This window comes from Desulfurella sp. (assembly GCF_049977265.1).
In the GTDB taxonomy this organism is placed as follows: domain Bacteria; phylum Campylobacterota_A; class Desulfurellia; order Desulfurellales; family Desulfurellaceae; genus Desulfurella.
This window is the reverse complement of record NZ_JBMFGQ010000004.1, coordinates 1-47,458: the sequence shown is the minus strand read 5'-3', so window position 1 is coordinate 47,458 and position 47,458 is coordinate 1. Positions and strand designations below refer to the sequence as shown.

The following is a 47,458-nucleotide window of genomic DNA, read 5'->3' as shown; positions in this document are numbered from 1 at the left end:
AAGAACAAAATACACAAGAAAAACAGCCTCATATAGTAGCTTCAAATATTAACAGAAAAGCCAGCTCAAAAATATACTCAAAAACAGAAAAAATACCTTTAAAAAGCCTGCCTCAAACTAAAATGCAAGGCGCACCTCAAAAAAAGCAAACACAAGAACAAAAAGTTCCTAAAACAACCGAAATTCAACATAAAAAAATTGTTGAAAATAACTTAGTCAATAATAAATTAAAATCCACAAACATTGAAAAATCAAAAGCTACAAGTAATATGCAAAACAAGCAAAATATACACCCTGCTGCTCCATATCAAATTTCTGGGAATTTATTTTCACAATCAAATAAAAACACACCAAACATTAACCCAACACAAAATTATCAAGGCACAAACAATGTAAAAGAATACAAAAGTCCAAACACTAACAAACAAACAACTGTTGAAATTGGAACAGAATCAATAAAGTATGTTTCTTATATGAAATTACTTAAAGACAAAATTCAAAATGTATGGGTCTACCCAGAGCAAGCTCGTCTAAAAAATCAACAAGGCACATTGCTTGTAAAATTTGGGATTAACAAAAACGGTTCTCTCGCATACGCCGATGTTATTCGCTCAAGCGGCTACCCAGCCTTAGATGAAGCAGCTATAAAAGCTATAAAAGAGGCTTCTCCCTTTAACCCACTACCAGAGAGGTTTGGTGTTGATAGGTTAAATATTTATGCTACGTTTTCTTATGAGCTTGTTTATCATTACGTACAATAGCAGACTTTGCTAATTTATCTGCTTGAGAATTTAAATTTCTTGTTATATGATTAATTTCAAAATATTCGAATTCTTTAATCAAAGATAAAGCTTCATTGTTAAGTTTTTTAAGGTGCTCTTGTTTAATATTATAAAGACCTTTTATTTGTTTAACCACAAGTTCAGAGTCTGAAAAAATTTTGATAGATCTTATATTGTAATCCAAACCAACATGTAAAGCTTTAATAAGAGCAATGTACTCTGCTTCATTGTTCGTTTTTTCACCAATGTATTCTGATACAGTGTCAATAATTTGATTATCTAACATAAATACTGCACCAATTCCAGCAGGCCCAGGATTATTACTAGAAGCACCATCAATAAATACAACAAGAGTTTTTTTTGACTCTATTAATTGATTTTTTTTGGTAAATTTATTACTCAATTCGATACTATCACAAATTTGCTTTATTTCAGCAAAAAACTCATCAATTGAAATGTCAAAATGTCTAGCGGTTTCTTCTGCAGATTTATATTCGCAGAATTTTCTCAGTAATTCTAATTTCATTCTTTTTTATACAATATTCTACCACAGTTTGGACAATAAATAATTTCTTCTGTTTCTTCAACCAATACGGATACTTGTGGTGGCAATTTTATAAAACATCCATAACAAGTCTCGTTTTCAACTTTTACAACGGCACTACCTTTTGCCCAAAGCGATATCTTGTTGTATTTAACTAAAAGATTTGGGTTTATATCGTTTAGCATGGTTTCTTTTTCTTTGTTAATTTGGTCAATTTGCTTATCTATATCATTTTTTAAGACAGTAATTTGAGCGTCAAAAGCCTCTAATTTTTGTTTTGTTTCGTCTATTTGTTGCTGGATTTCATTATTTTTTTTTGTTTTTTCATCCACAACCACTTGAATTTCTAAAATTTTGTCCTCAAGAATACTCTTGTTGGTTTTTGCTATTGTAATTTCACTATTTAGAGCTTCTGATTGTTTTTGGTTTTGAACAGCATTGCTTTTTTCATCAAGCTTATCTAATAAAACCTCCTTTTCCTCCAAAAGATTTTTTTTGAAGTTTAAATCTTCAAGAATTTCGTTAAATTCTTCTTGCGCTTGCTCCATATTCAGTGTGTGAGCGGTTAATAGTTCTTCTAGGTTTTCTCTCTCTTGGAGCTTTTTTGCAAATTCAGATTCAAGTTGATAGATTTGTTTATCGAATTCTTGAATTTTTAAAAGCAACTCTATATCAGTATTCACTAACACCTCCTATATATATAACCATGGTATATAATCATTATTGCTTTTTATCAATTTAACACCTAACTTCCATAAATGCTCAAATAAAATATCCCTTGAATCAATTTCTGTATAAAAATGTGTAGCATCAATTACATTTATGCTATTTTCCTGAGCAAAAATTGCACTATGATGTTTAAGATCACCAGTAATAAAAACATCAATATCAAAATTTTTTAGCTTATAAATATAATCTGCGCAACTGCCAGAACAAATAGCTACTTTTTTAATTTGCCTATTATGAGCTAAGACATATTTTAATATTGGTATATTAAATGTTTTTTTAACATACAAAATAAAATCATTAAAACTTTGTTCTGTCTCAATCTCGCCAATAAAAACTGGCTTTAATTGATCAACCATATGAAAATTTTTTAAAGACAACTTTTGGCAAAGGTAATAATTTAACCCAGATGGTGCTACGTCTAAGCTTGTATGGGCAGCATAAATACTAATTTCATTTTTTGTAGCCATATAAAGTACATTTTCAGGGTAAAATTTATAATCAAAGTTTTTTAGCGCTTGCAAAAAAAGAGGATGATGCGATATAATCAAATTACAATCATTTTCTATTGCTTCTATAACTGTTTCAAACCTTATATCCAAAGCAAGTAAAATTCCTTTCAGTGGATGTTCATTAAATAGAATTTGAAAACCTGAATTGTCCCAACTTTCTTGGAGAGATAGAGGAAAATAACTTTCTAACGCTTCAACCGCTTCAAAAATAAACATCAATAATTTTTGGTGGGCCCACTAGGACTCGAACCTAGGACCAACCGGTTATGAGCCGGTGGCTCTACCAACTGAGCTATGGGCCCTCAAACTTAAGTTATTATATTTAGTAATCATTTTTTGTCAAGAAGTTTTATGCTCTCAGAATTAACAAGAATCACAGGATTAAATCACTAGACAATTAAACAAAACTTTCTTTACGTAAATGTTATACTAAATTTGACAAAATTAATCATTTATTGTAATAATAAATATGGAGGTAAATATGAATTTTAACTTTTTTGAAGTACAACGTTTAGGTGATATTGAGCTTATTTCGTTTCTTAATGAAAAACACGCAAGTGCTCAAACATGGGAGTTTTTTACTGAACTTGTTGATTTGGTAAATGAAATAGAAAATGATGACAATATATTGGTAGCAATATTCACAGGCAAAGGCAATCATTTTAGTGCTGGTTTGGATTTTAATGATTTTTTGAATCGTTTCGGAAACTTAATTGGTAATAATAGCGAAAATTTATATGAAATAATAAAAATGATGCAAAAAGGCATGAATTTAATGTTTGATGGCAATAAAATTTATATAGCTGCAATTAATGGCTATTGCATAGGTGGAGGACTTGACTTCATAAGTGCTTGCGATTTTCGGTTTTGTTCCAGTGACGCAGTTTTTTGTTTGAAAGAAACGCAACTAGGCATAATAGCAGACCTTGGATCATTGCAAAGACTACCTTACATAATAGGATTTAGCAATACAAAACAACTTGCATTTACAAGCGACAATTTTGATTCTAAGATGGCTTTAAAAATAGGGCTTGTGAGTGAGGTATTTGAAAATAAAGAAAAAATGATTAGTGAAGTAATAAAATTTTCACAAAATATAGCAAAAAATCCAAAAAATGCTATTTTTGGTTCAAAAAAGTATATTAACAATCTCTTAAAAAGCACAATTTTTACCCAATTGGATGACATTGCTAGATTTAACGCAAATAATTTAAACCTTAAAAAAATAAAAAATAATTTACCTAATATATTTAAAAAGGAGAGTTAAAATGGAAAGATTTTTAATAAAACAAAAAGAAAAAATAGCCTATATAATTATGAATAATAAAGAAAATAAACATGATATTGTATTTGCGAATGAATTTTTAGAAGCACTAAATTATTGTATATCTGATAAAACAATAAATTCAATAATTATAACTTCAAGTGATGAGAAAAACTTTTCTCAAGGAATAGATGTTGACTGGGTACATAAAAATTTGAAAGAAAAAAACTATGACATAGTAAAAAAATTTTTATACAAAATTAATGAAATGTTTGAAAAAATAATATTTTCTTGCGTACCAATTATCGCTCAAATTAATGGTCACGCCTTTGGCAATGGCGCATTGCTTGCATGCTCTTGTGATTTTAGATTTTCAAGAAAAGATAAAGGATTTTTTTGTTTTCCAGAAGTTGATATTGGCATACCCTTTTTGCCTTCAATGATAGAATATTCCAAAAAAGCAATAAATTATCAATTCTACCAGCAAATCGTATTTACAGGTAAACGCTGCATTGCCGATGAACTTGAAAAGGAAGGTGTAATATTAAAAGCAGCAGCAAATCTTGAAGAGTTAGAACTCACAACATTTGAGTTTGCTAAAACACTAAACAAAAACAGATCAATTTACCAAAAACTTAAAAACAGAATTTTTGCAAACATAAAAGAAGCCTTTGAAAAAGACAAACAATACATTGAAAACTTGGATATATTTGTTTAAATGGAGCGGATGACGGGACTCGAACCCGCGACTTCAAGCTTGGGAAGCTTGCGCTCTACCAACTGAGTTACATCCGCACTCCACATATTTAATGGTATATAAATTAAAAGCTATTTGTCAAGTGGTTTGATTTTAATGTATGAGTATTGTATAATTATTTGCCATGGATAAAAAGAAAATTGCTACTTTTTTTCTTTTAAGTTCAATTTTTATATTCATATTATCTCATTTTTTAAATAACCAATATATATTGGTTTATATAATACAAAAAGTTTCAGAAGCTGCCGTTGTCGGAGGTTTTGCTGATTGGTTTGCTGTAACAGCACTTTTTAAGCATCCTCTTGGTTTAAAGATCCCGCATACAAATATTCTAGAAAATAACCGCCAAAAATTAATAGATTCTATATCAAAAACTGTTAGCGACGATTGGTTATCAAAAAAACATCTCAGTTCTCAGATAAATATTATAGATGCAGTCTCTATTATTATTAATATTTCAAAAAAACCTCGCTATATTCAATCTTTAAAAAAGACTACAAAAAGTTATATTCGAAAATTTTTTGCTTATACTAAAACACAAAATTTCTTAATTATGCTTCAAAAATATATAGACAATTTCGTTTTTAAATTAAATCTATACGAAATACTAAAAAACTCCACTAAAAATTTTTTGGACAGTAATTTTTTTGAAAATTTATATAAAGCTTTATCAATCGAAATAAAATCCTTTTTATCCAATTTAAATCCAGAAAAAACATCACAATTTATTATTTATCACATCGAGGCAGACATAAAAAAAAGTCTTACGGCCTCTTTAAAAAATGCTTTAGATAACAATTTTGATCAAATAATAGATAACACGTTTGTATATTTAATTTGGCTGATAGATAGTAATGAAAATTTAATTTCTAAACATATTGAAGATTTTATTGAAAATTACAAAAATAAAACGCTTTCAAAAGACATAGTCATTACTTTACTTGAAGGTTTTAATATTATAGATAAGCAAGCGCTCTCGCAAGAGGTTATAAAGGAATTAAAAAAGACACTATTTGAAATAAAAGAAGATAAAACTCATAAAGTGCGTCTTAATATAAAAAATTTTATAATTTCCCAGATTGACCTCTATGATAATAAAATAAAAGACTTTGTTTTAGACACTATAGAAAAAATTGTGTACGAAAATACTGTAAAGTTAAAATATTATTTTATTGAACAATTAGACAAACCAGATACTTTAGAGTTTTTTAAGAATTGGCTAGAAAAAGAACTAAATAGCAAGGTAATGCTTGAATTTTATAATAAATATGAATTTGAAATAAAAATGTACTTATCGAACACTATACAAAACACTATAAAGAAGCTTATATTGGAAGGAAAAAATTATTCTTTTAATAAATATACGTTTGAAAAAATTTTTGATAGCATAATACATAATTACTTGATTAACCAACTAATACTACACAAATCCAGTTTTAACGATTTTCTAAAGCAAAAACTAAATTACATAATGCGCCAAAATCATCATTTAATTGGAGAAACTGTTAAAAAATATTTAAGTAACTTAAAACAAGAACAATTGATATCTCAAATAGAATCTAAAGTGGGTAATGATTTACAGTACATTAGAATAAATGGGTCAATTGTTGGTTCTATTGTTGGATTTATTATAGCAATAGCAGATTTACTTTTAAAAAAGATTTAGGAGTGATAGATGGCTTTAGAATGCGGTATTGTTGGACTGCCAAATGTTGGAAAATCAACTACATTTAATGCACTTTCAAAGGCAAATGCCAAAAGCTCTAATTTCCCATTTTGCACCATAGAACCAAATGTTGGCATAGCTATAGTTAAAGATAAACGTATTGAAATATTGGCAAATTTGGTTAAACCTGCAAATATTGTTTATCCTACAGTTAAATTTGTGGATATTGCTGGGCTTGTTAAAGGAGCAAGCAAAGGCGAAGGTCTTGGTAATCAGTTTTTATCTCACATAAGAGATGTAAATATAATAGTACACTTAGTAAGATGTTTTGAAAACGAAGATATAATACATGTAGAGGGTTCTATTGATCCAAAAAGAGATATTGAAATAATAAACACAGAACTTATTTTATCAGATTTGCAAATTATAGAAAACAGGCTATCAAAAGCAAAAAAAGCAAACAAACAAGAAGCTTTTATTTTGGAAGAAATAAAAACTAAATTGGAAAAGGGTGAAAAATTGATTAATTTAAAAACAGAAGAAGAAGATATTGCCAAAGAATTAAAGCTTATTAGCGCTAAAAAAGTTATTTATGTGGCAAATGTTGATGAAAAAAGCATAAATGGCAATAAATATACAGAAATTGTTGAAAAAATAGCAAGCCAAGAAAAAGCACCATTTATGATTATCTCAAGCAAAATAGAAGAAGATCTAGCACAAATGGAAGATGAGGAAAAAAAAGAATACCTAGAAATGCTGGGATTAAAAGAATCAGGTCTTGAAAAATTATCAAAGCTTAGCTATACATTACTTGATTTGATAACTTTTTTTACTGCCGGGCCAAAAGAAGTTAGAGGCTGGCCAATAAAAAAAGGCACGACAGCAAAAAAAGCTGCAGGAGAAATTCATTCTGATATTGAGCGTGGCTTTATCAGAGCAGAAGTTACAAGTTTTGACGATTATATAAAAAGTGGCGGTGAAAAACAGGCTAAAGAAATGGGACTTGTAAGGCTTGAAGGCAAAGATTATATAATCCAAGATGGTGATATAGTTTACTTCAGGTTTAATGTATGAAGCCAGTTGTAATTAGAAACCTAAATGACTTTCCAAAGCTGAGCTATACAATAGTAGCGCTTGGTAATTTTGATGGTATACATTTAGGTCACCAACAACTTTTAAAAAAAATTGAAGAAATAAAGCAAAAAACAAATGGAAAAACCGTTGTATTTACATTTTATCCACACCCACTAAAGATTATAAAACAGTATAATAATGCTTTCATTATGCAATCTTTTAGAGAAAAATACGAAATCCTGTGTAAATTTGATGTCGATTATATTTTTTGTGCACGTTTTACAAAAGAATTTGCCATGCTTCATCCACAAGCTTTTGTTAAGAAATACCTTTGTGATGGTTTGAAAGCTAAAGAAGTATGCGTAGGCTACAACTATACATTTGGAAAACTTGCTTTGGGAAACACACTTTCTTTAAAGGAATATTCTCAAGAATATGGTTTTAAACTGCATATAATTCCTGCTTATAAAATTGACAATATTACTGTAAGTAGTTCAAAAATCCGAAAATTTCTCCAAAATGGCCAAATCGAACTTGCAAACCAATTTTTAGGCAGACTATACAGCATAAATGGAATTGTCAAGAAAGGTAAACAAAGGGGGAAATCGCTTGGATTTCCAACTGCAAATATCTATTTTAATCGTCCACTTTTATTAAAAGAAGGTGTTTACGCAGGTTTTGCTAAAATAGATGATGCTTATTATAAAGCAGCCATAAATATAGGCTCAAATCCAACATTTTCTGATGAAATCGTTCATCTTGAAGCCTATTTAATTGATTTTGATGGTGATTTATACAATAAACGAATCAATATATACTTTGTAAAATATATAAGACAGGAAATAAAGTTTGATTCAAAAGAAAAACTTTTAGAACAAATAAAAAGCGATGTAGAAATTATAAATTCAAGTTGCAATAAAGACACGCTTGCTTGTGTTTTTTAGGAGGTTAAAATGATTTTTAAAGACTTACAAGACTATATAAATGCTCTTGAGAAAAAAAAAGAGCTATTGAGAGTTAAAATAGAAACAGACCCAATATACGAGATGGCTGAAATCGCAGATAGGCTTGTTAAACAAAATGGCAAAGCAGTTTTATTTGAAAAACCAAAAGGTTCAAAAATACCTGTTGCAATGAATCTTTTTGGAACAATAGATAGAACACAATTTGCTTTAGGTGTTGAAAGCTTGGATGAATTGTCTCTAAGAGTAAAAGAACTTATAAATATAGAAATTCCAACAAATTTTTGGGATAAATTAAGAAATGTAATGAAATTCAAAGAACTTTCACATTATCTGCCAAAAATTGTTAAAAATGCACCTTGCCAGCAAGTTATTGAGGATGATGTAGATTTATTTAAATATCCGATCCTCAAAACATGGCCTCAAGATGGGGGAAGGTTTATTACACTTCCACTTGTTTTTACCAAAAACCCCATTACAAAAAAACAAAATTGTGGCATGTATAGAATGCAAGTATTTGACAAAAATACGACAGGTATGCACTGGCATATACACAAAGATGGTGCTTACCATTTCAGCTACTACAAAAAAAATAAAATAAAAATGCCAGTTTGTGTATGCATAGGTGCAGATCCTATAACAATATATTCTGCTACTGCGCCTCTTCCAGAAGATATAGATGAAATGCTTTTTGCATCTTTTTTAAGAAAAGAAGGTATTGAGCTTGTAAAATCTTCACTTTGGGATGATATTTATGTACCTGCAAATGCAGAAATTGTTTTAGAAGGCTATGTTGACCCAGATGAGTTAATGCTTGAAGGTCCTTTTGGAGACCATACTGGATATTATTCTTTGGCTGATTACTATCCGGTTTTTCACATACAACGTATAACAAGAAAAAAAAATCCTATTTATCCTGCAACAATTGTAGGAAAACCACCCATGGAAGATGCATACCTAGGAAAGGCCACTGAACGCTTATTTCTACCAATCATACAAAAAATCTTGCCAGAAATTGTTGATATTAATTTACCAATTGAAGGAATATTTCATAATTTTGCCTTTGTTTCAATAAAAAAACAATTCCCAGCCCATGCTTTCAAGGTTATAAATGCACTTTGGGGTTTGGGTATGATGAGTTTAACTAAAATTATTGTTGTATTTGATGAAAATGTAGATGTGCAAAATATATCAGAGGTTATATGGAGGCTTGGTAACAACATTGATCCACAAAGGGACATAATTTTCACAAAAGGACCTATTGATGTACTTGATCATGCATCAAATATAGCTCAAATGGGATCTAAAATGGGAATAGATGCAACAAAAAAATTAAAATCAGAAGGTTTTCTAAGAGATTGGCCAGACGATATAGAAATGCCAAAAGAAATAAAAGATCTCGTTGATAAAAAGTGGAGCAAATATTTTAAATAAAAGAGGTATCTATGAGACCTGACATGATAAAAAATGCACACGATTTAATAGCTGATATGGAAAAAAATTTTAAAGAAATCGACTTTCAATCAAAAGATACAGGCGAATCATTTAAAAACTTTTTAGATAAAGTATTTAAAGACAACCACCTTGACACAAAAACAAAGGCTTTAATAGCCATAGCGCTATCTGTCCTAAAGCAGTGCAAATGGTGTATAACATACAGTGTTAATTTAGCTTTAGAAAATGGCGCAACAAAAGAACAGATACATGAAGCTGGGTGGGTTGCGGTTTCCTTTGGCGGATTCAGTGCTTATACCTATATGCAAATATTAGCTAAAAGTCTCAATGACCTTGCAAAATAGCTTTTAAAAGCGACTCAACATTTGGTGTATTTTCGTGTAAAAATAACTTTATATTTGAGCTGTTGAGTTTTTTGTGCAATACATCCGGCAATTTGATTTTTCTAATATTTCCCAAAAGATCAATTTCACCCAAAAATACATAGTTTTTTTGTATGATTATCTTTTTTAAAGATGATATAATACTTGCAGCTACAGCCATATCTACAAGTGTATTATTAATTTTAAAACCACCTATAACATTTAAATAAACATCATATTCTAAACTGGAAATCCCAAGGCGCTTTTCTATTACCGCCAAAAGCATATTTAAACGGTTTAAATCAAAACCCACGCTTGTCCTTCTTGGCATACCAAAAGGACTTCTTACACAAAGAGCTTGAATTTCAACAAACATTAAGTAAGAACCTTCTAAAATTGCACCAATTGCTTTGCCTTCAGATTCTGTTGCATCTTCTATGTATGTTAAAAATTCATCTTCAATTATTTTTAAACCGTTTTGAGTCATTTGAAAAATAACAACATGCTCTGTGCTTGCAAAACGATTTTTTGTAGCTCTAAGCAACCTGTGATTAAACTTTTCATCACTTTCCAAATAAAATACAGCGTCAACTAAATGTTCAAGTGCCTTTGGACCGGCAATTATACCTTCTTTTGTTATATGACTTACTATAATTAGTGTTTTATTGTATTCTTTAGCTGTTTCAATAAGCTTTTGTGCACACAATCTAACCTGATTTATGCTGCCTACATATGAATCAACATCATTTGAGTAAATCGTATGAATGGAATCAATTATAAATATATCAAAATCCTGATTTAAAGCAAAAACAATTTCGTCCAAATCGTTTGATTCTAAAACCTGTATCTTACTATTTAATCTATTTGCTTTCAAACTTAACTGATTTGCTGATTCTTCTGCACTAATATACAATACTTTGTGATTATTTTCTAATAGATATTTGGATAATTGTAGCAATAGCGTAGATTTTCCAATTCCAGGAGAACCTGCCACCAAATAAACACCGCCAGATACAAAACCACCACCTAAAAAATCATCTATCTGCTTATAATTGGTTTTGTAAGTAATAGTTTCCTGTAAATTTATCTCGTCTAACCTGACAATATTTAAACTAGGATTTTTATGCTTATTTTGTATTTCTTGTTTTAGCGTGTTCCATTCGCCACAATTTGGGCATTTACCTGCCCATTTGGTAGTTTTAAATCCACAATTTGAACATACATAGTAATTTTTTTCTTTCATCTACCGATACTAAAACAAATTTTTGTGTATTTTTTTAGGATATTTTTTTCCCAGATGTTTCTTCCGTCAATAACGATTTTATCTCTAAAACGTTTAAACTCAATGTTTTTAAACTCATCCCATTCAGTTACAAGAATTAATATGTCACTTTTATCCAATGCCTCATATTTATCTTTTGTAATAATTAAATTTTTATTGGCAATAGGCAAACTCTTTACTATTGGATCATATGCAAACACAATTGAATTATTTTTTAACAACTCATTTATAATAGTAAGTGAGGCAGCTTCTCTAATATCATCTGTATCAGGCTTAAATGCAAGTCCCCATAAAGCAACTTTGGCACCATTTAAATCAATATTTAGTTGTTTTAATATTTCAATAGGTTTGTTTTTTTGATTTTCGTTTACTTTTATCACAGCATCTAAGATAGATGAGTCAACATTGTATTTTCTAGATGTATGTATTAAAGCTTTTACATCTTTTGGAAAACAGGAACCACCAAAACCTAAACCTGCTTTCAAAAAATATGGACCTATGCGTTTATCTAAACCCATACCTTTTGAAACTATTTCTATATCTGCGCCAATTTTTTCACTTAGGTTCGCCATTTCATTTATAAATGAAATTTTTGTAGCCAAAAATGCATTAGATGCATACTTTATCATTTCAGCTGTTGGAAGATTTGTTATTATCATTGGAGGATTTAGTGTTGAATACAAAGAAGCAGTTTTAAGGGCTATATCCTTATTATCTGAGCCTATTACTATCCTATCGGGATTCATAAAATCTTCTACCGCTTTGCCTTCCCTTAAAAATTCAGGGTTAGAAACTACGCAAAAATGTTTATCTGGCTCTTTTATTCCTTTTTTTAGTAATTCACTTTCTAGTAATTTTGTGGCCCACCTACCTGTGCCAACTGGTACTGTAGATTTATTTACAATTATCTTAAAATCGTTTTCGTTTATATAAGATGCTATGGTTTTTAGTGCATCTTCAATAAAACTTAAGTCTGCAGAGCCGTCTGGTAAAGAAGGCGTTCCCACTGCAATGAAAATAAAATCAGAATTTTTAATGGCATAATCATAGTTTGTTGTAAACTCTATGTTATCCGATTCTTGAGCTAATGTAACAATTTTATCAAGCTGAGGTTCATAAATTGGTATCTCGCCTTTTTTTAATTTTTCAATTTTTTCTTTATTTATATCAAGACAAATAACTTTATGACCAAGATAAGCAAAACAACTGCCTGTAACTAAACCCACATATCCCGTACCCAAAATAGATATTTTTTCCATAAAAATCACCTTCTATATATAAAAAATTTATTTTATTAATTTTAAAACAAACTGCGGCAGAGCAAAACAAGCTTTATGAATTTGATTATTGTAGTATTTATATGAATTTGCATTTTTTTCATACAATTCTTCATTAAAATAATCGTGTAGATTAATGTTTTTGTAACCTATAGAAAATAACCACATACCAGAAGGATATGTTGGAATAAATGCACAATAATTTAATGTGTCTACGCCAAAAGCCTTTTGCATGTTTTTTCTAGATTTCAAAAACCAATCAGGATTATAATATGGGTTTTCTGCTTGAGCCACTACAATACCATCTTCGTGAAGTATATTATACACATTACTATAAAACTCACCACTAAAAAGGCCTTCTGCTGCTCCAAATGGATCTGTAGAATCAATAATTACTAAATCAAATTTTTCCTTTGTATTTTTTACAAATTCTATACCATCGCCAAGAATTACTTCAACACGTTTGTCATTATATCCACAAGCAGTAAAATCTAAAAATTTCTTTGAATTCTCAACAACAACTTCATCTATTTCAACTTCAGTTATTTTTTCAAAATTATATTTTGTTAACTCTCTAGCAGTTCCACCATCACCACCACCTATAATCAATGCTTTTCTTGTATTTTTTAATGACATGATAGCAGGCGCTGTAATCATTTCATGATAAACAAATTCGTCTTTTTGCGTTAGCATAACAAGTCCATCAAGTAACATTACTTTACCGTAACTATAAGTATCAATAATATCAAGTCTTTGATAGGAACTTTCTTTTGTAACCAAAATTTCTTTTATCTTAAAAGTTAAACCTGCATTGTCTTTATACTTTTCTGTAAACCACATTTCTGGATCCATGCCACCTCCATTATTAAAATAAAAGAAGAAGAGTTAGACCCTTCTTCTTTTATTAAATTAGTGTAAACTTTTACTTTCCTTTTTCTGATTTGAGTTTTTTTGCTATTTCAATACCTGTTTCATATGCTTTCGTGTTGAGATCTAAAAACGCAGCAGGCACTCTATCCGCTATGGCTTTCTTTACATTTTCTTTATTAAAAATACCCGTTAATTCAACAGTCATGCCTACTGCCAATATGTTTGCTGTAACTACATTTCCTATGTCGTATTTAGCGGTTTTTATGATTGGATAACCATAGACATTCCATTTTTTATTGTCTTCTTCTGGTACATTAACAAGTCCGCTATCCACCAATACTATAGCGCCTTCCTTCAAATCTTTTTTATACATATCATATGTTTTTTGGTCAAGAGCAAGCAAAAAATCTATGTGTGTTGCTTCCGCAAACTGAATTGGCTCATCTGAGATTATAACATCAGCTTTTGTTGGGCCACCACGAACTTGAGAGGTATAAGTAGGTACTTGAGTAGCATATTTATTTTCATAATAAACTGCTGTCTCTGCTATGATTGTGCCAGCAAGCATATTACCTTGCCCACCAATTCCTACGAATCTTAATTCATAATGTAATCCCATATCAATCTCCTTTAAGACTTAGCCTGAGCTTTTTCGATCAGCTCTTTGTAGCTTTGAGTGTATTCTTTCTTTGTAGAATCATCTACAAAAATGCCTGTAATGTATTTACCCTCAAGTTCTTCCTTGGAAAGTTTTGCTGATTTTGCTTGACTAATTGTTACACTCTTTATGTAATCAACTAATTTTACTGGGTCGCCAAATTTATTTCTTCTTCCCCATTGTATGTGACAATTTGACATTGCATCAACCACGCTTGTACCTTGGTGTTCTAATGCTTTCTTTATATAGTTTTTTAAAATAACAGGTTCTGCTACAGAACCTCTTGCTACAAACGTAGCTCCTGCGCCTTTTGCAAGTTCTACAAGATCAAATGTTGGATCAATGTTTCCCCTTGGCATAGTGGATGCTTTTGTACCTGTTGGGGTTAGAGGTGAGTACTGGCCACCCGTCATGCCATAAATCCAGTTATCCACGACAATTAATTTTATGTCAATATTTCTTCTACAGGCATGTATAAAGTGATTTCCTCCAATTGCCGTCATATCACCATCGCCAGAAAATACCACAACATGCATGTCTGGATGGCACATTTTTATAGCAGTTGCAGCTGGTATAGCTCTACCATGCAACGTATGTAGTGTATGAAAATTAACATAACCTGAGCCTCTTGCGGAACATCCTATGCCAGATACCATGGCAACGTCATCGTTTTTCCAACCCAATTCATCAATGGCCGCAAGTAAAGCTTTTAAAACTGTACCATTACCACATCCTGGACACCAATATAGTGGTAATTTATCCATTCTTAAATACTTTGAATAATCAACACTCATTTAGATACCTCCTCAATCTTTGCGAGTATCTGTTGAGGCCTAATAGGAACTCCAGCAGCTTGCAAAACGGTAGAAATTTCTGAATTTCCTTTCACGGCTCTTTGTACCTCGTAAAGCATTTGACCTAAATTAATCTCAGTTACAATAATTTTTTTAAATTTTTTACTTAAATCAAACACTTGGGTTTCAGGGAACGGCCAAACTGTAACTGGCCTAAACATACCTACCTTAATACCCTTAGATCTTGCCTCATCTATTGCAACCCTAGCTGCAGTAGCGTTTGTACCATATGCTACAACAAGTAAATCCGCATCATCTACTTTATAATATTCAAAACTTTCAATATCTTTAACATTATTCATTATTTTATTTATCATTCTTTCTTCATCATCTTCAACTTTTTTGGAGTCTACAGTTGGGAAACCGGTTTTATCTTTATTTAAACCTGTCATATGAAATTTGTATTTTCTCCAATTTTCCTTGTTAGGCAGAGGTGGTATATCTCCAAAACGTTCCACATCATAAGGATAATACTGTTCTGGCGGTACGCTTGGTTGAATTCTTTCTATTATCTCAAAATTTGAGATGTCTGGTATCTCAACCCTACCATGCAAATGAGCAAGTACTGCATCTGTTAATAGTAAAACCGGTGTTCTGTATTTTTCTGCTAAATTGAAAGCTCTAATTGTTTCGGTGTAGGTTTCAATAAGCGTTGATGGTGCAAGTGCAATAATCATATGGTCACCATGTGTGCCCCAGCGTGCCTGCATATAATCTGATTGAGAAACTCTCGTAGGCAAGCCAGTAGATGGACCACCTCTCATAACATCTACAATGACAAGTGGCAGCTCCATCATACAGGCAAGCCCTAGCCCTTCTTGTTTTAATGATAAGCCAGGTCCGCTTGTTGCAGTCATTGGTTTATACCCAGCATAGCTAGCACCAACTGCAGCTATAACACTTGCAATTTCATCTTCAAATTGCATGAATATGCCACCCACTTCAGGCATTCTCTTAGATAAGTGTTCTGGTATCTCACTTGATGGCGTAATAGGATAGCCTGAATAAAATCTACAGCCAGCAGCTATTGCTGCTTCTGCAACTAACTCATTACCATTAAGTATTTCTACGTTAGACATTTTTCCCCCTTATTTAGATTTTGTTACAACATTGCCTTTGCTATCTTTGAATGTCAATTCAAGGCCAATATCTACGACTTCAATTGCAAAATGAGGACAACCATTTTCACAAAACTTACACCTGATACAATCCTCTGGGCGCATTACCTTACACATAGCGCCAGTCCAAACATGTAAATCTTCTACAAGCTCAAGCACATTTTTTGGACATACTTTTATACATATTCCACAAGCAGTGCATAAAGCTTCGTTAACTAAAACTGGTAATCGTTCTTCTGCCATTTTCGCATCTCCTTAAATTAAATTGAATCTATTATAAAATTGAATGTTTTACTTGATCTCATTGCAAGTGAAAGCTTATCCTCGTCTGGAAAATAATACCCATTTATGTTTGCAGGTTTGCCAGAAGCTGCTTTTAATTCATCAATAATTGTTTTTTCTTTATCGTTGAGTTCTTTAGCTGGTTTTGCAAACATAGCTTGCAGATCTTTATCGTCATTTTGTGCTGCTAAACTTTCGGTCCAATATTTTATAAAATAATAATGCTGGCCTCTGTTATCCAATTCCCCAGGTTTTCTGCCTGGCCATTGTTTATTTGCTAAAAGTTTAGTCAATGCAACTTCAGAAGCATCTGCTAAAACTTTGGCTTTTTTGTCGTCATATTTTTCTTCCAAAAACCTCAAGGCAGTTGTAATTGCAGTAAATTCTGCTGTTGAATCCCACCTTAAATGACCCTGCTCAATAAATTGCTCAACATGCTTTGGTGCAGAACCGCCAGCACCTGCTTCAGAAACTCTACCACCAGCTAACAATGGTATAATGGATAACACTTTTGCACTAGTACCAACTTCTAAAATTGGGAAAAGATCAGTTAAATAATCTCTTAATGCATTACCGGTCACTGCTATTACGTCCTCGCCATTCCTTACTTTTGCTACCGTAAATTTCATCGCTTCTTGAGGCTTTAATATTCTAATATCCAAGCCATTTGTATCGTAGTCTTTTAAATATTTACTAACTTTTTTTATTAATTGGGCATCGTGTGCTCTGTTTTCATCAAGCCAGAATGCGGTGGAATTTTTGGTCTGTTTTGCCCTTTCTACTGCTATTTGCACCCAGTTTTTAACAGCAGCATCTTTTACCTGGCAACCTCTCCAGATATCACCTTTTTTAACGTTGTGCTCAAATAGAACATTCTTATTCTCATCTACAACTTTAAAAGTTCCATTTGCAGGAGCCATAAAGGTCTTATCATGTGAACCATATTCTTCAGCTTTCATAGCCATAAGTCCAATGTTTGTAACTGATCCCATTGTTGTTCTATCAAACTGGCCGTTTATTTTGCAGTCTTCAATTATTTCTTTATACATTGTAGCGTAACATCTATCTGGTATAACCACTTTAACATCATTTTGTTTTCCATCTGGACCCCACGCTTTACCACCATCTCTTACTATTGTAGGAAGCGAAGCATCAATTATAACAAGATTTGGCATATGGAGGTTGGTAATACCTTTGTCTGAATCAACCATAAATAATGGTGGATTTTTTTCATAAACAGATTGAATGTCAGCTTCAATTTCTTTCTGTTTGTTTTCTGGTAATTTTTTTATTTTTAAGTAAATATCTGCAACACCATTGTTTGGATTTACACCAATTTCCTTGAATGTTTGTTCGTGTTTTGCAAAAACATCTTTATAATATTCTTTTACAGCAAAACCAAACATTACAGGATCAGATACTTTCATCATAGTGGCTTTAAGATGCAACGACCAAAGTATTCCTTCTTGTTTGGCTTTAGCTATTTCTTCACCAAAAAATTTTTGCAAAGCTTCTACATCCATAAATGTTCCGTCAAAAACTTCCTTTTCCTGTAATGCCACCTCTTTTAGAGTCTGTGACTTACCAGTTTCATCAACAAATTCAATTTTTACTTTCATTGGCTTATCTGTTGTAATAGATTTTTCATGTTCATAGAAATCACTATTTCTCATATGTGTAACATGTGTTTTTGAGTCTTTGCTCCAAGGTTTTAATGGTAAACCCATAGAATCCGGATACTTTTTAGCGCTTTCTTTGACAGCTTTGGATATAGCTCTGATATTATTGCCTTCCCTTAGTACAGGATTTACTGCACTTCCTAATACTTTTGAATAAGTTTCTTTTATCTTCTTTTCTTCTTCTGTTTTTGGCTCTTCAGGGTAATCTGGCACATTGTAACCTTTATTTTGCAATTCTTTAATTGCATCAACCAATTGTGGAATAGAAGCACTAATGTTAGGCAACTTAATAACATTAGTATCAGGTAGCTTAACCAACTCAGCAAGTTCCGACAGATCGTCTGGTACTTGTTGATCTGCTTTCAAGTATACTGGGAAATTAGCAAGTATTCTGCCAGCTACTGAAATATCTTTGATCTCTACACTAATACCTGCAGCCTTTAAAAACTTTTCTACTGCCGGCAACAGTGAAAATGTAGCCAAGTAAGGCGCTTCATCTACCTTTGTCCAATAGATCTTGAATTTGTCTGACATAGATCCTCCTTAAAATAATTTTTATTGTATTTTGTTTTAAAAAACTCTTTATATTTTTTTTCACCCTCCCCTAAAAATTTAAACGCATTTTATATGAAATACTAAATAATGTCAAGCATAGCTAACGTAACTTTAGCTTAAATAATCAATACTTATTAGACATTGCGAATATTAGTTTTTTTAAAAATCCAAAAGACTAATATAAAACGTAAAACTAATTTTTTATTTTTTTCAGAATAGCATCACAAGCTTCATACTCTAGTGAATCATCAAGACTGTTAATTTTTATGCCTTTGCCATATTTATTTTCTAAGGCTTTTAAAATAATATAATCAGCCAGGGCTGAATTTTTAGGCAATAGCGGTCCGTGTTGATAGCAAGCAATTACATTTTTATATAGAGCTCCTTCTGTTTTATCTAATCCATTATTACCAAAACCGTATTTTACATATCCAAAAGGTTCAACATTTTTTTCCAAAAAAGTTTTACCGCTGTGATTTTCAAAGCCAACGATTGTATTTACTCCAATACTTAATTTTTTATTGCTTTCTATGATTGTATTACCTATCATGCGTTTTGAAGAACTTTGAGTATAAACATCCAGTATACCCAGACCAGGGATTTTATTGTTGTTTGAATCAATATAGTACTTGCCCATTAACTGGTAAGATCCACAAATTAACAAAAATAGTTTATTATTCTCGACTTCTCTACCTAAAAAATCAATCTTTTGACGGCTAAAATTACTTGATACTATTTCTTGTGCCCTGTCCTGCCCTCCACCCCAAAAATAAATGTCGGATAAATAAATGCTATCATATATATCGCTAAAATGAATATTAACTCCAATACCTCTCCACTGACAACGTTTTTCCAATGATAAAATATTGCCACTATCACCGTAGGTACTCATTGTGTTAGGAAAAAGAAACGTAATGTCTAAAAGAAATTTGTCATTGTTCATAAAAATTTTTAAAACCTTGTTTACTTAAATACTGCTTTAATTCAATTAGAGCAGTGTAAGTCAAAAAAACGTGGTAAGTGTCATTGTTTGATTGTTCTATTTTATCAAAAAGCTGCTTATAACGATCAAAAAAAATAAAACTATTAATGCCAATATCTGAATATTTTATACGAAGTGCCATATCATACTTTCGGCTTCCACCAATCATGAACTGGTTTATTTTGTTTTTTAATGAATCAAAATTCACATCCCATATCCACGAAACATCCCTACCGTCAGCAATGTTATCGTTAAGTATAAATACAAAATTTTTTTTATCTCTACCAATGCTAGATTCTAAGGCTTGTGTAAAACCAATCGGATTCTTAACCAATATCAAAAAAATTTCTTTATTTCTAAATTTGATTAATTCATACCTACCAAAAGCTGCTTTAAAACCAATTATATTTTTGGATAAATTATTTAACTTATATCCAAGCTCTGAACATGTTAAAAAAGAAGCTGCTATATTATAAATATTATATGCGCCTTTAATGGGCATATTTGTGTAATAAGTGTTGCCAATATAATTTAATTCTATCTGATTTGAATTTTCCATAATTTTAGCAGTTAAACTAGGAATCGGTCTTTTAAAATTGCAATTTGTACAAAAATAATCACCAATATGAGAAAAAAAACGATTATTGTATTCTAATTTACCACCACATACAGGACAAAACAATATATCTTTTAAATTATCTTGTGTTTTTTTATGATAATCAGATAAACCAAAATACGACACGGTTAGGTTTTTTTGATAAAATAAAGAAGAAACAGATGGATCATCTGCATTGACAATGTAGTGTATTTGTGGGTTATTGTCTATTAAATTACTCCATCGTTTTCTAATTGTATCTATTTCTCCATACCTATCCAGTTGATCTCTAAATAAATTTAACATTACAATATAGCTCACATCTAAATCAATAGCTATTTTTTCTAATGCAAACTCATCGCATTCAAAAACAAAATAGTCAAAATTTTTAGAAAATTTCTTACTCAATGTTAAATGAGGCACAATTGAGCTAATAATGCCGCGTTTCAAATTGGAACCCGCATGATTATTACTAACAGATTGATTTTCCTTATTTAAAAGATGCACAATTAAGCTAGATGTCGTAGTTTTACCATTTGTGCCAGTAACCAATATGCAATTTTTTAATTGGGGTCTAACTGATTTTAAAAAACCAGGGTTTAATTTTTCTACAAAATAACCTGGAAAGGCTGTCGCACCCCTTCCTACAGCATTAGCAACTTTTGATATAGTTTTTGCGCCTATAAGGGACAATACATAACTTGCGTCGTTATCTAATAGCATTAAAGATTAAAAATGGGTGAGCGATAAACTCACCCGTAAAACCAACTAACAACCTTCAACTTTTGGTTTGGCTGATTTTGATGCAGATGTTTTTGATGCTGCAGGAACTGCTTCTTTTTTCATCTCTTTGCTACTTGATTTTGTAGCATTGGTAGAAGTCGTTGCATTTGTAGCGTTTGATTGAGTTGTTGCATTAGTTGTTGTTTCATTAGCCGGAGCCGTTGCATTTGTGGCATTGGTTACGTTAGTAGTGTTTGTCGTGTTTGTAGCATTTGTAGCTTCCTTTTTCTGGCAAGATGCCAAAGTTAAACTACTTGCTAAAAATACCGCCATCAATGCAATTTTAATGCCTTTTGAATTCATGTTCCAAATACCTCCTAAAAAATATTTTACATAATATTGTAGCGCTTAATATTTTAATGTCAAGTATATTTTGTTTAAATTTATACAGCATCTTCGCCTTTTTCTCCAGTTCTTATTCTTATTGCCTCATCTATTGGAATAACAAAAATTTTGCCATCACCTACCTTGCCTGTTTTTGAGTTTTCTATTATTTTTTCAATTACAGCATCAACTAAATTGTCACTCACTACTACTTCTATTTTAATTTTTGGCAAAAAATCAACAATATACTCAGCACCTCTATAGATTTCTGTGTGACCTTTTTGTCTTCCGTATCCTTTTACTTCACTAATAGTGATACCCTTAACACCTATCTCGTTTAAGCCCTCTTTTACATTATCTAATTTAAAAGGCTTTATTATAGCTTCTATTTTTTTCATTCAACCCCCTTGTACAATTTAACTATTAAATCAATCTCGCCTTTTGGTATATCTAACTTATTTGCAATTTCCTCTATAGATAGATGCTGTCTAAACATTTGCAATATTTTTTCCTTAGTGTCGTTTTCAAACGTTTTTATCTTAACACTTTTTATTAATTCCGTCAGCACAGAATTTTTTTGACGTACGTCATCTAAAAGAAGCGCAAGACTTTCTTGTTGTGATTCTATTTTCTTATTAGCTAATTCAATCATATCTTTTTGTGTGTTTAACAAGGTCTTAATAGACGCAATTAAAGAAGAATATGAATTGTTTAATTTGGAATTAATATATTTTTGCCATAAAAGATATGCAAACAAAATTATATCAAATAGTACTTGAATGAATATAAAAACGTTTTCTTTCATAACTCTAACTGTCTTGATCTTAAACGCTCTCTATCTAAAACAAGCCCATAGTATATGATTAATTCTTGATTTTTTTTATTTATATCTATAAACTTTGCATTGACACACATACTTTCATTTTTTTGAAAAATCTTTTGAATTTCTGCTGTTGCTTTAATTTCATTATGAGAAGAAATAGGTAAGAAAAAAGAAAATGACAAAAGATCACCAACTTGCAATGAATCATTATTTACAAAATTAATCTCACTTGCACTAACAGCACAAGCATAAGTTTTATTATAATTTGAAAATTTTTCTCTTTCTTTTCCGTCACGCAAAAGTGATATTAAATAATTTAGCTTCGCGTCTATTTCTTTCATCATAACAACAAATGCCTTATTTAAATTATCAAAAGTTGAATCAATATTATTTTGAGCCATTAAAAAATTAAAACTATCATCATGATTATCTACTTTGTAAATCTCTTCCTTTTCTTTTTGCAGCTGAGTTTGTGCTATTTTTGTATAATACAAAACAAAAGATGTTTCAATAAGGCGATAGCCACCATCAAACATTTATTAACCTACCTAATAAAAATACACCAATCAACACTATGCTAATATAACTATTTATATTGAAAAAAGCAATATTAATTTTCTTTAAATCTTTAGGATCAACCAAAAGATGTTCAACAATCAACAAACCCAAAACCAAAAAAGCGCCAATATAGGCAATGTAATTAAGCTTATACACATATATGGTAATGAGCAAAAAAACAAATGCTATCAAATGAAACAAAGCTGCAAACAACCTTGCGAAATTTGGACCAAATTTTACCGGTATTGAATAAACGCCATTTTTTAAATCAAACTCCAAATCTTGTAAAGCATAAAGTATATCAAAGCCACCAATCCAAAAAGCAACAAATAATGCCAGGTAGAAAATATTCATATCCAAATATCCCGCTGCACCTACAAACCCACCGAGAGGAGCAATGGCATCTGTTATACCTAAATAAATATGACACAACCATGTGAATCTTTTTGTGTAAGAATAAGTAATTAAAAAAAATAAAGCAACAAATGATAACTTAAAAGCTAAAGGATTGAGCAAGTAGGCGGCTAATTCAAATACAATGAGAGAAAAAATTGTAAATATCCAGGCTTCCTTAAATTTCACTTTGCCAATGGGCAATTCTCTGTTTTTTGTACGAGGATTCCGTTTATCTATTTCGTAATCAATAATACGGTTTAATGCCATAGCTACGCTTCGCGCACTAACCATTGCAATGGTTATTAAGATTAATATTCTAACGTTATAGTGATTTGACAATAACATACCAATATATGCAAATGGCAATGCAAATATACTATGCTCAAATTTTATCATTGATAATATATGTTTTAACTTATACATCTCTAATTCTCAATACTTTCATAATACCTTATACAATATCTTACAATATCTATCATTCAACAATTCTTGTTTATATAAAATATTAAAACGTATTTTTTACTACCATGAAACATTCGGTATGTTAGTATAAACCCCATTTTCTTCTACTATTCTCATTGGTTTTTTAGCACTTTTAATCTTTTTTGTGTAATTTACCGCTAAAGCTGAATTTGATTGATCAAAATAAGCCATTACTGTTTTAACATAGTTGATTGTTTCTTCAAAGGGTGGTATTCCATTGTATTTATCAACATTATTTGGACCACAATTATACGCTGCAGCTGCTAGTGCATAATTATCTGAGTATCTGTTGAGTAAAAATTTCAAGTATTTCACGCCACCATCAATATTCTGTTCCAAATTATTTGGATTTATATTTAATAATGTTGCCGTAGAAGGTATAATTTGCATAACACCAATTGCACCTTTATTGGAGATCGCATTGTGATTTAAACCAGATTCTGCCGTCGCAATAGCTAAAACAAATCTCTCGTTTACATTGTACTTATTAGCAGCCTTTTCTAAAAGCTCTTTTATATAAGACCTGCTATACTTTGAATTGTTAATAACATTCTTAAAGAAAAGAGGCCTGTTTTTATATACAACTTGACCATCTTCTATTGTAGCATAAATATTTGATGCAAAAGATACTTTATATAATAAAATAATGCATAAAAAAACTGCATACTTCATTTTAATGCTTTTATTATTTTCTTTGCTGTTTCATTGTTAGGTTCGTTTTTTAAAACTTCAATTGCAATTTTTTTTGCTTTGGATTTATAACCCAGGGCTTCATAAACTTTTGCAAGATGCAAAGCAATTGTGCTTTCTGGTTTTTTAAGTAATCTATTTGCTCTTTCTAGATAATACTGTGCCAGTTTAAATCTTTTTTCCTTGAAATATCCCCAACCCAAACTATCCAAATAATATGGATTATTTGGCTGTAGTTTTAAAGCTTTTTTAACCATTTCTATCCCAGCTTTAACATCAATATTTTCATCTATATATAAATAACCAAGATAATTAAGCACTTCTGGATCATTTGGCTTAATCCTTAGAGCTTCATCTAAAAAATGTATAGCTGCTTGCTTATCATGCATTTTTCCATAATAAACATCAGCTAAATAAAAGTATATTTTTTCTTTGTCTTTTGTTACTTTTAATGACTGTTTTAATGCATTAATTAAGCCACTCCAATCTTTTTCCTGATTCAATATATAGAAGTATGTTTTATAAAGTTCCTCATTTGGGCTTACTTTGATAATTTTTTGTATTGTATTCAAAGCTTCTTTTGGCTCTTTCATTTCTAAATAACAAATTGCCTTTTTAGCTTGAGCATCAACATATAGGTCGCTAGCAAAATCCACATTTGATAACTCTACTATCGACTGTTTATAATTTTTTAAACTAAAATAAGCTAACCCTAAAAAGTACCTTAATGTAGATGAATGTTCTGTATCTTGACTTAAGCTTAATAAATTAACTACTTCCTTATAATTGTGATTTTGTAAAAGGAGGTATGATAACCTTTCAAGGTTTAGCTGTGATTTATCTAAACTATAAGCTTTTTTGTAATATTCTATTGCTTTTTTTAAATCCTTATCAATAGAGTAATATATACTAGCCATCGTTGTGTAAACATAAACCTCTTCTTCTTTGTTTTTATCTGGCAGTTTAAGAAACTCTTCGTATGATTTAATAGCTTTTGTATAATTGTTTTGTTTAACATACATGTCTGCAAGTGCGATATATGCTTTTGGATATTTATAATTTACTGACATTTGAAGGTATTGCAAAGCATTGTCCGTTAAATTAAATTTAAAATAAACTTGAGATATATAAAAATACACCTCTCCTAATTCACTAAACTGTCTTGCTTGCATTAAATAGTTAATTGCATTATTAACATCACCTATTTGAGCATATAACAAAGAAATATTTTTGTAAACGTCAAAAGTTTTTATATTTGATTGTACTAAAATATCAATAGCTTTTTTATACTCATTTTGAATAACATAAATATCAGAAAGTAACAAATAAAGCTGCTTATCTTTTGGGTATTTTAATATAGCCGATTGTAAAACTTCTTGAGCTTTATCAAAATCTCGAAATCTTATAAGTAAATTCACAAATTCTATATAAAATTGTTTTTGTGGGTTATTCTTCAAAAATATTTCATATTCTTTTATTCCATCTTTAATATTATTATTGTAAAAATAACTAAAAGCCATTAAATAATGATAGTTATTGTCTGAAAATTGCTTTAAATTAACTTCTTTTACATTGTAAGATTCAGTTGTACTTGGAGGACGTATACAGGACGATAGCATTAAAATAACTATAGAAGAACAACAAAAAACTTTAAAATTGTTTTTTAACATAAGCTTCAACCTGTTCAGTAAAACTGTCAAGCAATTCGCTTTCTCTAACTTTTTTAACAATTTTACCGTTTTGTATAATTAAACCAAAATGCCTACCGCCAGCTATTGCTAAATCTGCTTCTTTAGCTTCGCCCAGTGCATTTACAACACAACCCATAATTGCCACCTTTATTGGTTTTTTTATATGTGCTAATCTTTCTTTCACCTGTTTTGTTAATTCAATTAAATCTATTTCTATTCTACCACAAGTTGGACAAGAAATAAACTCTATTGATTGTTTTTTTCTTAAACCCAAAGCATTTAAAATCTCAAAAGCAACATCAATTTCTTTTTCTGGACTATCCGTTAAAGATATTCTTATTGTATCACCAATACCTTCTCTTAATAAAACGCTAACGGCACAAGTTGATTTTATTATACCTTCAAAATCACCCCCTGCTTCTGTAAGGCCTATGTGCAAGGGATAATCGACCATAGAAGATATTTTTTCGTAAGCTAAAATAGTATCTTCCACGTTTGAAGATTTTATTGATATTTTAAAGTTAGTAAATTCCATATCCTCAAGCCTTACAACCCAATTGTAAGCACTTTCAACTAAAGCATCTGCACACACATGATTATATTTTGTTAGCAAATTCTTTTCCAGAGACCCGCTGTTAACACCTATGCGCAATGGTATATTGTGGTTTTTTGCAGCTTCAACAATTGATTTTACTTTATAAAAGCTCCCAATGTTGCCAGGGTTAATTCGAACACAATCGGCATTATTTTCAATTGAACAAATGGCAAGCTTATAGTCAAAATGCACATCAGCAATAATTGGTATTGGGCTTTTTTGCTTTAATACAGACAATGCCTTACAAGCTTCTTTGTCTACTATAGCGCATCTTACAATTTCGCACCCCTTTGCATATAAAGAATTTATTTGAGCAACCGTAGAATCTACATCTCTTGTATCGGTATTAGTCATTGATTGAATGCTAATTGGTTCAAAATCGCCTATAGGCACATTTCCAACATATATCTTTTTTGTTTTTTTTCTATCAATAAAATTCATTTTTTTATTACACTTTGCGTTGTTGATGTTGTTTTTGGTATAAAAAAGCGTTTTATGTCATTATAAAAGGCAAAAATCATTAGTGCTATCAAAAGCCCAATACCTATTTTTTGAGCTGCAATCTGAAATTTCTCACTTACAGGTTTTTTTCTTATTGCTTCGATTGTAAAAAACATTAAGTGTCCACCATCTAAAACAGGTATTGGGAATAAATTCAAAAGGCCTAAATTTATACTAATTATACTCGCAAATATTAAAAATGAACCTAAGCCTGCTTGAGCTGCTTTACTTGCAATATCAACAATCATTATTGGTCCTCCTACCTCTGAGGATGGTATTAGACCTGCGATCAAACTTACAATACCTTCAAGTGTAACTTTAATAATGTAGACTGTTTTTTCAACGCCTGCATACAAAGATTTAAATAAAGGGTATTTAACTATTGTAGTTTCACCAGACGGCAAAATACCAATTACATTTATCTTTTCTTTATATCCAAGTAAATTTTTAACAATTTCGGATTTGGGTTTAATATGTAAGTTCATTAACTTTCCATCTCTTTTAATAACCAAATTTAAGTTATCGTTAGTTTTGATTATTTTAGACATATCTTCCCAGGTTCCTACACTTATATTGTTTATTTTTATAATTTTATCCTTTGGTTGCAGATGAGCATAATACGCAGGTGAATCTTTTATAACTTTACCGACTTGTGGTGCAAGCGCTTGTATGCCAATATAATAAGCAACAGCAAAAAAAAACACTGCTGACAAAATATTAAAAAAAGGTCCGGCAAAAACTATAAGCATTCTTTTGTATACATTTTGAGCGTAAAATGCGCCTTCCTTATCATTTTCGTCTACACTGTTAGGCTCTTCGCCTTTCATCTTGACATATCCACCAAGAGGAATAGCCGAGAATGCAAATTCCGTTATTTTCGTTTGCTTTTTAAATAAAACAGGACCAAAACCTATAGAAAACCTTTCAACTTTTACTCCACTTAAAACAGCAACAATAAAATGTCCAAATTCGTGTATTATTATCATTATTATCAAAGCTAAAATGCCATATAATATATACATTAAGACCTCCTTAAACTTTCAATTAATTTAGTGGTTTCTTTTTTAATTATCTGTGTTTGTTTTTGTAACTCAAAAATATTGCTTGAGATTCTGTCATCAAATTCTAAAACGATTTTTTTAATAATCTTTGGTATATCGCAAAACTTAATTTTATTATTTAAAAAATATTCAATACACACCTCATCTGCCGCATTAAGCAAAAGCCCCCAGTTTCTATCCTTTTTCCTAAATGCCTCTTGAGCTAAAGCTAAAAGCTCAAATTTGTCTAAATCAGGTTTTTCAAAACTAAGATTCCCAATCTCAACTAAAGAAATTTTATTTTCAAACTCAATCCTTTCTGGCTTATACAATGCATAAGCAATTGGCAGTTTCATGTCAGGTACTGCTAATTGAGCGATAATGGTACCATCAATAAATTCCACAGCCGAGTGCACTATGGATTCTTTGTGTACAACCACATCAATTTGGTCTGGAATTAAATCAAAAAGCCAGCCCGCCTCTATTACCTCAAAACCTTTATTCATCATAGTTGCAGAATCAATTGTGATTTTTTCACCCATGTTCCATTTTGGATGATGCAAAGCCATTTCTTTTGTAATATTGGCAAATTGGCTTTTATCAAAACGCCTAAAAGGTCCACCGGAGGCTGTCAATATAATTTTATTCAAATATTGTCTTTTACCACCTAAACATTGGTATATTGCAGAGTGTTCACTATCTATTGGTATAATCTCTACATTATTTTTTAATGCTAAATCTGTAAGTATTTTCCCTGCCACAACCAGGCTTTCCTTGTTAGCTAGGGCAAATTTTTTATTGTTGTAAATGGCATAATATGAAGGCAAAATTCCGGCACTCCCAACAAATGCATTTAATACAAAATTAATATCATTTTTAGACATTAAATCAGCCAATGTATCTTGCGTAAAATACTCAATTTTAGGAAATAGACTTTTTAATTGCCCAATAAATTCCCTTTTGCCAACATAAACATATTTAGGTTTTATTTGTTTTATTTGTTCAATTGCTCTATTTATGTTTTGATTAAATGCAATTCCTATTACGTTATATTTTGAATTTTTCTTTATAACTTCAATTGCATTTTGTCCAATGGAGCCCGTTGAGCCTAAAATTAAAATATTTTCCATAAAAACATTAAATATACAAAAAATGATGAAAATGCAAGGCTATCTAGCCTATCAAGTACACCACCGTGGCCTGGTATAATATTTGATGAATCTTTCTTATTATAAATACGTTTTATAATAGATTCTGATAAATCTCCAAATATACCTGCTATATTAGCCACAAAGCCCATGCCAAAAGCCACCTTTAAATCTATGCTTGCAGTGTAACCCAAAACTAAGGCAGCAATGGTACCCAAAAGTACACCACAAGCTGCACCTTCGTAAGTTTTTTTTGGACTGATTGTAGGGGCTAGCTTAATTTTTCCAAAAGACTTACCACAAAAATAGGCAAAAGAATCTCCAACCCAAATACTGACGCACAATAACAAAAATAACCATCTACCATTTTGTAATTGAATAATATTTATAAAAAAAGTGTAAAGAGATATATAAAATATGCCACCAAGCAAATAGTATTGGGCTAAAATCTGATCTTTTTCAATTTTCTTAAAACCTATAAGCATGTGGATTAGGAAAACTACCATTAATATAATTAAAATATGCTCAAAGTTAAATAATATATTTGAAACAAACAATGCAGCCAAAATATAGTAAAAATGCCTTTCTTTTAAAGGATTAAAGCTTGACCACTCAAAATACGATAACAGACTTACCGCTAATATTATAATTTTTAAAAACCAAATTTGAGCATAAAATATGCCGAAAAGTGCAAAAGGGATTAATATTGCAGCGCTAATTACCCTTTTAATCATCGATTCCGCCAAAACGCCTTTTCCTTTCGCCAAATTCTTTGGTGCAATCTTCAAAATCATCTTCATTAAACTCAGGCCAATACTTATCTAAAAAAATAATTTCTGCATATGCTATCTGCCAGAGTAAGAAATTGCTTATCCTTTTTTCTCCGCCAGTCCTTATTAATAAATCAACATTTGGCATTCCTTTAGTGTATAGATAATGCTCAAAAAGTTGTTCATTAGGCTCGTTAACGATGCTTTTCGTAGAATAATATTCTGCGCACATTTTTTTGCAAGCCTGCAATATTTCCATATAAGAACCGTAATTTATCGCTAAATTTAACGTTAGCTCATGATTATTTTTTGTTTTTTCTTTTGATTCAAGTATAGCCTCTTGCTGTTTTTGGGGCAATTTAGCAATATCGCCTAAATAGTTAAATTTTATATTTTCCCTCATCATGAAATTTATTTTTTTTCTTATTTGTATAGCCAGCAAACTCATCAAAAAATTAACTTCCGATTTTGGTCTTTTCCAATTTTCTGTAGAAAATGCATACAAAGTTAAATACTTAACACCAAGCTTTTTGGCCTTAGAGGCTATCTTGTCAATAACCAATGAGCCAATATAATGGCCATAGATCCTTTTTTTTTCTTGTATGCTAGCCCACCTTCCATTGCCATCCATTATAATAGCTACATGTAGCGGAATATTCATTTTGTCAAACAGATAAAATCTCTTTTTGTTTTACACTTAAAAGTTCGTCTATTTCTTTTATGTACTTATCAGTTAATTTTTGCATCTCATCTTCTTCTTTTTTTTGATCATCTTTAGATATATTTTTATCTTTTTCTAAATCTTTTATAACTGTATTAGCTTTCTTTCTCATATTTCTAATATTCACTTTGTATTTTTCACTTTCTTGCTTAAGCTGTTTTACGATATTTTTTCGATCCTCTTCTGTCATTGGCGGCATATTGATTTTTATAACCTTACCATCATTGTTTGGCGTTAAACCAATATTTGATTTTAATATTGCTTTTTCTATTGCTTTCAATAAACTCATATCCCATGGTTTAATAATAATCGATGTTGCATCAGGGACTGATATAGAAGCAATTTGCTTTAATGACATTTTTTTATCATAACTTTCAACGATAATATTTTCTACGAGTAAATTATGAGCTTTACCAGTTTTTAATGAAGTTACATAATGCTTATAAGCTAATATAGCTTTTTCCATTTCTAATACAATGGGTTTAACCTCATCAATCATAACTTCCTCCTTAGCTAACTAAAGTGCCTACCTGTTTGCCTTCTATTATACTTCTTAATATGCCATCTTTATTTATATTCAAAACAATAATTGGCAATTTATACTCCATACACATAGATATTGCAGTTGAGTCCATAACCTTTAGGTTCTGATCAAGCACTTGAATATATGTAATCTTTTCGATTAATTTTGCATTTTCATAAACCATTGGATCTTTATCATAAATACCATCAACTTTTGTAGCTTTAAGTAATACCTGAGCCCCCATTTCCATCGCCCTGAGTGCCGCTGCTGTATCTGTAGTAAAATAGGGGTTTCCGGTACCTGCAACAAATATTACTACCCTGCCCTTTTCTAAGTGCCTCAAAGCCCTTCTTCTAATATATGGCTCAGATATTTGTCTCATTTCTATTGCACTTATAACACGCGTTGGTACATCAAGCTTTTCTAAACTATCTTGCAAAGCCAAGCCATTAATAACGGTAGCAAGCATACCCATATAGTCAGCACTTGCTCTATCCATTCCAAGCGAAGCTCCTTTAATGCCTCTAAAAATATTACCACCACCGATAACAATCGAAACGCTAACACCCAATTCCCATATTTGTTTTATTTCGATCGAAATCTTTTTAATCATTTTGTCGTCTATACCAAAGGGAAGCTCGCCAAGCAAAGCTTCCCCGCTAAGTTTTAACAGAACATTGTTAAAAACTATCTTATCCACTATTTATTCTTCTCCTAATTTAAATCTTGCAAACCTTCTCAACATAATATTTTCACCAAACTTCGCAATAGCATTATTAATTAATTCTTTTACTTTTACCATTTCGTTTTTTACAAATGGTTGATCTAAAACGCATATGTCTTCTAGATATTTATTAATTTTACCTTCTAGTATTTTATCCAATACATTTTCTGGTTTACCGCTTTTTAGTAATTGCTCTTTTTGAAAAGCCTTTTCTTTTTCAATTACATCCTGCGGTACACTTTCTTTGTCAACATAAAGTGGGTTGGTAGCCGCGATATGCATAGCTATATCTTTTGCAAGCTGTGAAAATTCATCTGTATTGGCAACAAAATCTGTCTCACAATTCAGCTCAACCATTACGCCTATTTTGCCACCAGCATGAATATAACTCACGATTTTGCCTTCATTTGCAATTCTAATGGATTTTTTTCTAGCACTTGCAAGGCCCATCTCTCTTAGTTTTTCTATAGCTTTATCCATATTGCCATTTGTTTGTTCAAGAGCCTTCTTGCAGTCCATCATTCCAGCACCGGTTCTTTCCCTTAGCTCTTTAACCAATTGTGCATTTATTTCCATATTCTATATATCCTCCTCTCCACTAAACTCTTCTTCGCTTTCTATTTTTTCGGCAACAGCTTCTTCAAATTTTTCTGTTGCAAGCTTGTCTGCTTCTTCTTTATTTAATCGTTCTCTTCCACGAAGCACAGCATCTTGCATTTTTTGAGCAAGCAAATTTATGGATCTTATTGCATCATCATTACCAGGAATAATATAATCAATAGCATCTGGATCACAATTTGTATCCACAAGCGCAACAACTGGTATTTTTAATTTATTTGCTTCTTTTATAGCAAGTTCTTCTCTTTTTGTGTCAACAGCAATAATTACATCGGGTAACCTTGTTAAATTTTTTATACCTGAAAGGAATTTTTCTAATTTTTCCTTCTTTTTCATTAGAATTTTAGCTTCTTTCTTCGTATATTTATTGATATCTCCGCTTTCTTCAAGATCCGCCAATTTTTTTAGGTTCTCAACACCTTTCTTAACTGTTGAAAAATTAGTTAATAAACCACCAAGCCACTTATAAGTAACATAAGGCATACCACACGCTATCGCAGCTTCTCTAATTTCATCTTGACCTTGTTTTTTTGTGCAAACAAAAAGTATTGTTTTGTTTGCAGCTGCTTGATCTTCTACAAAATCGTATGCTTTTTCAAAGTAATACAATGTCTGCTGTAAATCGATAATATGAATACCTTTTCTAGCAGCAAAAATATAGGGTTTCATTTTAGGGTTCCAACGCTTGGTTTGATGACCAAAGTGAACACCTGCTTCTAAAAGTTCCTTCATCGTAATGTGTGACATACAAACTCCTTAAAATTGGATTTTCCACCACTTACTAATGCACACCAATCTAAAAAGACTCCCAGTGCGCACATAAATCGGCAAGCGTGCGTTTTTTTCGAAAGCGTATCTTATCATAAAGTCTTTTATATTACAATAATAAAATTCTTTAATACCCATGTTTTTTATTTGCAAACTTAAAAGACTTAAGTATAATATAAATAACTCAGCCTAAATGGGGTGAAAAATGAGAACCATATTAATGGCGGGCGGTTTCGGAACAAGGTTAAGGCCGCTTACAATTAAAATACCAAAACCTATGGTACCCATTGCAAATAAACCTATAATGTTTCATGTAATAAATCTGTTAAAACGTCATAAATTTATAAATATTAGTGCATTGTTATTTTTCCAACACGATGTTATAAGAAACTATTTCCAAAACGGTCAGGAGTTTGGTGTAAACTTAAGTTATGTACTACCAGACGAAGATTACGGAACAGCGGGTGCAGTAAAATATTCTATAATAAAAGAAAACATAAATGAACCAATTTTGGTTATAAGTTCAGATATATTGTGTGATTTTGACCTTACAAAAGCACTTGAGTCTCACAAAACAAAAAATGCAAAAGCTACTATTATTTTAACTCATACAAAAGATCCCACATCGTATGGTATAGTTATTACAGATGACAAATCGAATATAGAAAAATTCTTAGAAAAACCATCATGGGGCGAAGTTTTTTCTGATTTGATAAATACCGGCATTTACATATTAGAAAAAGAAGCGTATGATTTCATACCTGAAAATGTTGAATTTGATTTTAGCAAAGATTTATTTCCACTTTTATTAGAAAAAGGTATTAAAATAAATGCATACATAGATAATGGATATTGGAAAGATATTGGAAATATCTCAGAATACTTTAGTGCAAACATGGACTGCCTGGAATCCAAAATACAAATAGACGTGGAAGAAGAAAACATTGAAAACACAAATTTTTTTGTAGGAAAAAACACTAATATAAATTTTACATCTAACTTAGAAGGACATCTCATTATAGGAGAAAATTCTATTGTTGAACCCAAATCAAAAATAAAAAATTCTATAATAGGCAAAAATGTCCGAATTGGTAAAAACTGCAATATAGAAAATTCTATTATTTGGGATAACACTCAAATTGCTCAAGATAGCGAAGTTAGAAATTCTATTATATTGGACAATGTTTCTATAGGAATTCAAACCTTCATAGATGATAATTGCGTAGTTTCAAGCAATGTTAAGATTGGAGACAATGTAATAATTAAACCTAATATTAAAATTTGGCCAAATAAAGAAATTGAATCTGGGGCTATTTTGTCATCGTCACTTATATGGGCAGAAAAATGGTCTTACATGCTATTTGCAAAATATGGCGTGACGGGTTTAGCTAATTTGGAGATCACACCAGAATTTTGCACAAAATTAGGTTCAGCATATGCAACAAGTTTGAAAGAAAAATCCACAGTGGTATGCGGTAGAGATACGCATCCCGTATCAAGACTGCTTAATAGAGCTTTAATGTCTGGCGTTTTATCTTGCGGCGTCAATGTAGAAGACTTAAGTGATACACCGATACCCATTATAAGGTATATTATAAAAACAACAGGTAAATCTGGCGGTTTCTATCTAAGACGCTCACCATTTGATACAGAATTTGTAGATATAAAATTCTTTGATAACAATGGGATGGATATTGTAAGCTCAAAGGAAAAAACAATTGAAAGATTGTTTTTCAGAGAAGATTTTAGAAAATCTTCTATTAATAAAGTTGGCAATTTAAATTTTCCATATCATACAATAGAAAGTTACAACAATTCTATATTAAACAAATTAAACATTGAAAGGATAAAAGAACAAAATCTAAGGGTTGTTATAGATTATTCTTTTGGTAGTGCGTCCAAAATTTTACCAAATATACTTGGCAAAATTGGCATTGAAGTAATCAGTCTAAACGCTTTTATAGAACCAAACAAGACAACCAGAACTAAAGAAGAATTTGAACAAGCTCAAAACACACTATCTATTATTACAAAAAGCACTAATTCACAATTAGGTATTATGCTTGATTCTGGATGTGAAAAAGTTTTTTTGGTTGACAATCATGGCGAAATAATAGACAATGAGAAAGCTGTAAGAGCTCTGATCTTGCTTCAATCTCAACGGCTAAAAAATAAAAAAATTATTTTACCAGTAAATGCATCTTTTATGTGTGAAAAACTTTGTAATGATTTAAACATAGATTTTTACGAGTCTCCATTTACAATGAAAGAGCTTATGTATAATGCTTATAATTTAAAAGCTTATTTTAGTGCAGATGCTAATGGCGGTTTTTTGTTTAGTGATTATCAATATTTCTTTGATGGCATATACTCAACACTAAAGATTCTTGAGCTTCTAAGTTTACAAGACAAAAATATCTCTCAACTTGCAAACATGTACGAATCAACACCAAAAAGCAAGGTTTTAATTCCGTGCCCTTTTGACAAAAAAGGTAGCGTAATGAGAAAGTTGTTTGAAGATACACAAAATACAGATAGACTAACTACCTTTGGTATTAAAATATACCATAAAGATATTGAAGGTTGGGTTTTGCTTTATCCAGAAGAAGATAAGTCTTATTTTGCCATAGAAGCAAATGCAAAAACTCAAAAAGATTTGGAAAATCTTATTGACACTTACAAAGAAATGGTAAAAAAATATATTTAATTTAGGAGGAAACATGAGCGCAATAATTGAAGTTAACGCAATTGAAATTTTAGATTCAAGGGGAAATCCTACCATTAAAACTATCATTAAAACAGAAGATGGTGCTATTGGGAAAGCTGAAATCCCATCTGGAGCATCAACTGGCTCAAAAGAAGCTTTAGAATTAAGGGACAACGATCCACAAAGGTATAATGGCAAGGGTGTACTTCAAGCTGTATCCAATGTAAATGACAGAATAGCTGATGAAATAATTGGGATGGAAGTTTTAGAACAATCAGAAATCGATAATTTATTAATAGAACTTGACGGAACTGAAAACAAATCAAATTTAGGGGCAAATGCAATTTTATCTGTATCGCTTGCTTGTGCAAAAGCAGCAAGTAGAGAGTTAAATATACCCCTTTATAGATACATTGGTGGTCTTGGCGCAAAAACATTACCTATTCCGATGCTAAATATAATAAACGGTGGTGTTCATGCAGACAATAATATTGATTTTCAAGAATACATGATTGTACCTGTTGGTGCACAAAACTTTGCAAGCGCGATGCAAATGGCATCTGAAACCTTTCAAATGCTTAAAAAACTATTAAAAGCTGATGGCCATTCAACAGGTGTTGGCGACGAAGGTGGTTTTGCACCAAATCTCAAGTCAAATGAAGAACCATTGCAATATTTAGTAACAGCAATTGAAAAAGCCGGGTATGTTCCAGGTGAAGACATCGACATTGCACTCGATTTAGCAGCAAGTGAATTTTACAAAGATGGCTTTTATTATGTATCAAACAAAAAAACATCAAGTGATGAACTTATAGATTTGCTCGGAAATTTTATAGAAAATTATCCAATTTTTTCAATTGAAGACCCAATGGCTGAAGACGATTTGGAGGGTTGGTCAAAAATTACACAAGAACTTGGCGAACATATAATGCTTGTCGGAGATGATGTGTTTGTTACAAATGAAAAAATCTTTTCAGAAGGTATAGAAAAAGGTATTGCTAATGCTATTTTGATCAAACTAAATCAAATTGGAACGTTGACTGAAACACTTAATGTAATAAATTTGGCTCAAGAAAATGGGTATAATTATGTAATTTCTCACAGATCCGGCGAAACTAAAGATACTTTTATAGCTGATTTAGCTGTTGCTACAAATTCTGGATTTATAAAAACTGGATCCATTAATAGAGGAGAACGTATCGCAAAATACAATAGATTACTTGAGATTGAACAAGAGTTAAAATCTAATGCGATTTACCCGACTTGGTAAAATTTTAGAAAATGTATTAATAGTAATTTTTATTATTATCATAGGAGTTTTGATAAAAAGCTTCTATGATAATTATTCCAGTTTATCCAATCTAAACCAATTTAAAGGAAAACTGCATGAGAAAATTGATAAGGAAAAAAAAGAAATAAATCATTTAAAGGAAAGCGCAAATGTTACAAATTCTACTATTGAGAAAAAAACTAGAGGTCAATATTACATGCAAAAAGATAATGAAACTGTCATCATATTTAAGAAGTGATTTATGGAAATAAAACTTCTGAATTATACAAAAGACCCTGATGGTATTTGTTTCCAAACAGCAAAAATATGCTACCAGTCAAAATCAAATGACAAAGAAGGCTTGCTGAATAAAATAATTAAAGCAGGTCATTTATCCATTTTAGAACACGCGAGTTTTACTTTTTTAATAAAGGATATAAGTCGCGTTGCTTCGCATCAACTGGTAAGGCATAGAATCGCAAGTTTTACACAACAATCACACAGATACACAAAAGCAACAGGTTTTTTCACACCAGAAAAAATACAACAAGATGCTCAAGCTAAAGAAATTTTTAATGAACTTACAAAAAAAGCACTGTCAGTATACGAAGAACTACTAAATTTAGGCTTACCAAAAGAAGATGCGCGCTATATTTTGCCATGTTCCATTGTGTCTGATATAATAGTGACCATGAATGCACGAGAATTATTACATTTTTTCACATTAAGAACCTGCCAAAAAGCACAAAAAGAAATTCAAGACATAGCTATTGAAATGCTAAAGATCTGCAAAAAAGAAGCTCCGATAATTTTTAAGAATGCAGGGCCACCCTGCACACGCGGTAGATGCTATGAAAGAAAGCCTTGCGAAGACATTAATCAGATAAGGCATTTTTTTGCCGAATTATGAATACAAGTCTTTACGTTGTCTCTACACCAATTGGTAACCTAAAAGATATAACATATAGAGCTGTCGAAATTCTAAACAATGTAGATATTATTTTTGCAGAAAATCCAAGACATTCAAACATATTACTTTCTGCATATAATATAAAAAAAGAACTTATTGCTTATAATGACTATAATTATCAAAGAAAAATACCTCTTGCACTTGATTTAGCAAAAAAAGGTAAAAAAATTGCACTTATCACAGATGCTGGCACACCAACCATACAAGATCCGGGTTATAGAATCGTGAAGACCTTTATAGAAAGTGGTTTTAAAGTAGAACCTATACCAGGACCAAGCGCGATTATTTGTGCATTACAAGCAAGTGGTATATCTACAGATAAATTTATATTTTTAGGCTTTTTACCAAAATCCGGATCAAAGCAATCAAAATTACTTTTAAAATACGATCGTGATGCTACAATAATTATATACGAATCACCAAATAGACTAAAAGAAACGCTTAAAAATATACAACAGACATTAGGCAACAGGTATGTAGTAATAGCACGCGAATTAACAAAAGTATATGAAGAATTTATTCGTGGATACATAGAGGATGTAATAAAAATCATAGAAGAAAAAAAAATAATAGGAGAGTTTGTAGTTTTAATCGAAAAGAATGTTTAAAAATATCAAAACAATAGCGTTCTTTACTATACTATCAAGAGTTTTAGGTTTTATTAGAGATTTTTTAATTACACGTTACTTTGGCGCTGATATCTATACGGATATGTTTTTTGTGGCTTTTAAAATACCAAATCATTTTAGAAGAATATTTGGTGAAGGTGCTGTAAACTCTTCAGTTGTGCCTATTTTATCCAAAATAGATCAAAACAACCCAGAAAAATCAAAAATGGCTATTGGTAATTTAATCTTTGTTTTTGGTACCATACTGTTGATTTTTACTATATTTGGTATTATTTTTTCAAAAGTTTTAATTCTTATATCTGCTCCAGGCTTGCTTGCAAGTCCTCACATTAAAGTGCTTGATTTGCTTGTAAAGATAAATTTTAGCTACATTTTTTTTATTGGCATGGCAATATGCTTTATGGGTATTATGAACAGCTATGACCAATTTGGTATTGGCGCATTTTCACCATCTTTACTAAATATAAGCATGATTGTATCAATGCTGATTTTATATAAATTTATACATCCTCACATTTACACATTGTGCTTTGGTGTGGTGTTTGGCGGTTTATTGCAAATGGTTTTTTCTTACTTTGGAATCAAATGGGGTAAAATTCCATTAAAATATACCTTTAAAATTGAAGACTCCACAAAGCAAATTTTAAAACTCATGTCAGTTACAGCAATCAGCGGGTCTGTATTGCAGATTGGCGACATGATAGATACATTCATAGCAAGTTTTTTAAAAGTAGGTAGCATTTCTTACCTCTATTATGCCAATATTTTGTTTCAGCTTCCATTTGCTATTGTTGTGCTTGCAATTTCGCAAGCCACGCTACCTCAATTAAGCAAGTTAGAAAAACCGAAATTGATAGAAAATACAAACAATCTTTTAAAAATTATCCTAAATTTATCAATACCTATAATGTTATACTTTATTTTTTTTGGAAAAGATTTAATAACCATAATTTTCCAACATGGAAAATTCACGCCGCAAGACAGTGCTAACACAGATATTGCTCTAACTATGTTTATGCTAGGTTTTTTATTTTTTTCTCAATTAAGAATAATCAATAATGCTTTTTATGCAATTAAAGATGTTAAAACACCTCTAAAAGCAGCTATGATAGCAGTTTTGGCAAAACTAATCATTTCGCCAGCATGTGCCTATTTATTCGGTTTTTGGGGTTTAGCTTTGGCATTGAGCTTTGTGGGTCTCGTAAATTTATTAATACTTAATTACTATTTTAAAAGGAAAATAGGTAATATAGACTTTAAAGCAACCAAAGAAAGCGTGATTATTTTTTTTGTTTTGCTAGTTGCCTCTTTAATTTTAAAAAACATAGAATTTAGCAAAATCTATGTTATTGATGCACTATTTAGGTTACTATTATCAACTGTAATATATGCACCGTTTGGTCTATATATAATCAAAAAAGAACTCTTAGACTACAGGATTAAGAAGTGACTCTATAAAGTCTCTTGCTGTAAAAGCTCTCAGATCGTCAATTTTTTCACCCATTCCAATATATCTTATAGGAATTTTCAATTCTTCACTAATTGCAAAAATTATTCCACCTTTTGATGTGCTGTCAAGTTTAGTTAAAACAATACCACTTACATTAACAGCATTGTTAAATTCACGAGCCTGAATAAGGGCGTTTTGGCCAATTGTAGAATCTAATATAAGCAACACTTCATTTGGATAATTGCCCAATTTTGAGATTGATCGTTTAATCTTTTTTACTTCTTCCATTAAATGTTTTTGCGTGTGCAATCTTCCCGCTGTATCAATTAAAACTAAATCATACTCCTTGGCAATGGCCTTATGAACTCCATCGTAGGCTACAGCAGCTGGATCAGTTTTAGGCGTGGGTTTTATAATATCCGCAGAACTATTAAGTGCCCATTCTTCTAACTGTTCTATTGCTGCTGCTCTAAACGTATCTGCTGCTACAAGCAATACACTTTTAGCTCTTTCTGTATAAAGACTTGCAAGTTTTCCAATTGTTGTAGTTTTTCCAGATCCATTTATACCAACAACTAAAATAACAAACGGCTTAAACTTTACATAAAGTGGTTTTTCTACTACCTCAAGCACTCCTAGAAGTATGTTTCTTATGATAAATTCAGCATCCCTAATTGTTCTTACAGATCCACCTAAATTTTTGTTTAATTCTTCAATGATTCTTTGAGATACACTTACACCAAAATCTGATGCAATAAGCAATTCTTCAAGTTGATCTAGATAGTTTTGCGTTACTGGCTTATCTGCTGGCATTACTTTTTCATCGCTAAATCCAGATTTTATTTTTTTAAAAATATCAAAAATACTCATTTTTTCCTCTTTACAAACTTTTCCATTATATTTTGTCTTTTACCAAACATCCACGTATTTGAAAAAATATTCCGTTCTAAAACCATTGCGTCGATATTGTTTTTACCAATAGATTGTTTAACAAGCTTTTTAATAGATTTTATAAGCTCTAAATCTTCCAAAGTAAAATTTTTGCAAAATTTTAGTACTTCTTGAAATATTATTTCTTTATCAAAATAATTGTTAATTAAACCAATATTTAGAGCTTCTTGGGCATATATAGGCTTTGCGCTAAGCAAAAGCTCCAGAGCTTTGGATTTGCCAACAAGGTTTACTAACCTGTAAGTCCCTCCCCAACCTGTAGTTACACCCATTTGCAATTCTTTAAATTGTATATAGCTATCGCTCGATAAAAATCTTATATCAAAACTCAAAATAAACTCAGCACCACCACCTACCGCATTTCCATTTACACAAGCAATTGTTGGTATTTGTAAATTTTCTATTTCGTTTAATAATGAATGCATTGTATAAGACATATCCTGCGCCTTTTCCTTAGAATCTAGTGTGGCAAAGTAATCAATGTCGCCTCCTGAGCAAAAGACACTACCACTAGATTTAACAACTAATGCTTTAATGTAGGTTTTTTTAATGTCTAAAATAATTTGGCTTAATTCGTTCATAAATTCTAAATTGATAGCATTTCTTTTTTGATAGCGATTTAATGTCAAAATACCTATGCTGTCAATATTTTCAAATATGGTGTAACTCATAGCTCAAAATCAGGCCTATATATAAATTTTTCGGTAATTATAGCATCTATTAAATAACTCGGTGTAACGTCGAAGGCAAAATAAAGCGCTTTTGCTCCATCTGGTGCTAAATGAACACCATTAACATTCAATATTTCATTTGAATCTCTAATTTCAATATCAAACTCGCTTAGATTATTGAGACTTCTATCTATTGTAGACTCCGGCGCAGCGACAAAAAATTTTACATTATGCAATTTTGCCAGTTGCGCTAAGCAATAGGTACCTACTTTATTTGCTACATCACCATTTTTTGCAATTCTATCAGCACCAACAATTATACAATCAATTAACTTTTTTTGCATTAAAATGCCGCATGCACTATCATTTACAATTTTATAATTAATATTTTCTTTTGATAGTTCAAAAGCAGTGATTCTACTCCCTTGAAAATATGGCCTTGTTTCATCAACATAAATTTCTTTTACTAAATTCTGTTGTGCTGCGTATTTTATTATTCCAAGAGCTGTACCTATACCACCTGTAGCGAAGCTTCCAGTATTACAATGCGTTAAAATGCGCATTTGCTTATCAAACAACAAAATGCCATTTTGCGCCATCTTATAATCAGCCTTTTTTTGGTCTTCAAAAATACCAAAAGCATTTGCCCTTACCTTTTTAATAATTTTCTCAACAGGTAAAATAGCGTTATCTTTAATAAGGCTTCTTTGACTTTCAATAGCCCACCTTAAATTTATGGCAGTTGGTCTTGTTGTTAGTAAATTTTCATAAGCAAGATTTGATAACTGTTCTAGTTCATCAAAATTGCTTGAACTTTTGATTGCAAGATAATAACCAAATGCAGCTACAATACCAATAAGTGGTGCACCTCTTACAATCATATCTTTTATAGCTATACAAGTATCATTTAAGTTTTCTAATTTAACTTTTCTTATCTGTGGCAAAAACCTCTGGTCTATTACAATAAATTCATCATTATCACTAAATACAAAAGGACTATAACCATCCATTTTCTCTATACCACCTTATGGTTTTATAAATACCATTAAACAAATCATTTTTTATTTCAAATCCAAAATCACGGCGAAATTCACTATTATTACATACCCATAAACGTGCATTAATTTCATTTATTTTATCAAGAAAAATACCACTGTATTTTAAACTAAAAAATATTGAATTTAAAACCACTTTAGAAACTTTTACAATTTTAATTTGTTTTCCCAAATGGTAAGCAATTGTATTTGCAATATTAAAAATATCATAAGGAGTGTTTTCGCATAATGTGTATATTCTTGATAAAACATTGTTTTCATCTAAAGTTAAACTAATTGCTTTTACTAAATCTTCTACATAAATCAAACTTAGTCGCATATCTTTTATAGCAAAAAAAACACCAATAACGTTGGCAAGCTTAATCAATTTATACAACTCTTGCTCATATGGTCCATAAATAACGGGCGGTCTCAAAATTATTAAATTATATTTATCAGAGTTTTTTAACAACTCTAACTCTGCTAGTCTTTTGGAATATCCATAATAAGAAACAGGTTCATTTTTTTCCAATGGGCCTTTTGCTGCAAGTGAGCTAACATATACAATTTTTTTTATTTTATATTTTGCAGCCAAATGACTTAAATTTCTTGCCCCTATAACATTTGTTGTGTAAAAGGCTTTCTTAGAGCCTCTAATTACACCAGCTAAATGTACTACAGCCTCTACGCTGGAAACAGCATTTTTTAATTGATCGATATTTGTAATATCACCTTCAAAATAGTCTATATTGCTAACCTTTCTTCGAGAAAACCCAAAAATATGGTGCCTGGTAGAAAGTTGATTTATTAAATTTTTTCCTACAAAACCGCTTGCGCCAGTAACTAATATTTTCATTTAGTCCAATAAACCTTTGCTACCTTATCATTTTCTTTATATTTAATCTCTAAATCACCCTTAAATGCCCTCTGAATAGCTTTCCCAATAGACACAGCCAAATGTTCAAAAGTAGTATATATATTCAGTTCACTTTCACTTATCTCTTCAATTTTGCCAATTTTTCTCAATGGATTTATATTTTCGCTTTCATTTTCTTTATTCTTCATTAGATTAACAATTTCGTCTTTTTTTGTTTTGATAATATCACTTTTTAAATTTAGGATTCCACCATAATAATTATCCCTAATTCTTTTGCATGCAGGACATATATCTTCAAAATACTCTCCTTTTGGTTTTTCGATTTTCTTCCAGATACCATCAATAAAAACAAGTCCGCAAACTCTGCAAACTGTTGGTTCTTTATATTTCTTGTTTTTAAGATAAAGCCTCTCGTTCCTTTGCGCATAAAGGTTTGTTTTCATAAAAACCTCCATTTAAAAAATTTCTTTTGAAAAATTTATTCTTTTTAAAATTTCTTGTAAAAAACTATCCATATCATCAATATGAATTTTTAAAAAGATAATTGATTCTGTATTTTGCAAAGAAACTTTACGATAAGATTTTACGCGTCCAATTGAAAGCCAATTAACTAAGTAATCAGAGAAATTTACAATCGCAGAAAGTTTGCCAACATTATCTTCAGAAAATGTTTTACTATGATGCAAATATACTGCTTCTACAATCAAATTATCAAAATTCCATAAATTCAACATGACTTTTGCGACATCACAATGACTAAATCCATATACATCTAATTCTGGCTCCAGGCTTAATAAATTTTCGCTTGCATTTACTTTTTCTATTATGGTTTCGTAATTTATTTGTTTACTTTTGTGCATAACTGTTTTTCCAATATCGTGCAATAAGCCAGCCACATAACTGATATTTTCATTAAATAAATTAAATTTAAAGCTTATCATTTGAGAGACAGTTGCAACAGCAACCATATGTTCCCATAAAAACTTATCAAACTCATCATAGTCTTTGAATATTGATCTTGCACTGATGGTTAAAATTAATCTTTTAACACTATCTAATCCAATAATTGATATAGCATGCATAAGATCTGTAACTTTATTTTTTACACCATAAAAAGGAGAATTAGCTAACCTAATAATAGTTGCAGCAATATATGCATCATGAGAGGCTACTCTTGCTAAGTTATAAATACTAACGTTTTCATCATTTAAAAGATTTAGTATTTGATTTGCGGCTTGAGGAAAAGCTTCCAATTGAACTTCCTCTATCATCCCTTGTATAAAAAACTTTTTTTCTTGCCCTAAATTCACTAAATTAACTCCAAAATTAGTAGTTTTATGCTTGCTAATTATACATAATTTCATTATAATTTGCAATTGAAGTATGAAAAAATTTTTATTTGCATTTATTTTATTTGTTAGTTTTACTATAGTTTCTTGCAGCACACTACAATCAGAAACGCCACAAAAACCGTCTGAGAGGATGGCTCAAATATACTATGAAATGGCAAAAAATATTATTGTAAATAAAGATTACTCAAAGCTCTCTGAAGCTTTTACATACCTTGACAAAGCAAAGAACATAGATGCTACAAATCCAAACATTTATTTTGTGTATGCTCTTGCCTATAGACTAAAAAAAGATGACAATACAGCAAAGCAATATTTAGAGAAAACTATTAGTTTGGATAAAAATTACTATGATGCATATAATGAATTAGGTGTAATTTATTTTGATGAAGGCAATTATTCAAAAGCAAAAGAGTTGTTTGATAAACTCATTGATACACTTACTTATCCAAATATCGATGTGGCATATTATAACCGAGCTATTTTGTATTTAACACTAAAAGAAAATGATAAAGCAATAAATGACTTAGAAAGCGCCATAATGTATTCAGATTACAAAAATCCTCTATACTGGCAAAAGCTGATTGAAGTATATTTTTACGAAAAAGATTACCAAAAAGCTCTTATAGCAACTCAAAATATGGAAAGCCATTTAGGCCCATCTGATTACATTCACTACACAAAAGCTTTGTGCTATTATCATTTAGGTTTATTTAGTCAAGCAAAAGATTCTCTATCTAAAATAAACAATCAAGACAATTACTTTACTATTGAGAAAGATTTGCTTTTGAAAAAGATGCAACGCTAATTTTATTTACTATCAATTCAACTAAAGCAATTAAAACAATGTATAAAAGCACCACCACTACATTATTAATAGGGTTTATATGGATTATTTTTGTAAGATTGCTTAGAAAGATCAATATTTGAAAATAAATTTTGATTATAAAATCAAAAAGAATAAAAAATGGCAACTTAAAATAATATGGTAAAAAAGTAAATACAATACCCAAAAACGACATAGGCATTATTAAAAACCCAAAATAAGGATCAAGCATTAGGTTTGAAACAAAACTTGTAGTAGATATATATCTAAAATAATAAACTGTCAGTGGTATTGAAAATACACTCATGCAAAAACTAAAAATAAAAAATGCGTACAATTTTTTTAGTTTTAACCTTTGAACCACATTTGCGAAGTAAATAGCAAAAAATGTCATTACAAAAGATAAAACAAAAGAAATATCACTAAAAATTTCAAAACCATAAAAAATAAAAAATAAAGTTGCAACAAAAAATAATATATTATAAGCATTTTTCTGCCAACCAAATATCATAGATAAAACAAAAAGCATAATCATAATAAATGAACGCACAGCAGGAATCTGTCCACCGCTTATACTAAAATATACCAATGTAGATACAATGCCAAAAATAGATGAAATAATTTTTAAATTATATCTTTGATATATGAATTTTATATTTGAAACAATCTTGAAAAATAAAAAATAAAATATAGCAAAAGCAAAACTCATATGAACACCAGAAACGCTTAAAATATGAATAGTTTGAGTATTTTTAAAATAATCTATAATAGGAGTCATACGTTTTGTATCACCAAAAACTGCGGCTTCTATCAATCTATCATGCGGATCTTTTAAAAAATAATAGTTTTCAGTTATGATTTTCCGTCTAAAATTATCTAGCATATTGCCAGTTGACAAACATTTTGCATAATAAGCAAATCCGTAATAATAAATACCTTTGCTTTTTAAGAAATCTCTAAAATCATCATCTTTTAGCGCATCAATGCTTTTAATTTTAGCATAAAATAGATATTTACCGCTATCATTTATTGTATATTTTTTTGGTACATACAAAAAAACGTTTTTAGAACTTTCGCTTTTAGCAATAACGCTCAAAAATCTACTTTGTTCTTTAACTGCTATTATTTTAGCTTTGAATTCACTATCTTGTTCAAAGTTTTGTGGGGGAGATTCGTTTTTTTTAAAAGCAAAAACCAGAATCACCAAAAATGCAGCCAAAATAATCAGTTTAAACCTAAATATTGCAATTATAAAAACGATAAGGCTAAAAATCAGTAAATAACTGTTTGAAAGAAAAAAATAAACACTTAA

At 30.7% G+C, this 47,458-nt stretch carries 51 protein-coding genes and 2 tRNA genes; 15 read left to right on the top strand and 38 right to left on the bottom strand.

Translation table 11 applies throughout. From position 1 onward, the window contains the following. Positions 1-761: energy transducer TonB (locus tag ACP5FO_RS01800; RefSeq protein WP_428156931.1), on the top strand; the 761-nt coding region annotated here is incomplete at its 5' end. Here ACP5FO_RS01800 and ACP5FO_RS01795 read toward each other — a convergent pair. From ACP5FO_RS01795 to ACP5FO_RS01780, 4 genes are all read right to left on the bottom strand, one after another. Beyond that, complete coding sequence (locus ACP5FO_RS01795) at positions 721-1,308, bottom strand: ribonuclease HI family protein (protein ID WP_428107509.1); 588 nt, start codon at positions 1,306-1,308, stop codon at positions 721-723. The genes ACP5FO_RS01800 and ACP5FO_RS01795 overlap by 41 nt on opposite strands. Next, positions 1,305-2,009, bottom strand: a complete 705-nt coding sequence (locus tag ACP5FO_RS01790) for a zinc ribbon domain-containing protein (RefSeq protein ID WP_428107504.1) — start codon at positions 2,007-2,009, stop codon at positions 1,305-1,307. The genes ACP5FO_RS01795 and ACP5FO_RS01790 overlap by 4 nt, the downstream gene beginning before the upstream one ends. 9 nt (positions 2,010-2,018) lie before the next feature. Beyond that, positions 2,019-2,780 carry a Nif3-like dinuclear metal center hexameric protein gene (locus tag ACP5FO_RS01785; protein ID WP_428107537.1) on the bottom strand — a complete coding sequence of 254 codons (762 nt, stop codon included), beginning with the start codon at positions 2,778-2,780 and terminating at the stop codon, positions 2,019-2,021. Between the two features lie 10 nt (positions 2,781-2,790). Further along, a tRNA-Ile gene (locus ACP5FO_RS01780) sits at positions 2,791-2,866 on the bottom strand. 179 nt (positions 2,867-3,045) lie between these two features. On the opposite strand from ACP5FO_RS01780, the gene ACP5FO_RS01775 reads away from it, so the two are divergent. Both ACP5FO_RS01775 and ACP5FO_RS01770 read left to right on the top strand, forming a co-directional pair. Then, positions 3,046-3,831, top strand: a complete 786-nt coding sequence (locus ACP5FO_RS01775) for an enoyl-CoA hydratase-related protein (RefSeq protein ID WP_428107500.1) — start codon at positions 3,046-3,048, stop codon at positions 3,829-3,831. Position 3,832: 1 nt separating this feature from the next. Beyond that, on the top strand, positions 3,833-4,546 hold the full coding sequence (locus ACP5FO_RS01770; RefSeq protein ID WP_428107497.1) for an enoyl-CoA hydratase/isomerase family protein: 714 nt from the start codon (positions 3,833-3,835) through the stop codon (positions 4,544-4,546). Between the two features lies 1 nt (position 4,547). Here ACP5FO_RS01770 and ACP5FO_RS01765 read toward each other — a convergent pair. Further along, a tRNA-Gly gene (locus ACP5FO_RS01765) sits at positions 4,548-4,623 on the bottom strand. 86 nt (positions 4,624-4,709) lie between these two features. Here ACP5FO_RS01765 and ACP5FO_RS01760 point away from each other — a divergent pair. The 5 genes from ACP5FO_RS01760 to ACP5FO_RS01740 are packed head-to-tail and all read left to right on the top strand — an operon-like array spanning position 4,710 to position 10,086. Continuing rightward, complete coding sequence (locus ACP5FO_RS01760) at positions 4,710-6,251, top strand: DUF445 family protein (protein WP_428156930.1); 1,542 nt, start codon at positions 4,710-4,712, stop codon at positions 6,249-6,251. A 9-nt stretch (positions 6,252-6,260) separates the two neighbouring features. After that, on the top strand, positions 6,261-7,325 hold the full coding sequence (gene ychF, locus ACP5FO_RS01755) for a redox-regulated ATPase YchF (protein ID WP_428107488.1): 1,065 nt from the start codon (positions 6,261-6,263) through the stop codon (positions 7,323-7,325). Beyond that, the gene (locus ACP5FO_RS01750; RefSeq protein WP_428156929.1) at positions 7,322-8,269 is read left to right on the top strand and encodes a bifunctional riboflavin kinase/FAD synthetase; all 948 of its coding nucleotides are present in this window, start codon (positions 7,322-7,324) and stop codon (positions 8,267-8,269) included. The genes ychF and ACP5FO_RS01750 overlap by 4 nt, the downstream gene beginning before the upstream one ends. A 9-nt stretch (positions 8,270-8,278) precedes the next feature. After that, the gene (locus ACP5FO_RS01745) at positions 8,279-9,721 is read left to right on the top strand and encodes a menaquinone biosynthesis decarboxylase (RefSeq protein ID WP_428156928.1); all 1,443 of its coding nucleotides are present in this window, start codon (positions 8,279-8,281) and stop codon (positions 9,719-9,721) included. An 11-nt stretch (positions 9,722-9,732) separates the two neighbouring features. Continuing rightward, positions 9,733-10,086: a carboxymuconolactone decarboxylase family protein gene (locus ACP5FO_RS01740; RefSeq protein WP_428107478.1), complete on the top strand. Its 354-nt coding sequence runs from the start codon at positions 9,733-9,735 to the stop codon at positions 10,084-10,086. Here ACP5FO_RS01740 and radA read toward each other — a convergent pair. The 26 genes from radA to rpsB form a co-directional block, all read right to left on the bottom strand. Then, on the bottom strand, positions 10,067-11,347 hold the full coding sequence (radA, locus tag ACP5FO_RS01735; RefSeq protein WP_428156927.1) for a DNA repair protein RadA: 1,281 nt from the start codon (positions 11,345-11,347) through the stop codon (positions 10,067-10,069). The two genes, ACP5FO_RS01740 and radA, sit on opposite strands and share 20 nt — an antisense overlap. Then, positions 11,344-12,645 carry a UDP-glucose dehydrogenase family protein gene (locus tag ACP5FO_RS01730; protein ID WP_428156926.1) on the bottom strand — a complete coding sequence of 434 codons (1,302 nt, stop codon included), beginning with the start codon at positions 12,643-12,645 and terminating at the stop codon, positions 11,344-11,346. The genes radA and ACP5FO_RS01730 overlap by 4 nt, the downstream gene beginning before the upstream one ends. Before the next feature lie 27 nt (positions 12,646-12,672). Beyond that, entirely contained in the window at positions 12,673-13,515 is an 843-nt protein-coding gene (speE, locus tag ACP5FO_RS01725) for a polyamine aminopropyltransferase (protein ID WP_428107468.1), read from the bottom strand. Between the two features lie 70 nt (positions 13,516-13,585). Next, positions 13,586-14,152, bottom strand: a complete 567-nt coding sequence (locus tag ACP5FO_RS01720) for a 2-oxoacid:acceptor oxidoreductase family protein (protein WP_428107463.1) — start codon at positions 14,150-14,152, stop codon at positions 13,586-13,588. A gap of 11 nt (positions 14,153-14,163) precedes the next feature. After that, a complete protein-coding gene (locus tag ACP5FO_RS01715; RefSeq protein ID WP_428107460.1) occupies positions 14,164-14,985 on the bottom strand; it encodes a thiamine pyrophosphate-dependent enzyme in 822 nt (273 codons plus the stop codon). Next, on the bottom strand, positions 14,982-16,124 hold the full coding sequence (locus ACP5FO_RS01710; protein ID WP_428107455.1) for a 2-oxoacid:acceptor oxidoreductase subunit alpha: 1,143 nt from the start codon (positions 16,122-16,124) through the stop codon (positions 14,982-14,984). Before ACP5FO_RS01710 ends, ACP5FO_RS01715 begins: the two co-directional genes overlap by 4 nt. A 9-nt stretch (positions 16,125-16,133) precedes the next feature. Continuing rightward, a complete protein-coding gene (locus ACP5FO_RS01705) occupies positions 16,134-16,406 on the bottom strand; it encodes a 4Fe-4S binding protein (RefSeq protein ID WP_428107451.1) in 273 nt (90 codons plus the stop codon). Positions 16,407-16,423: 17 nt separating this feature from the next. Further along, positions 16,424-18,658: an NADP-dependent isocitrate dehydrogenase gene (locus tag ACP5FO_RS01700; protein WP_428156925.1), complete on the bottom strand. Its 2,235-nt coding sequence runs from the start codon at positions 18,656-18,658 to the stop codon at positions 16,424-16,426. Positions 18,659-18,872: 214 nt separating this feature from the next. After that, positions 18,873-19,622 carry a type 1 glutamine amidotransferase gene (locus ACP5FO_RS01695; protein WP_428107445.1) on the bottom strand — a complete coding sequence of 250 codons (750 nt, stop codon included), beginning with the start codon at positions 19,620-19,622 and terminating at the stop codon, positions 18,873-18,875. After that, a complete protein-coding gene (locus ACP5FO_RS01690; protein ID WP_428156924.1) occupies positions 19,612-20,979 on the bottom strand; it encodes a MurT ligase domain-containing protein in 1,368 nt (455 codons plus the stop codon). Before ACP5FO_RS01690 ends, ACP5FO_RS01695 begins: the two co-directional genes overlap by 11 nt. A gap of 45 nt (positions 20,980-21,024) precedes the next feature. Beyond that, on the bottom strand, positions 21,025-21,342 hold the full coding sequence (locus tag ACP5FO_RS01685; RefSeq protein WP_428107439.1) for a hypothetical protein: 318 nt from the start codon (positions 21,340-21,342) through the stop codon (positions 21,025-21,027). 80 nt (positions 21,343-21,422) lie between these two features. Then, a complete protein-coding gene (locus ACP5FO_RS01680) occupies positions 21,423-21,761 on the bottom strand; it encodes a P-II family nitrogen regulator (RefSeq protein WP_428107436.1) in 339 nt (112 codons plus the stop codon). Further along, positions 21,758-22,168: a DUF6115 domain-containing protein gene (locus tag ACP5FO_RS01675; protein ID WP_428107432.1), complete on the bottom strand. Its 411-nt coding sequence runs from the start codon at positions 22,166-22,168 to the stop codon at positions 21,758-21,760. Before ACP5FO_RS01675 ends, ACP5FO_RS01680 begins: the two co-directional genes overlap by 4 nt. Further along, positions 22,165-22,722, bottom strand: a complete 558-nt coding sequence (locus ACP5FO_RS01670) for a hypothetical protein (RefSeq protein WP_428156923.1) — start codon at positions 22,720-22,722, stop codon at positions 22,165-22,167. The genes ACP5FO_RS01675 and ACP5FO_RS01670 overlap by 4 nt, the downstream gene beginning before the upstream one ends. Further along, the gene (locus ACP5FO_RS01665) at positions 22,715-23,563 is read right to left on the bottom strand and encodes a UbiA-like polyprenyltransferase (RefSeq protein WP_428156922.1); all 849 of its coding nucleotides are present in this window, start codon (positions 23,561-23,563) and stop codon (positions 22,715-22,717) included. The genes ACP5FO_RS01670 and ACP5FO_RS01665 overlap by 8 nt, the downstream gene beginning before the upstream one ends. A 99-nt stretch (positions 23,564-23,662) precedes the next feature. Then, a complete protein-coding gene (locus ACP5FO_RS01660; RefSeq protein ID WP_428107421.1) occupies positions 23,663-24,295 on the bottom strand; it encodes a lytic transglycosylase domain-containing protein in 633 nt (210 codons plus the stop codon). After that, entirely contained in the window at positions 24,292-25,983 is a 1,692-nt protein-coding gene (locus tag ACP5FO_RS01655) for a tetratricopeptide repeat protein (protein WP_428156921.1), read from the bottom strand. Before ACP5FO_RS01655 ends, ACP5FO_RS01660 begins: the two co-directional genes overlap by 4 nt. Next, positions 25,964-27,040: a flavodoxin-dependent (E)-4-hydroxy-3-methylbut-2-enyl-diphosphate synthase gene (ispG, locus tag ACP5FO_RS01650; RefSeq protein ID WP_428107415.1), complete on the bottom strand. Its 1,077-nt coding sequence runs from the start codon at positions 27,038-27,040 to the stop codon at positions 25,964-25,966. The genes ACP5FO_RS01655 and ispG overlap by 20 nt, the downstream gene beginning before the upstream one ends. Then, positions 27,037-28,122 (bottom strand): RIP metalloprotease RseP, encoded by a 1,086-nt coding sequence (gene rseP / locus ACP5FO_RS01645; RefSeq protein ID WP_428156920.1) that lies wholly within the window; start codon positions 28,120-28,122, stop codon positions 27,037-27,039. The genes ispG and rseP overlap by 4 nt, the downstream gene beginning before the upstream one ends. After that, positions 28,122-29,270 carry a 1-deoxy-D-xylulose-5-phosphate reductoisomerase gene (gene dxr, locus ACP5FO_RS01640; RefSeq protein WP_428107408.1) on the bottom strand — a complete coding sequence of 383 codons (1,149 nt, stop codon included), beginning with the start codon at positions 29,268-29,270 and terminating at the stop codon, positions 28,122-28,124. Before dxr ends, rseP begins: the two co-directional genes overlap by 1 nt. After that, the gene (locus ACP5FO_RS01635) at positions 29,255-30,022 is read right to left on the bottom strand and encodes a phosphatidate cytidylyltransferase (protein WP_428107404.1); all 768 of its coding nucleotides are present in this window, start codon (positions 30,020-30,022) and stop codon (positions 29,255-29,257) included. Before ACP5FO_RS01635 ends, dxr begins: the two co-directional genes overlap by 16 nt. Then, positions 30,015-30,719, bottom strand: a complete 705-nt coding sequence (gene uppS / locus ACP5FO_RS01630) for a polyprenyl diphosphate synthase (RefSeq protein ID WP_428107401.1) — start codon at positions 30,717-30,719, stop codon at positions 30,015-30,017. Before uppS ends, ACP5FO_RS01635 begins: the two co-directional genes overlap by 8 nt. A 4-nt stretch (positions 30,720-30,723) precedes the next feature. Next, positions 30,724-31,278: a ribosome recycling factor gene (gene frr / locus ACP5FO_RS01625; RefSeq protein ID WP_428107398.1), complete on the bottom strand. Its 555-nt coding sequence runs from the start codon at positions 31,276-31,278 to the stop codon at positions 30,724-30,726. Positions 31,279-31,288: 10 nt separating this feature from the next. Continuing rightward, positions 31,289-32,002 (bottom strand): UMP kinase, encoded by a 714-nt coding sequence (gene pyrH, locus ACP5FO_RS01620; protein ID WP_428107396.1) that lies wholly within the window; start codon positions 32,000-32,002, stop codon positions 31,289-31,291. 3 nt (positions 32,003-32,005) lie between these two features. Next, the gene (gene tsf, locus ACP5FO_RS01615) at positions 32,006-32,602 is read right to left on the bottom strand and encodes a translation elongation factor Ts (protein ID WP_428107394.1); all 597 of its coding nucleotides are present in this window, start codon (positions 32,600-32,602) and stop codon (positions 32,006-32,008) included. 3 nt (positions 32,603-32,605) lie between these two features. Further along, positions 32,606-33,391, bottom strand: a complete 786-nt coding sequence (gene rpsB, locus ACP5FO_RS01610) for a 30S ribosomal protein S2 (RefSeq protein WP_428107392.1) — start codon at positions 33,389-33,391, stop codon at positions 32,606-32,608. A 226-nt stretch (positions 33,392-33,617) separates the two neighbouring features. Here rpsB and ACP5FO_RS01605 point away from each other — a divergent pair, with 226 nt between their 5' ends. From ACP5FO_RS01605 to murJ, 6 genes are read left to right on the top strand one after another with little or no spacing between them, the layout of a single operon-like run. Further along, on the top strand, positions 33,618-36,119 hold the full coding sequence (locus tag ACP5FO_RS01605) for a sugar phosphate nucleotidyltransferase (RefSeq protein WP_428107389.1): 2,502 nt from the start codon (positions 33,618-33,620) through the stop codon (positions 36,117-36,119). A 13-nt stretch (positions 36,120-36,132) separates the two neighbouring features. Next, a complete protein-coding gene (gene eno / locus ACP5FO_RS01600) occupies positions 36,133-37,389 on the top strand; it encodes a phosphopyruvate hydratase (protein WP_428107386.1) in 1,257 nt (418 codons plus the stop codon). Then, positions 37,367-37,648, top strand: coding sequence for a septum formation initiator family protein (locus ACP5FO_RS01595; protein ID WP_428107382.1), 282 nt, complete (start codon positions 37,367-37,369; stop codon positions 37,646-37,648). The genes eno and ACP5FO_RS01595 overlap by 23 nt, the downstream gene beginning before the upstream one ends. Before the next feature lie 3 nt (positions 37,649-37,651). Next, complete coding sequence (thyX, locus tag ACP5FO_RS01590; RefSeq protein ID WP_428107380.1) at positions 37,652-38,299, top strand: FAD-dependent thymidylate synthase; 648 nt, start codon at positions 37,652-37,654, stop codon at positions 38,297-38,299. Next, the gene (gene rsmI, locus ACP5FO_RS01585) at positions 38,296-38,967 is read left to right on the top strand and encodes a 16S rRNA (cytidine(1402)-2'-O)-methyltransferase (RefSeq protein ID WP_428107378.1); all 672 of its coding nucleotides are present in this window, start codon (positions 38,296-38,298) and stop codon (positions 38,965-38,967) included. The genes thyX and rsmI overlap by 4 nt, the downstream gene beginning before the upstream one ends. Continuing rightward, the gene (gene murJ, locus ACP5FO_RS01580; RefSeq protein ID WP_428107375.1) at positions 38,960-40,438 is read left to right on the top strand and encodes a murein biosynthesis integral membrane protein MurJ; all 1,479 of its coding nucleotides are present in this window, start codon (positions 38,960-38,962) and stop codon (positions 40,436-40,438) included. The genes rsmI and murJ overlap by 8 nt, the downstream gene beginning before the upstream one ends. Here murJ and ftsY read toward each other — a convergent pair. From ftsY to ACP5FO_RS01550, 6 genes are read right to left on the bottom strand one after another with little or no spacing between them, the layout of a single operon-like run. After that, positions 40,415-41,308, bottom strand: coding sequence for a signal recognition particle-docking protein FtsY (gene ftsY, locus ACP5FO_RS01575; protein WP_428107372.1), 894 nt, complete (start codon positions 41,306-41,308; stop codon positions 40,415-40,417). The genes murJ and ftsY overlap by 24 nt on opposite strands. Further along, the gene (locus ACP5FO_RS01570) at positions 41,305-42,060 is read right to left on the bottom strand and encodes an enoyl-CoA hydratase/isomerase family protein (RefSeq protein ID WP_428107370.1); all 756 of its coding nucleotides are present in this window, start codon (positions 42,058-42,060) and stop codon (positions 41,305-41,307) included. Before ACP5FO_RS01570 ends, ftsY begins: the two co-directional genes overlap by 4 nt. Further along, positions 42,057-43,070, bottom strand: coding sequence for an S-methyl-5-thioribose-1-phosphate isomerase (gene mtnA / locus ACP5FO_RS01565; protein WP_428107369.1), 1,014 nt, complete (start codon positions 43,068-43,070; stop codon positions 42,057-42,059). Before mtnA ends, ACP5FO_RS01570 begins: the two co-directional genes overlap by 4 nt. Next, entirely contained in the window at positions 43,057-43,950 is an 894-nt protein-coding gene (locus tag ACP5FO_RS01560; protein ID WP_428107365.1) for an NAD-dependent epimerase/dehydratase family protein, read from the bottom strand. The genes mtnA and ACP5FO_RS01560 overlap by 14 nt, the downstream gene beginning before the upstream one ends. Beyond that, positions 43,947-44,414, bottom strand: a complete 468-nt coding sequence (locus ACP5FO_RS01555; RefSeq protein WP_428107361.1) for a BCAM0308 family protein — start codon at positions 44,412-44,414, stop codon at positions 43,947-43,949. The genes ACP5FO_RS01560 and ACP5FO_RS01555 overlap by 4 nt, the downstream gene beginning before the upstream one ends. Before the next feature lie 12 nt (positions 44,415-44,426). Beyond that, positions 44,427-45,281: an HDOD domain-containing protein gene (locus ACP5FO_RS01550; RefSeq protein WP_428156919.1), complete on the bottom strand. Its 855-nt coding sequence runs from the start codon at positions 45,279-45,281 to the stop codon at positions 44,427-44,429. 73 nt (positions 45,282-45,354) lie between these two features. Here ACP5FO_RS01550 and ACP5FO_RS01545 point away from each other — a divergent pair, with 73 nt between their 5' ends. Further along, the gene (locus ACP5FO_RS01545) at positions 45,355-46,128 is read left to right on the top strand and encodes a tetratricopeptide repeat protein (RefSeq protein ID WP_428107353.1); all 774 of its coding nucleotides are present in this window, start codon (positions 45,355-45,357) and stop codon (positions 46,126-46,128) included. On the opposite strand, the gene ACP5FO_RS01540 is transcribed toward ACP5FO_RS01545, so the two are convergent. Next, positions 46,088-47,458, bottom strand: a 1,371-nt coding sequence (locus ACP5FO_RS01540) for a ComEC/Rec2 family competence protein (protein ID WP_428156918.1), incomplete at its 5' end; no start/stop codon positions are given. The genes ACP5FO_RS01545 and ACP5FO_RS01540 overlap by 41 nt on opposite strands.

Excerpts from the sequence above, each read along its gene's own strand:
- ACP5FO_RS01795 (WP_428107509.1), bottom strand. The coding sequence starts at position 1,308 with ATGAAATTAGAATTACTGAGAAAATTCTGCGAATATAAATCTGCAGAA.
- ACP5FO_RS01785 (WP_428107537.1), bottom strand. The coding sequence starts at position 2,780 with ATGTTTATTTTTGAAGCGGTTGAAGCGTTAGAAAGTTATTTTCCTCTA.
- ACP5FO_RS01775 (WP_428107500.1), top strand. The coding sequence starts at position 3,046 with ATGAATTTTAACTTTTTTGAAGTACAACGTTTAGGTGATATTGAGCTT.
- ACP5FO_RS01770 (WP_428107497.1), top strand. The coding sequence starts at position 3,833 with ATGGAAAGATTTTTAATAAAACAAAAAGAAAAAATAGCCTATATAATT.
- ACP5FO_RS01760 (WP_428156930.1), top strand. The coding sequence starts at position 4,710 with ATGGATAAAAAGAAAATTGCTACTTTTTTTCTTTTAAGTTCAATTTTT.
- ychF (WP_428107488.1), top strand. The coding sequence starts at position 6,261 with ATGGCTTTAGAATGCGGTATTGTTGGACTGCCAAATGTTGGAAAATCA.
- ACP5FO_RS01750 (WP_428156929.1), top strand. The coding sequence starts at position 7,322 with ATGAAGCCAGTTGTAATTAGAAACCTAAATGACTTTCCAAAGCTGAGC.
- ACP5FO_RS01745 (WP_428156928.1), top strand. The coding sequence starts at position 8,279 with ATGATTTTTAAAGACTTACAAGACTATATAAATGCTCTTGAGAAAAAA.
- ACP5FO_RS01740 (WP_428107478.1), top strand. The coding sequence starts at position 9,733 with ATGAGACCTGACATGATAAAAAATGCACACGATTTAATAGCTGATATG.
- radA (WP_428156927.1), bottom strand. The coding sequence starts at position 11,347 with ATGAAAGAAAAAAATTACTATGTATGTTCAAATTGTGGATTTAAAACT.
- ACP5FO_RS01730 (WP_428156926.1), bottom strand. The coding sequence starts at position 12,645 with ATGGAAAAAATATCTATTTTGGGTACGGGATATGTGGGTTTAGTTACA.
- speE (WP_428107468.1), bottom strand. The coding sequence starts at position 13,515 with ATGGATCCAGAAATGTGGTTTACAGAAAAGTATAAAGACAATGCAGGT.
- ACP5FO_RS01720 (WP_428107463.1), bottom strand. The coding sequence starts at position 14,152 with ATGGGATTACATTATGAATTAAGATTCGTAGGAATTGGTGGGCAAGGT.
- ACP5FO_RS01715 (WP_428107460.1), bottom strand. The coding sequence starts at position 14,985 with ATGAGTGTTGATTATTCAAAGTATTTAAGAATGGATAAATTACCACTA.
- ACP5FO_RS01710 (WP_428107455.1), bottom strand. The coding sequence starts at position 16,124 with ATGTCTAACGTAGAAATACTTAATGGTAATGAGTTAGTTGCAGAAGCA.
- ACP5FO_RS01705 (WP_428107451.1), bottom strand. The coding sequence starts at position 16,406 with ATGGCAGAAGAACGATTACCAGTTTTAGTTAACGAAGCTTTATGCACT.
- ACP5FO_RS01700 (WP_428156925.1), bottom strand. The coding sequence starts at position 18,658 with ATGTCAGACAAATTCAAGATCTATTGGACAAAGGTAGATGAAGCGCCT.
- ACP5FO_RS01695 (WP_428107445.1), bottom strand. The coding sequence starts at position 19,622 with ATGAACAATGACAAATTTCTTTTAGACATTACGTTTCTTTTTCCTAAC.
- ACP5FO_RS01690 (WP_428156924.1), bottom strand. The coding sequence starts at position 20,979 with ATGCTATTAGATAACGACGCAAGTTATGTATTGTCCCTTATAGGCGCA.
- ACP5FO_RS01685 (WP_428107439.1), bottom strand. The coding sequence starts at position 21,342 with ATGAATTCAAAAGGCATTAAAATTGCATTGATGGCGGTATTTTTAGCA.
- ACP5FO_RS01680 (WP_428107436.1), bottom strand. The coding sequence starts at position 21,761 with ATGAAAAAAATAGAAGCTATAATAAAGCCTTTTAAATTAGATAATGTA.
- ACP5FO_RS01675 (WP_428107432.1), bottom strand. The coding sequence starts at position 22,168 with ATGAAAGAAAACGTTTTTATATTCATTCAAGTACTATTTGATATAATT.
- ACP5FO_RS01670 (WP_428156923.1), bottom strand. The coding sequence starts at position 22,722 with ATGTTTGATGGTGGCTATCGCCTTATTGAAACATCTTTTGTTTTGTAT.
- ACP5FO_RS01665 (WP_428156922.1), bottom strand. The coding sequence starts at position 23,563 with ATGTATAAGTTAAAACATATATTATCAATGATAAAATTTGAGCATAGT.
- ACP5FO_RS01660 (WP_428107421.1), bottom strand. The coding sequence starts at position 24,295 with ATGAAGTATGCAGTTTTTTTATGCATTATTTTATTATATAAAGTATCT.
- ACP5FO_RS01655 (WP_428156921.1), bottom strand. The coding sequence starts at position 25,983 with ATGTTAAAAAACAATTTTAAAGTTTTTTGTTGTTCTTCTATAGTTATT.
- ispG (WP_428107415.1), bottom strand. The coding sequence starts at position 27,040 with ATGAATTTTATTGATAGAAAAAAAACAAAAAAGATATATGTTGGAAAT.
- rseP (WP_428156920.1), bottom strand. The coding sequence starts at position 28,122 with ATGTATATATTATATGGCATTTTAGCTTTGATAATAATGATAATAATA.
- dxr (WP_428107408.1), bottom strand. The coding sequence starts at position 29,270 with ATGGAAAATATTTTAATTTTAGGCTCAACGGGCTCCATTGGACAAAAT.
- ACP5FO_RS01635 (WP_428107404.1), bottom strand. The coding sequence starts at position 30,022 with ATGATTAAAAGGGTAATTAGCGCTGCAATATTAATCCCTTTTGCACTT.
- uppS (WP_428107401.1), bottom strand. The coding sequence starts at position 30,719 with ATGAATATTCCGCTACATGTAGCTATTATAATGGATGGCAATGGAAGG.
- frr (WP_428107398.1), bottom strand. The coding sequence starts at position 31,278 with ATGATTGATGAGGTTAAACCCATTGTATTAGAAATGGAAAAAGCTATA.
- tsf (WP_428107394.1), bottom strand. The coding sequence starts at position 32,602 with ATGGAAATAAATGCACAATTGGTTAAAGAGCTAAGGGAAAGAACCGGT.
- rpsB (WP_428107392.1), bottom strand. The coding sequence starts at position 33,391 with ATGTCACACATTACGATGAAGGAACTTTTAGAAGCAGGTGTTCACTTT.
- ACP5FO_RS01605 (WP_428107389.1), top strand. The coding sequence starts at position 33,618 with ATGAGAACCATATTAATGGCGGGCGGTTTCGGAACAAGGTTAAGGCCG.
- eno (WP_428107386.1), top strand. The coding sequence starts at position 36,133 with ATGAGCGCAATAATTGAAGTTAACGCAATTGAAATTTTAGATTCAAGG.
- ACP5FO_RS01595 (WP_428107382.1), top strand. The coding sequence starts at position 37,367 with ATGCGATTTACCCGACTTGGTAAAATTTTAGAAAATGTATTAATAGTA.
- thyX (WP_428107380.1), top strand. The coding sequence starts at position 37,652 with ATGGAAATAAAACTTCTGAATTATACAAAAGACCCTGATGGTATTTGT.
- rsmI (WP_428107378.1), top strand. The coding sequence starts at position 38,296 with ATGAATACAAGTCTTTACGTTGTCTCTACACCAATTGGTAACCTAAAA.
- murJ (WP_428107375.1), top strand. The coding sequence starts at position 38,960 with ATGTTTAAAAATATCAAAACAATAGCGTTCTTTACTATACTATCAAGA.
- ftsY (WP_428107372.1), bottom strand. The coding sequence starts at position 41,308 with ATGAGTATTTTTGATATTTTTAAAAAAATAAAATCTGGATTTAGCGAT.
- ACP5FO_RS01570 (WP_428107370.1), bottom strand. The coding sequence starts at position 42,060 with ATGAGTTACACCATATTTGAAAATATTGACAGCATAGGTATTTTGACA.
- mtnA (WP_428107369.1), bottom strand. The coding sequence starts at position 43,070 with ATGGATGGTTATAGTCCTTTTGTATTTAGTGATAATGATGAATTTATT.
- ACP5FO_RS01560 (WP_428107365.1), bottom strand. The coding sequence starts at position 43,950 with ATGAAAATATTAGTTACTGGCGCAAGCGGTTTTGTAGGAAAAAATTTA.
- ACP5FO_RS01555 (WP_428107361.1), bottom strand. The coding sequence starts at position 44,414 with ATGAAAACAAACCTTTATGCGCAAAGGAACGAGAGGCTTTATCTTAAA.
- ACP5FO_RS01545 (WP_428107353.1), top strand. The coding sequence starts at position 45,355 with ATGAAAAAATTTTTATTTGCATTTATTTTATTTGTTAGTTTTACTATA.